51 protein-coding genes (1 of these 51 running past the window's edge) are annotated in these 57,671 nt (G+C 73.8%); 15 read left to right on the top strand and 36 right to left on the bottom strand.

Going from position 1 to position 57,671, the window contains the following annotated elements; translation table 11 throughout:
- Positions 1–2 precede the first annotated feature (2 nt).
- A complete protein-coding gene (locus tag HJG43_07615; GenBank protein ID UER55811.1) occupies positions 3–947 on the bottom strand; it encodes an aldo/keto reductase in 945 nt (314 codons plus the stop codon).
- 229 nt (positions 948–1,176) lie between these two features.
- On the opposite strand from HJG43_07615, the gene HJG43_07610 reads away from it, so the two are divergent.
- From HJG43_07610 to HJG43_07600, 3 genes are all read left to right on the top strand, one after another.
- Positions 1,177–2,553 (top strand): hypothetical protein, encoded by a 1,377-nt coding sequence (locus tag HJG43_07610; protein ID UER54424.1) that lies wholly within the window; start codon positions 1,177–1,179, stop codon positions 2,551–2,553.
- Between the two features lie 114 nt (positions 2,554–2,667).
- Positions 2,668–4,038: an MFS transporter gene (locus tag HJG43_07605; protein ID UER55810.1), complete on the top strand. Its 1,371-nt coding sequence runs from the start codon at positions 2,668–2,670 to the stop codon at positions 4,036–4,038.
- A gap of 171 nt (positions 4,039–4,209) precedes the next feature.
- Entirely contained in the window at positions 4,210–4,563 is a 354-nt protein-coding gene (locus HJG43_07600; protein ID UER54423.1) for an RNA polymerase-binding protein RbpA, read from the top strand.
- Positions 4,564–4,638: 75 nt separating this feature from the next.
- Here the strand turns inward: HJG43_07600 and HJG43_07595 are convergent, their stop codons facing one another.
- The 8 genes from HJG43_07595 to HJG43_07560 form a co-directional block, all read right to left on the bottom strand.
- The gene (locus tag HJG43_07595) at positions 4,639–5,091 is read right to left on the bottom strand and encodes an FxsA family protein (protein UER55809.1); all 453 of its coding nucleotides are present in this window, start codon (positions 5,089–5,091) and stop codon (positions 4,639–4,641) included.
- A 17-nt stretch (positions 5,092–5,108) separates the two neighbouring features.
- Positions 5,109–5,879: a polyprenol monophosphomannose synthase gene (locus HJG43_07590; protein UER54422.1), complete on the bottom strand. Its 771-nt coding sequence runs from the start codon at positions 5,877–5,879 to the stop codon at positions 5,109–5,111.
- Complete coding sequence (gene lnt / locus HJG43_07585) at positions 5,876–7,552, bottom strand: apolipoprotein N-acyltransferase (protein UER55808.1); 1,677 nt, start codon at positions 7,550–7,552, stop codon at positions 5,876–5,878. The genes HJG43_07590 and lnt overlap by 4 nt, the downstream gene beginning before the upstream one ends.
- A 482-nt stretch (positions 7,553–8,034) precedes the next feature.
- Positions 8,035–8,442, bottom strand: coding sequence for a 3-aminobutyryl-CoA ammonia-lyase (locus HJG43_07580; GenBank protein ID UER54421.1), 408 nt, complete (start codon positions 8,440–8,442; stop codon positions 8,035–8,037).
- Positions 8,439–9,257: a lysine 2,3-aminomutase gene (locus HJG43_07575; protein UER54420.1), complete on the bottom strand. Its 819-nt coding sequence runs from the start codon at positions 9,255–9,257 to the stop codon at positions 8,439–8,441. Before HJG43_07575 ends, HJG43_07580 begins: the two co-directional genes overlap by 4 nt.
- Positions 9,254–10,861: a lysine 2,3-aminomutase gene (locus HJG43_07570; protein UER54419.1), complete on the bottom strand. Its 1,608-nt coding sequence runs from the start codon at positions 10,859–10,861 to the stop codon at positions 9,254–9,256. The genes HJG43_07575 and HJG43_07570 overlap by 4 nt, the downstream gene beginning before the upstream one ends.
- A 459-nt stretch (positions 10,862–11,320) precedes the next feature.
- Complete coding sequence (locus HJG43_07565) at positions 11,321–12,955, bottom strand: amidohydrolase family protein (protein ID UER54418.1); 1,635 nt, start codon at positions 12,953–12,955, stop codon at positions 11,321–11,323.
- Between the two features lie 58 nt (positions 12,956–13,013).
- Positions 13,014–14,099 (bottom strand): L-erythro-3,5-diaminohexanoate dehydrogenase, encoded by a 1,086-nt coding sequence (locus tag HJG43_07560; protein ID UER54417.1) that lies wholly within the window; start codon positions 14,097–14,099, stop codon positions 13,014–13,016.
- A gap of 109 nt (positions 14,100–14,208) precedes the next feature.
- Between HJG43_07560 and HJG43_07555 the strand changes: the two genes are divergently transcribed.
- Positions 14,209–15,702: a lysine 2,3-aminomutase gene (locus tag HJG43_07555; GenBank protein UER54416.1), complete on the top strand. Its 1,494-nt coding sequence runs from the start codon at positions 14,209–14,211 to the stop codon at positions 15,700–15,702.
- Positions 15,703–15,726: 24 nt separating this feature from the next.
- Here the strand turns inward: HJG43_07555 and HJG43_07550 are convergent, their stop codons facing one another.
- Positions 15,727–16,167: an Lrp/AsnC family transcriptional regulator gene (locus HJG43_07550; protein ID UER54415.1), complete on the bottom strand. Its 441-nt coding sequence runs from the start codon at positions 16,165–16,167 to the stop codon at positions 15,727–15,729.
- A 68-nt stretch (positions 16,168–16,235) separates the two neighbouring features.
- Positions 16,236–16,460 (bottom strand): hypothetical protein, encoded by a 225-nt coding sequence (locus HJG43_07545; protein ID UER54414.1) that lies wholly within the window; start codon positions 16,458–16,460, stop codon positions 16,236–16,238.
- A gap of 252 nt (positions 16,461–16,712) precedes the next feature.
- Here HJG43_07545 and HJG43_07540 point away from each other — a divergent pair, with 252 nt between their 5' ends.
- A complete protein-coding gene (locus HJG43_07540) occupies positions 16,713–17,621 on the top strand; it encodes a 5'-3' exonuclease (protein ID UER55807.1) in 909 nt (302 codons plus the stop codon).
- A 4-nt stretch (positions 17,622–17,625) separates the two neighbouring features.
- Here HJG43_07540 and HJG43_07535 read toward each other — a convergent pair whose 3' ends face one another.
- A complete protein-coding gene (locus HJG43_07535; GenBank protein ID UER54413.1) occupies positions 17,626–18,594 on the bottom strand; it encodes a quinone oxidoreductase in 969 nt (322 codons plus the stop codon).
- Positions 18,591–21,521: a DEAD/DEAH box helicase gene (locus tag HJG43_07530; GenBank protein UER54412.1), complete on the bottom strand. Its 2,931-nt coding sequence runs from the start codon at positions 21,519–21,521 to the stop codon at positions 18,591–18,593. Before HJG43_07530 ends, HJG43_07535 begins: the two co-directional genes overlap by 4 nt.
- 726 nt (positions 21,522–22,247) lie before the next feature.
- Between HJG43_07530 and HJG43_07525 the strand changes: the two genes are divergently transcribed.
- The 4 genes from HJG43_07525 (at position 22,248) to HJG43_07510 (ending at position 25,843) form a co-directional block, all read left to right on the top strand.
- Entirely contained in the window at positions 22,248–22,925 is a 678-nt protein-coding gene (locus HJG43_07525; protein UER54411.1) for a hypothetical protein, read from the top strand.
- 140 nt (positions 22,926–23,065) lie between these two features.
- Complete coding sequence (locus HJG43_07520) at positions 23,066–24,085, top strand: peptidoglycan-binding protein (protein UER54410.1); 1,020 nt, start codon at positions 23,066–23,068, stop codon at positions 24,083–24,085.
- Positions 24,082–24,717 (top strand): ABC transporter ATP-binding protein, encoded by a 636-nt coding sequence (locus tag HJG43_07515; GenBank protein ID UER54409.1) that lies wholly within the window; start codon positions 24,082–24,084, stop codon positions 24,715–24,717. The genes HJG43_07520 and HJG43_07515 overlap by 4 nt, the downstream gene beginning before the upstream one ends.
- Positions 24,695–25,843: a hypothetical protein gene (locus HJG43_07510; protein ID UER54408.1), complete on the top strand. Its 1,149-nt coding sequence runs from the start codon at positions 24,695–24,697 to the stop codon at positions 25,841–25,843. The genes HJG43_07515 and HJG43_07510 overlap by 23 nt, the downstream gene beginning before the upstream one ends.
- A 21-nt stretch (positions 25,844–25,864) precedes the next feature.
- Here the strand turns inward: HJG43_07510 and tatC are convergent, their stop codons facing one another.
- From tatC to HJG43_07480, 6 genes are all read right to left on the bottom strand, one after another.
- Positions 25,865–26,632, bottom strand: coding sequence for a twin-arginine translocase subunit TatC (tatC, locus tag HJG43_07505; GenBank protein UER55806.1), 768 nt, complete (start codon positions 26,630–26,632; stop codon positions 25,865–25,867).
- 76 nt (positions 26,633–26,708) lie between these two features.
- Entirely contained in the window at positions 26,709–27,011 is a 303-nt protein-coding gene (gene tatA / locus HJG43_07500; protein ID UER54407.1) for a Sec-independent protein translocase subunit TatA, read from the bottom strand.
- A gap of 63 nt (positions 27,012–27,074) precedes the next feature.
- Entirely contained in the window at positions 27,075–27,371 is a 297-nt protein-coding gene (locus HJG43_07495) for a hypothetical protein (protein UER54406.1), read from the bottom strand.
- Positions 27,372–27,406: 35 nt separating this feature from the next.
- Entirely contained in the window at positions 27,407–27,766 is a 360-nt protein-coding gene (locus tag HJG43_07490; GenBank protein ID UER54405.1) for a hypothetical protein, read from the bottom strand.
- Between the two features lie 105 nt (positions 27,767–27,871).
- On the bottom strand, positions 27,872–28,786 hold the full coding sequence (locus HJG43_07485) for a WYL domain-containing protein (GenBank protein ID UER55805.1): 915 nt from the start codon (positions 28,784–28,786) through the stop codon (positions 27,872–27,874).
- A 44-nt stretch (positions 28,787–28,830) separates the two neighbouring features.
- Positions 28,831–29,835, bottom strand: coding sequence for a WYL domain-containing protein (locus HJG43_07480; GenBank protein ID UER54404.1), 1,005 nt, complete (start codon positions 29,833–29,835; stop codon positions 28,831–28,833).
- A gap of 143 nt (positions 29,836–29,978) precedes the next feature.
- Between HJG43_07480 and HJG43_07475 the strand changes: the two genes are divergently transcribed.
- Positions 29,979–31,067 (top strand): DUF3866 family protein, encoded by a 1,089-nt coding sequence (locus HJG43_07475; protein UER55804.1) that lies wholly within the window; start codon positions 29,979–29,981, stop codon positions 31,065–31,067.
- 224 nt (positions 31,068–31,291) lie between these two features.
- On the opposite strand, the gene HJG43_07470 is transcribed toward HJG43_07475, so the two are convergent.
- The 6 genes from HJG43_07470 to HJG43_07445 form a co-directional block, all read right to left on the bottom strand.
- Positions 31,292–32,200, bottom strand: coding sequence for an FKBP-type peptidyl-prolyl cis-trans isomerase (locus HJG43_07470; GenBank protein UER54403.1), 909 nt, complete (start codon positions 32,198–32,200; stop codon positions 31,292–31,294).
- A 92-nt stretch (positions 32,201–32,292) separates the two neighbouring features.
- Positions 32,293–33,654, bottom strand: a complete 1,362-nt coding sequence (gene pafA / locus HJG43_07465) for a Pup--protein ligase (GenBank protein UER54402.1) — start codon at positions 33,652–33,654, stop codon at positions 32,293–32,295.
- 53 nt (positions 33,655–33,707) lie between these two features.
- Positions 33,708–34,538 (bottom strand): proteasome subunit alpha, encoded by an 831-nt coding sequence (prcA, locus tag HJG43_07460; protein ID UER54401.1) that lies wholly within the window; start codon positions 34,536–34,538, stop codon positions 33,708–33,710.
- The gene (prcB, locus tag HJG43_07455) at positions 34,535–35,392 is read right to left on the bottom strand and encodes a proteasome subunit beta (GenBank protein UER54400.1); all 858 of its coding nucleotides are present in this window, start codon (positions 35,390–35,392) and stop codon (positions 34,535–34,537) included. Before prcB ends, prcA begins: the two co-directional genes overlap by 4 nt.
- A 43-nt stretch (positions 35,393–35,435) precedes the next feature.
- Complete coding sequence (locus HJG43_07450) at positions 35,436–35,627, bottom strand: ubiquitin-like protein Pup (GenBank protein ID UER54399.1); 192 nt, start codon at positions 35,625–35,627, stop codon at positions 35,436–35,438.
- Positions 35,628–35,677: 50 nt separating this feature from the next.
- Entirely contained in the window at positions 35,678–37,279 is a 1,602-nt protein-coding gene (locus HJG43_07445; GenBank protein UER54398.1) for a proteasome accessory factor PafA2, read from the bottom strand.
- On the opposite strand from HJG43_07445, the gene HJG43_07440 reads away from it, so the two are divergent.
- Positions 37,278–37,694 (top strand): DUF3054 domain-containing protein, encoded by a 417-nt coding sequence (locus tag HJG43_07440; GenBank protein ID UER54397.1) that lies wholly within the window; start codon positions 37,278–37,280, stop codon positions 37,692–37,694. The genes HJG43_07445 and HJG43_07440 overlap by 2 nt on opposite strands.
- 30 nt (positions 37,695–37,724) lie before the next feature.
- Here the strand turns inward: HJG43_07440 and arc are convergent, their stop codons facing one another.
- The 3 genes from arc to HJG43_07425 form a co-directional block, all read right to left on the bottom strand.
- Positions 37,725–39,473 carry a proteasome ATPase gene (arc, locus tag HJG43_07435; GenBank protein UER54396.1) on the bottom strand — a complete coding sequence of 583 codons (1,749 nt, stop codon included), beginning with the start codon at positions 39,471–39,473 and terminating at the stop codon, positions 37,725–37,727.
- Positions 39,474–39,481: 8 nt separating this feature from the next.
- Positions 39,482–40,495: a tRNA (adenine-N1)-methyltransferase gene (locus HJG43_07430; protein ID UER54395.1), complete on the bottom strand. Its 1,014-nt coding sequence runs from the start codon at positions 40,493–40,495 to the stop codon at positions 39,482–39,484.
- 69 nt (positions 40,496–40,564) lie between these two features.
- A complete protein-coding gene (locus tag HJG43_07425; GenBank protein UER53200.1) occupies positions 40,565–41,719 on the bottom strand; it encodes a site-2 protease family protein in 1,155 nt (384 codons plus the stop codon).
- On the opposite strand from HJG43_07425, the gene HJG43_07420 reads away from it, so the two are divergent.
- The 3 genes from HJG43_07420 to HJG43_07410 are packed head-to-tail and all read left to right on the top strand — an operon-like array spanning position 41,628 to position 45,971.
- Positions 41,628–42,674, top strand: coding sequence for a PD-(D/E)XK nuclease family protein (locus HJG43_07420; GenBank protein UER54394.1), 1,047 nt, complete (start codon positions 41,628–41,630; stop codon positions 42,672–42,674). The two genes, HJG43_07425 and HJG43_07420, sit on opposite strands and share 92 nt — an antisense overlap.
- Positions 42,649–43,458, top strand: coding sequence for an ABC transporter ATP-binding protein (locus tag HJG43_07415; GenBank protein ID UER55803.1), 810 nt, complete (start codon positions 42,649–42,651; stop codon positions 43,456–43,458). The genes HJG43_07420 and HJG43_07415 overlap by 26 nt, the downstream gene beginning before the upstream one ends.
- Complete coding sequence (locus tag HJG43_07410) at positions 43,455–45,971, top strand: ABC transporter permease (protein ID UER54393.1); 2,517 nt, start codon at positions 43,455–43,457, stop codon at positions 45,969–45,971. The genes HJG43_07415 and HJG43_07410 overlap by 4 nt, the downstream gene beginning before the upstream one ends.
- Before the next feature lie 8 nt (positions 45,972–45,979).
- Here HJG43_07410 and HJG43_07405 read toward each other — a convergent pair whose 3' ends face one another.
- From HJG43_07405 to metH, 7 genes are all read right to left on the bottom strand, one after another.
- Positions 45,980–47,113, bottom strand: coding sequence for an ABC transporter ATP-binding protein (locus tag HJG43_07405; GenBank protein ID UER54392.1), 1,134 nt, complete (start codon positions 47,111–47,113; stop codon positions 45,980–45,982).
- Entirely contained in the window at positions 47,110–48,174 is a 1,065-nt protein-coding gene (locus tag HJG43_07400) for an ABC transporter ATP-binding protein (protein UER54391.1), read from the bottom strand. The genes HJG43_07405 and HJG43_07400 overlap by 4 nt, the downstream gene beginning before the upstream one ends.
- Before the next feature lie 4 nt (positions 48,175–48,178).
- Complete coding sequence (locus HJG43_07395) at positions 48,179–49,138, bottom strand: ABC transporter permease (protein ID UER54390.1); 960 nt, start codon at positions 49,136–49,138, stop codon at positions 48,179–48,181.
- Positions 49,135–50,157 carry an ABC transporter permease gene (locus tag HJG43_07390; GenBank protein ID UER54389.1) on the bottom strand — a complete coding sequence of 341 codons (1,023 nt, stop codon included), beginning with the start codon at positions 50,155–50,157 and terminating at the stop codon, positions 49,135–49,137. The genes HJG43_07395 and HJG43_07390 overlap by 4 nt, the downstream gene beginning before the upstream one ends.
- A 90-nt stretch (positions 50,158–50,247) precedes the next feature.
- A complete protein-coding gene (locus HJG43_07385) occupies positions 50,248–51,936 on the bottom strand; it encodes an ABC transporter substrate-binding protein (GenBank protein ID UER54388.1) in 1,689 nt (562 codons plus the stop codon).
- A 130-nt stretch (positions 51,937–52,066) separates the two neighbouring features.
- Positions 52,067–52,762 carry an HAD family phosphatase gene (locus HJG43_07380; GenBank protein ID UER54387.1) on the bottom strand — a complete coding sequence of 232 codons (696 nt, stop codon included), beginning with the start codon at positions 52,760–52,762 and terminating at the stop codon, positions 52,067–52,069.
- The gene (gene metH, locus HJG43_07375; GenBank protein UER54386.1) at positions 52,759–56,313 is read right to left on the bottom strand and encodes a methionine synthase; all 3,555 of its coding nucleotides are present in this window, start codon (positions 56,311–56,313) and stop codon (positions 52,759–52,761) included. The genes HJG43_07380 and metH overlap by 4 nt, the downstream gene beginning before the upstream one ends.
- A gap of 230 nt (positions 56,314–56,543) precedes the next feature.
- Here metH and HJG43_07370 point away from each other — a divergent pair, with 230 nt between their 5' ends.
- Positions 56,544–57,359: a PAC2 family protein gene (locus HJG43_07370; protein UER55802.1), complete on the top strand. Its 816-nt coding sequence runs from the start codon at positions 56,544–56,546 to the stop codon at positions 57,357–57,359.
- A 55-nt stretch (positions 57,360–57,414) separates the two neighbouring features.
- Here HJG43_07370 and HJG43_07365 read toward each other — a convergent pair whose 3' ends face one another.
- Positions 57,415–57,671, bottom strand: partial view of a cysteine--1-D-myo-inosityl 2-amino-2-deoxy-alpha-D-glucopyranoside ligase gene (locus HJG43_07365; protein UER54385.1) — the end only. The gene runs 1,012 nt beyond the window's last position; only the last 257 of its 1,269 coding nucleotides appear in the window; the start codon falls outside the window, past its right edge; the stop codon is at positions 57,415–57,417.

The following is a 57,671-nucleotide window of genomic DNA, read 5'->3' as shown; positions in this document are numbered from 1 at the left end:
GATCACGGGTGGGGGGCGACCTCGTCGAGGGCGGCGAGGTCCTCGGCGGTCGGCTGCCAGGAGCCGGCCCGCACGTTGGCGCGGACCTGCTCCGCCGACGTCGCCCCGGCGATCACGGACGCGACCGTGGGCTGGGCGGCCAGCCCACCGATCGCGACGTCGAGCATCGTGAGCCCGCGCTCCTGGGCGTACCGGTCGATCGCCTCGATCCGGTCGAAGTCTGCGGCCGCCAGGCGCTCGGGGCGGCTGACCAGCCGGGTGCCCGCAGGGGCGCCCTGTCCGCGCCGGTACTTGCCGGTGAGCAGCCCGGACGCCAGCGGGTAGAACGGCAGCAGCCCGCCCCCGGTGCGCTCCAGCGCCGGGACGAGCTCCCGCTCGGCGTCCCGCTTGAGCAGCGAGTACTCGTTCTGCGCCGAGACGAACCGGGTGAGGCCGGCGGTGCGGGCGGTCCAGTCGGCGTCGACGACCTGCCAGCCCGCGAAGTTCGACGACCCGATGTACCGCACCTTGCCCTCCAGGACGAGCTCGTGCAGCGCCGCCAGCGTCTCCTCCACCGGCGTCAGCGGGTCCGGGCGGTGCAGCTGGTAGAGGTCGATCCAGTCCGTGCCGAGCCGTCGCAGACTGGCCTCGACCGCCCGGCGCACGTACCGGCGCGAGCCCCGGGCCTGCGGGGCGGCACCGTAGGTGTCCCCCATGTCCATCCCGAACTTCGTCGCCACGACGACGTCGGCCCGCCGCCGGCCCAGCGCCCGGCCGAGCAGCTCCTCGCTGGCTCCCGGGGTGCCACCGTAGGTGTCGGCGGTGTCGAACAGCGTGATGCCGGCGTCGAGGGCCGCGTCGACGACCTCCTGGGTCCGCTCAGCGTCGATGCGGCCCCCGAAGTTGTTGCACCCCAGGCCGACCGTGGAGACGGTGAGGCCGGAGTCGCCGAGCTGTCGGTACGTCATCGGAGGAGTCATCGGTGTGTCGGTCACGGCCGCCACGCTAGGGCCGTCCGGCGGGCTCACACGCCCCGGGGTCGTCCACAGCCGGACGAGCGCGCCGGCGGCGGCTCGGGTTATGGTCGCCCCGTCCTCAACGGCCGGTCTGGTCTCAGCTGACTGGTGGACATGGCTGACTGGTGGACATGGCTGACTGGTGGACATGGCGCAAACGACCTACGGGGAGGACACATCGGTGATGTCATCGAGGGCGCACGACGTCCAGGTGCGTGCCACGACGACGATCACGGACGGTGTCATGGCCGAGCGGAGCAGACCGGGCCGGCGCCTCGTCGCGACCGTGGCGGCCGCCGTCTCGCTGGCTCTCCTGCTCCCTGCCCCCGCAGGCGCGGACGACGGAGGCTCGCCGGCCGAGGCCGCCACCGTGGCCGTGGACCCGCCCGGGAGCCTGTCCCCCGGTGACCTGCCCGTCGACGGTGAGGGTCCCAGTGCCGAGGACCTGGCGGCCGAGCGGGAGCACGCCGAGCTGCTGGAGGCCGAACGGGCCGCGCAGGAGCAGGCCCTGCAGGACGCCCGGGACCGCCTCGCCGAGCTCGCGGCCCAGGCCGGTGAGGCGATGGAGCGCTACCAGCGCGCCCTGGCCGACCAGGACGCCGCCAAGGCCGAGCAGCAGGTCCAGGAGCGTCGTCTCGCCGCTGCCCGTGAGGTGCTCGCCGGCAACCGCGACGATCTCGGCCGCTGGGCCTCCAAAGCGTACCGGGACGGCGGGGCGATGGCCGACTACGAGGGCCTGATGACCGTCTTCGGCGCCCGGACCACCGATGAGCTCGGCCAACGACTGTCGATGCTCCGTGTCGTCGGGCGCGTCCAGGGCACCGCCGTCGACACTGCCGAGCAGGCCGCGGCCGTCCAGCGGGACGCCGCCCGTCGCGCCGCCGCCGCGACCCTCGAGGCCGAGGAGGCCGCTGCCCGCGCGGCCGAGGCCAAGGAGGAGGCCGACGCCCTGCTCGCCGAGCAGCAGGAGCAGCTCGTCGTCCTCGACGAGATGCTCGCCGTCCTGGAGCAGGACGTCGAGTCCGCCCAGGAGCGGGCCGAGCAGCTGGCCCTCGTGCGGGCCGCCGCCGAGCAGCGCCGGCTCGCGGCCGATGCGGCGACCGGCCGCAAGGGTCCGAACGCAGTGACCGGTCCGGTGGGTGACTGCGAGGGGGGACCGACCCACCTGTACCCCAACGGGGCCGTGCCCCTCGACGCGCTGTGCCCGCTCCCGCAGGACGGCCACCGGCTGCGCGCTGACGCGGCGTACGCGTTCATCCAGCTCGACGAGGCCTACCGGGCGCGGTTCGGTGAACCGATCTGCGTCACCGACTCCTACCGTCCGCTCGACGCGCAGGTGGCCGTGTTCGGTACCAAACCCGACCTGGCCGCGGCGCCGGGCACGAGCAACCACGGGTGGGGCACGGCCGTGGACCTGTGCGGGGGGATCGAGGAGTTCGGCACCGAGCAGCACATCTGGATGCAGTGGAACGCGCCCCTGTTCGGCTGGTTCCACCCCGGGTGGGCCCAGCAGGACGGCAGCAGGCCCGAGCCCTGGCACTGGGAGTACGGCGGCTGACCGCCACCGGCACTGGCAGCACCGGCGGCACCGGCGGCACCGCCGACACGCTGCCCGAGGTGCTCCCACGAGGACGCCCTCGGGCAGGATGATGCCGCCGTGTCCACACCCGCCGTGAGCCCCGTCGCCGCGACCGAGCAGGAGCGCAGGCGCGAGCAGCGTGCCTGGTACTTCTACGACTGGGCCAACTCCGCCTACGTCACCACCACGGCCACCGTGCTGTTCGTGCCGTACCTGTCGTCGGTGGCCCGGGCGGCAGCCTGCCCGGACGTGCCCGCCGACGAGGTCTGCACGACGGACCTGTCGGTCCTCGGTCTGCCGGTGGCCGCCGGCTCGCTCGCCCTGTACGTCGTCACCGCCTCGACCCTGCTGTCGGCGCTGCTGCTGCCCGTGGTCGGGGCGATCGCCGACCGCTCACCGCGTCCCAAGCACCTGCTCGCCGGGTTCGCGTGGGTCGGGTCCCTGGCCGCGGCGTCCATGTTCCTCGTCACCGGCACGAACTGGCAGCTGGGGGCCGCCCTGCAGTTCGTCGCCAACATCTGCCTGGGCGCCTCACTGGTCGTCTACGACGCGATCCTGGTCCAGATCGCCACCCCCGACGAGCGGGACCGGGTGTCCTCGCGCGGCTGGGCGCTCGGCTACCTGGGGGGGGGCCTGCTGCTGGCGGTCAACCTGGCGCTGGTGACGATGGGCGGCTCCCTCGGTCTGGACGCCGGCCAGACGGTCCGGATCTCCCTGCTGAGTGCGGGGATCTGGTGGGGGGTGTTCACCCTCATCCCGTTCCTCGGGCTGCGCAACCGGCCTCCCGTGCGGCTCGCGCCGGTCGAGCGCGGCAACCTGGTGACCGAGTCGTTCGGGCAGCTCTGGCAGACCCTCAAGCACCTGCGCGGCTACCCGCAGACACTGCTGTTCCTCGTGGCGTACCTGTTCTTCAACGACGGCATCCAGACCGTCATCGGCTCCTCGAGCCTCTACGGCCAGGCCGAGCTCGGGTTCAACGAGTCACAGCTGATCATCACGATCCTGCTCGTCCAGTTCGTCGCCTTCGGTGGCGCGCTGGTGTTCGGGCGGATGGCCGCCAGGATCGGCGCCAAGCGGTCGGTGCTCTACGGGATCGTCATGTGGACCGGTGTGGTGGCCGTCGGCTTCGTCCTGCCCGAGGGCCAGTTCGCCCTCTTCCTCGCGTTGGCCGTCGGCATCGGCCTCGTGCTCGGCGGCACCCAGGCGCTGTCCCGCTCGCTGTACAGCCAGCTCGTGCCCCTCGGTCGCCAGGCCGAGTACTTCAGCCTGTACCAGGCCGCCGAGCGCGGCACCAGCTGGTTCGGCACCTTCCTGTTCGGGCTGATGTTCCAGCTCACCGACTCCTACCGCCCCGCGATCCTGTCGCTCCTCGTCTTCTTCGTCGTCGGTGGGCTCCTGCTGGTCAAGGTCGACGTCCGCAAGGGCATCGCCGACGCCGGCAACGTCCAGCCACGCAAGGTGTGAGCAGCGAGGTCCGCGGCCCAGGGGACGCCGGTGCAGCCCCGGCAACGCACGGACGTGCGCCCTCCCACACGCCCGCCCGGAACACCGCTCGCCGGACCCGCGTTGGACCCGGTGAGCGGCACGCCGAACGCCTCGACCCGGGGCGTCGCCCGAGGAGCTGAGGGGGACCACATGAGCGACCGCAGCCTGCGAGGCACCCGACTGGGTGCCCAGAGCATGGAGAACGACGAGGGCGTCGAGCCGGCCCCGCGCACCATCGCCGTCTACGACTGCCCCAACGGGCACACGATCACCATCCCGTTCTCGGTGGAGGCCGACGTGCCCCCGCTGTGGGAGTGCCGCTGCGGCGCTGAGGCGCTGCTGCGGGACGGCGAGCGTCCCGAGGCCAAGCCCACCCGGCCGCAGCGCACCCACTGGGACATGCTGCTGGAGCGGCGCACGATCGCCGAGCTCGAGGTCCTGCTCGACGAGCGCCTGGAGCTGCTGCGCAGCGGTCGACTGCACAGCGGACGACGCAGCGCCTGACCCGTGCCGGCCGTGTGCCGGCTCCTGAACCGAGGCCGGTCGCGTCCCCTCCCCCCAGGGACGCGGCCGGCCTCGTCACTCCTCGACGATCTCGCCCTCGATCACGTCGTCCGGACCGGGCCCCCGCTGCGGCCCCCTGGCCGGACCGGACCCGGGCACGACCCGCACCGTGACCCGGCGGCGGAAGGCCGCGAGCACCCACCGGCGGGCCAGCGGCCGCGTCGGCGGCAGGATGCAGAAGAACCCGACGGCATCGGTGATGAACCCGGGAGTGAGCAGCAGGGTCCCCCCGACGAGCACCAGCGCGGCGTCGGTCAGCTCCGCCGAGGGCATCCGGCCCGCGCCCAGAGCCGCCTGGAGCCGTCGCCACGTCGCCGGGCCCTCACGGCCCAGCAGGTAGGCGCCCAGAGCCGACTCGGCGACCAGGAGCAGCACCGTCGGCCACCCGCCGATCAGGTCCCCGACCTGCAGGATCACGAGCAGCTCGGCGAGCGGGACGACGAGCAGAGCCACGACGACCCAGCGCACCCAGCCCCCGCGCCGGCTCACGCCCGCCACGCCGCCTCCTCACGCCGGCTTCGCCTGCGACGCAGGGCCCCGGTGACCTGTGACACCCGGTGGGTCACCCCCCAGAGCGTCACCCGCCACAGCGCCTCCAGGACGATGTCACGGCTCATCTTGCTCGTGCCCACGGCGCGCTCGACGAAGTCGATCGGCACCTCGCGGACGTCGTACCCGGCCCGCACGGCGCGCCACGCCAGGTCCACCTGGAAGCAGTAGCCCTGGGAGGCGACGTCCGCCAGGTCCAGGCCCTCGAGCACCTCGCGCCGGAACACCCGGAACCCGCCGGTGGCGTCCTGCAGCCCGATCCCGGTGACCACCCGGGTGTAGACGTTGCCCCCCCGGCTCAGCAGCAGCCGGTGGCGGGGCCAGTTGTGCACCGCGCCCCCCGGCACCCACCGGGACCCCAGGACGAGGTCGGCGCCGTCGGCGAGCGCGGCGAGCATCCGGGGCAGCTGCTCGGGCTGGTGGGAGCCGTCGGCGTCCATCTCGACCAGGACGTCGTACCCGCGGCCCAGGCCCCAGCCGAACCCGGCGACGTACGCGGCCCCGAGCCCCTCCTTGGCCGCCCGGTGCAGGACGTGGACCTGCTCGTCGTCCGCGGCGAGCGCGTCGGCGAGGTCGCCGGTGCCGTCCGGGCTGGCGTCGTCGACGACGAGCGCGTCAGCCTCGGGCACGGCGGTGCGCAGCCGGCGAATCGTCCCCGGCAGGCTCTCCCGCTCGTTGTAGGTGGGGACGACGACGAGCACCCTCACGACGCGCCCACCTCCTCGGTGACTGCTCGACGGCGGCCGGCCGGGCCGACGGGGTCCGGGTCGCCGTCCGGGCCGGGCCGCCGGGCACCTGCACGGCCGGCGGGGCGGGCCGGGCCACGGCGACGTCCCCGAGCGGCGCCGACCAGGACGGCCAGGACGCCGAGCGCCGTCAGCGCCAGCTCGGGTGCCTCCCCCAGCCGGGTGGCAGGGGTCGTCGCGGTCCGTAGCGGCAGGTCGCCCTCCAGCACCGCGGTGGTGAACAGACCGGTGTCGGCGAGCACCGCGCCGTCCGGGGCGATGAGCGCGCTGACACCCACGGTGGACACGTGCGCGACCGCTCGGCCGTGCTCGACGGCGCGCAGGCGGCTCATCGCCAGCTGCTGGACGCTCTCGTCGGTGTACCCGAAGGTGGCGTTGTTGGTCGGGACGACGAGCAGCTCCCCGCCGGCGCGCACGGCGTCGCGGACCAGGTCGTCCTCGACGACCTCGAAGCAGATCAGGTTGCCCAGCGGCGTCCCGGCCGCCTCCAGGAGGCCGACCTCGTCGCCGGCGACGAAGTCCTTGGCGACCAGGTCGACCGCGCTGGTCAGGCGCCGGAACACCTCCCGGTACGGCACGTACTCGGCGAACGGCACCGGACGCTGCTTGACGTACTCGTCGACGGGGCCGGTCCCCGGCTCCCAGACCAGGGTGGTGTTGGCGAGGTTCTCCTCCCCCACGCGCAGGACGGCGCCGACGAGGACCGGCGCGCCCACCGCCTGCGCCGCGGCGTCGATCACGGCCGCGGCGTCGGCGTTGAGCAGCGGGTCGATGTCGCTGGAGTTCTCCGGCCACAGCACGACGTCGGGACGCTCGGTGGCGCCGGCGTCCACCCGCTCGGCCAGCTCGGTGGTGGCCCGGGCGTGGTTGTCCAGGACGGCGCGGCGCTCGGCGTTGAAGTCCAGGCCGGCCCGCGGCACGTTGCCCTGGACCGCGGCGACCCGCAGCTCGCCCGCCTGTGCGGCCGTGGGCCGCGGGACGAGCGCACCCGCCGCCAGGACGACGGTCGCGGCGGTTGCGAGGACGACGGCCAGGGCGGCGGCCCGGGATCGCGGCCGTGCCGCACCGGTGCGCGGAGAGTCGCGGCGGCGGCGCAGCGCCGCGGCGGCTCCGGCGGCGAGCAGCCCACCGGCCAGGGCGACGGCGAACGACACGAGCGGCGCACCTCCCAGGGCTGCCAGCCCGAGGGTGGGGGCGTCGGCCTGGGAGAAGGCGAGCCGGCCCCAGCCGAACCCGCCGAACGGCGTCCGGGCCCGCAGTGCCTCCACCGCGACCCACCACGCGGCCACCGCCACCGCGCGCACGAACGGACCGCCGGGCGACCGGAGGGCCCAGGTCGCCCCTGCGGCGAACAACGCCACGTACAGGGCCTGCAGGACGGCGAGCGGCACCCACGCGATCCAGCCGACGTAGATGCCGGCCCAGTGCAGCAGCGGGCCGAAGAAGGCCAACCCGGCGAGCAGTCCGAGCCCGGCTGCGGGCAGGGTGCGGCGTCCGGCAACCGAGAGCACGAGCAGCGCGACACCGACCGGCGCCAGTGGCCAGACGCCCGGGTCGGGGAACGACAGGTCCAGGGCGAGCCCGGCAGCCACGGCGCCGACCACCGCTGCCGTGGTCGGCAGCACGGGGACCACGGGGGTGGGTGCGCGCACCACGTCACGATAGTCGCCGTGGGACCAGCACCTGGAGACGCGGTCGGCCCGCGTGCCCTTCGGACCGGGCCGGACCGGGACTGGCTGCCCGGGACGGTCCGTTGTCTACTGAGCACGCGGGCCTGACCGTGGGCCCACCGCCAGGTGGCAGGACGTCGGTGCCCCGGAGGGGCTGCGTGCGCCTCGGGTCTGGCTCGACGAGCAGGTCCGCCTGCCGTGCTGGCCCGTGCCCCGCAGCTCCCCGGGAACGTCCTGTGGCCCCCGCCGTACAGCGACGACCGCAGGGGCGAAGGTACTCCGCCGCCCCGACCTGTCAACTGCCGCCTGACCTGCGGTTTTGTGCGTTCGCGCAGGTCAGCGGCCCCGGCTTCTTGACGAAGACGTGACCAAGGTCCTGCGTGTCGGAGCCTTCGTCGGCGTGTCCGTCGTGCTTGCCCGTTGACCGCCCCGCTGTGGGACTGGCCTCAGGCCGGGCCCGGGACGACGACGGTTCCGCGGGCGGTGGTGACCACCAGCGGGTCGGGGAGCACCTCGGCGGCCGACTCCCGCACGTCCGGACGTCCCCGGCAGACCACCCGGACGGCGAAGTCGATCTCCCGGCTGCGCCGTCCCACCCGGACCACGGTCCCGGTGACCTCCAGGACGTCGCCGGCGCGCACCGGCCCGAGGAACTGCACGTCGGAGTACGAGGCGAACAGGCCCTCGTCGCCGTCCGTGCGGATGCAGATCTCCGTCGCCACGTCCCCGAACAGGCCCAGGCAGTACGCCCCGTCGACGAGGTCACCGGCGTAGTGGGCGTGGGCGTACGGGACGTACCGGCGGTGCACGACGGTCAGCCCGGTCCGGGGGTCCTGCTCCTGCTCCTGGCTCATCCGTGATCCTCCTGTCGCTCGCTGCGTGCGCCGCCTGGGACCAGGGCGTGCACGAGGTACGACGCCACCTCCCCGGGGGTCGTGCCCCTGCCGAACACCCGGTCGACGCCGAGCGCTGCCGCAGCGGTCTCGTCGAACCGCGGACCGCCGACGACGAGCAGCGGACGACGGTCCGCCGGGTACGCCTCGCGGAACGCCGCGGCCATCTCCCGGGTGTTGTGCAGGTGGGCGTCGCGCTGGGTGACGACCTGGGAGACGAGTACGGCGTCCGCACCGGCCTGCTGGGCCCGCTCGACGAGGTCCGGGACGAGCACCTGGGCGCCGAGGTTGACCACCTCGATCTGGCCGTAGTACTCCAGCCCCTTCTCGCCGGCGAAGCCCTTGATGTTGAGGATCGCGTCGATGCCGACCGTGTGCGCGTCGGTGCCGATGCACGCCCCGACGACGACGAGCGGGCGACCCAGGCCCGCCTTGATCGCGGCGTCCACCTCCTTGGCGGACAGCAACGGGTACTCCCGCTCGACCACCTGCACCTGGGCGAGGTCGACGAGGTGGTGCACCGAGCCGTAGACGATGAAGAACGTGAAGTGCGGTCCCATGGCCTTGGCGTGCACGACCATCGCCGGCTCGACGCCCATCTTCGCCGCCAGCTGCAGGGCCGCGCCCTCGGCCCGCTTGTCGTGGGCCACGGGGAGGGTGAAGGACAGCTGCACCATCCCGTCGCCGGTGGTGTCGCCGTAGGGCCGGACCACCCGCGTCTCCCCCGGGTCCTCGGCGTGCCCCCGGACGGCGCTGCGCTCCTCGGTGCTCGTCATCGGGTGGCGCCCTCCTCCAGCAGGTCGACGGCCGGGTTGACGTAGCCGTCCGCGCGCCGGGCGACGCCGTCCAGGCCCTTGCCGCCGTCGGCGGGCCGGCGCATCAGCCCGAACGTGCCCTCGGCGATGGCGTCGAGCATGCCCTGGTCGACGATCCGCTCCAGCAGGTCCACCGACTCGGCGAGGACCTGCCGGGCCCGGGTGGCGATGAAGCCGTCGCTGGGTGGGGCGAAGTCCTCGGTCAGCCCGCCGGCCGCGTTGAGCACGTAACGGACGTTCTGCAGCGCCAGGTCCCGGTCGCTGAGCCACGGTGTGACGACCGCCTCGGTCATCATCCCGACGAGCAGGATCCCCTGCCCCGTCATCGCCCCGGCGAGGTTGAAGAAGCCGTCGAGCAGGTAGCCGCGGAACACGTCGCCGGTCATGTGCTTCGTCGGCGGCATCCACTTCAGCGGGGCGTGGGGGAACAGCTGGCGCGCCAGCAGCGCGTGGGCCAGCTCCAGCCGGAAGGAGTCCGGCAGGTCAGGGTTGATCTCGAAGGCGTGACCGAGGCCGAGCTGCCAGTCCGCCAGCCCCGCCTCCTTGGCCAGGGCCTCGTTGACGAGCTGGCTGACGGTGACCGTGTGCGCGGCCTCGACGGCGTCGGCGGTGGTGAGGTAGTTGTCCTCACCGGTGTTGATGATGATGCCGGCGCGGGCGTGCACCTGCCGGCTGAAGCGCTGGTCGACGAAGGTGCGGACCGGGTTGATGTCGCGGAAGAGGATCCCGTACATCGAGTCGTTGAGCATCATGTCGAGCCGCTCGAGCCCGGCCAGCGTCGCGATCTCGGGCATGCACAGCCCCGAGGCGTAGTTCGTCAGGCGGACGTAGCGGCCCAGCTCGGCACTGACCTCGTCGAGCGCGACCCGCATGAGCCGGAAGTTCTCCTGGGTGGCGTAGGTGCCGGCGTACCCCTCCCGGGTGGCACCCTCGGGGACGTAGTCGAGCAGGGACTGGCCGGTCGAGCGGATCACGGCGATGACGTCGGCGCCCTCCCGGGCGGCCGCCTGGGCCTGGGGGATGTCCTCGTAGATGTCCCCGGTCGCGACGATGAGGTAGATCCAGGGACGCTGCGGGGGGTCGCCGAGGCGGCGGACCAGGCGCTCCCGGTCCGTGCGGGCCCGGTCGATCCGCCGGACCCCGGCGGCGACGTCCCGGCGGGCGGCGCGCGCGACCCGGTCGGCGTCCCGGCCCTGCGGCAGCCGGAACGACACCGCGCCCGAGCTCGCCTTCTGCGCCAGCGTCAGCAGGTCAGGCGCCTGCCCGCGGGCGAGGGCGTCCCAGACCGGGAGCGCGACGCCGTGCTCGATCCCCACCTGCTCGCGGACGGCGTCCACGAGGTGGTTCACCCAGGGCACCCGCTCGGCGTCCGCACCGGCCAGGCCGGCCATCCGCAGCGTCGCGCGCTCGACCGAGACGGTCGTGTGCGTCCGGGCCAGACGGACGACCGGTCGGGTGGCGCGCCGGGCCAGCGACCGGGCCTTGCGGACGGTGACGGGGTCCAGGTCCAGCAGCTGTCGTGGCCGGGCGGCACGCGTCCGTGCAGTCAGAGGACGGGACGACATGTTCGGAGCCTACGCCATACCTGGCGGCGAACTTCCCGCGATGAGCCTCTCCCGCCGCAAATCTTCCCCCACCTCCCCCACCCCTCGGTGATCATGCAATCCCGCCACCCTCGTGACGGCCCAACACCCCGTTCGTGATCATGCAATCCCGCCACCCCCGTGGCGGCCCCAACCCCTTGGTGATCATGCAGTCCCGCCACCCCCGTGGGGCCCAACACCCCGTTCGTGATCATGCAATCCCGCCACCCGGGAACGGGGTCTGCTGGCTTCGGAGCGCCAGGCGTCCGTCCACAGAATGCTGGACTCGCCACTGGTCTCGCGGCGTGTCGCGCCGACAACCCAGCATTCTGCGCAGCAGAAGGGAGGCCCCTGGGGTGGCGGGATTGCATGATCACGAAAGAGGGAGGGAGGGTGGCGGGATTGCATGATCACGGGAGGGTGGGGGGTTGGAGGGGGGCGTCAGAGGGCGTCGTGGACGACGGCACCGGCCACGACGGTCCGCCGGCACCGGGGCAGGGTGACGCCGGGGGTGAGGTCGGGCAGCCCCTGCGTCCCCGAGCGCGGGTCGGTGCTCCAGGCCTGGACCCGTTCGTCCGGTGCCTGGACGACGAGCTCCGCCGGCTCCCAGACCGCGAGGGTCGCCGGGCCGCCGGGCACGAGCACCCCCTCGCCGTCACGCCGGGCGGCCCGCCACCCGCCGCGCGTCGCGGCGAGGAAGGCGGCCCGCGCGGAGATCCGCTCCTCGGGGTCGGAGTGGAAGGCGCAGGCACGGATCGACGACCACGGGTCGAACGGGGTGACCGGTGAGTCGGAGCCCAGGGCCAGCGGGACGCCGGCCGCGGCCAGTGAGCCGAACCGGTTGAGCCGGGTGCCGCGCTCGGCGCCGAGCCGCTCGGCGTACATCCCGTGCGGGCCGCCCCAGAACGCCTCGAACGCCGGCTGCACGCTGGCGGTCAGGCCGAGCCGGGCGAGCGCCGCGACGGCCGCGTCGTCGACCGCCTCGATGTGCTCGAGGCGGTGTCGGGCGCCCCGCAGCGCCTCGAGACCGACCTGCTCGGCCGCTCGAGCGGCCCCCTCCAGAACGGCGTCGACGGCGGCGTCGCCGATGACGTGGAAGCCGCCCTGCAGCCCGGCGCGGGTCGTGGCGACGAGGTGCGCCGCCACCTCCTCGGCGGTGAGGTACAGGTGGCCCCGGTGGTCCGCCGGCAGGCCGGCGGCGACGGCGTCGGCGTAGGGCTCCCGGAACGCCGAGGTGCGCGACCCGACGGACCCGTCCACGCACAGGTCCCCGGCCAGCCCGGCGACCCGCGGGCCGACCTCGGCGCCCAGGGCGTCGAGCACCGCGCGCAGGCTCTCGTCGTCGGCGACCGCCTGCCCCCAGTAGGGGACGACGACCGGGTACCCGCCGCCGTCGGTGAGCGCCAGGAGGACCTGCAGGTCCTCGGGCGAGCCGATGTGCGGGGCGGCGCACTCGTGCACGGCGCCCACCCCCGCGGCCGCGGCGGCGCGCAGCGCCCGCTCCTGAGCAGCACGCCGCTCGGCGGCGGACAGGTCCCGGGTGAGGTCCCGGGCGCGGTGGTGGGCGTCCCGCTCCACCCGCCCGTCGTCCCAGCCGGGCAGGTCCGCGAGCCCCCCGCGCTGCGCCAGCGCCGAGGAGACCACCGCGGAGTGGACGTCGACGCGGGACAGGTAGACCTCGGCCCCGGACGCCGCCCGGTCGAGCTCGGCGCGCGACGGCGGCCGCTGCTCGGGCCACAGCCGCTCGTCCCAGCCGTGGCCGAGGACCCGCTCTCCCGGGGCGCGGCGCGCCGCGGCCGCCACGAGGTCGAGCGCCTCGGTCAGGGTGCGGGTCGCCGACAGGTCGACGCCGCCGAGGGCCAGGCCGGTCTCGGTGACGTGTACGTGGGCGTCGACGAAGGCGGGCGCGACCAGGCCGCCCTGCAGGTCCACGACCTCGTCCACGCCGTCGGAGAAGGTCCCTGCGGTGTCGTCCGAGCCGACCCAGGCGACGGTCTCGCCGTCGACGACGAGGGCGGTGGCGAACGGGTCGGCCGGGGTGTACACCGCGCCGTTGCGGTAGAGGGTGACGGGCACGCCGTCAGTGTGCCGGGCCCCCGCCCGGCCGCGACGCACGGGCACGCCCGGCGGGTTCTCAGTCGCGGGCGCCGTCGGCCAGCCGGGCGGTGAACAGCCCCCGGACGCCGGCGTCCCGGCGGACGAGGTCGAGGGCGTAGTCGGCGTGCCCGGGCACGTAGCCGTTGCCGACGAGCATCGTGACGTCGGCGGCCAGCCCCTCGGCGCCCAGGGCCGCGGCGCTGAACGACGTCGCCATGGAGAAGAAGACCACCGTCCCGCCGTCCGCCGTCGACAGCACCGCGCCGTGCTCGCAGCCCGGGACGTCGACGCAGACCACGGTGACGTCCGCCGGGCCGCCGAGGGCGCCGGTGACGGCACCGGCCAGGGCGAGGGGCTCCCGGGCGTCGGCGCGGACGACGGACCCGGCGATCCCGGCCGCGCGCAGCGCCTCGGCCTCACGCTCGACCGGGACGACGCCCACGGTGGCGGCCGCGCCGGCGTCACGGGCCGCCGCCAGGGACAGCGACCCGGACTTGCCCGCCCCGCCCACCACCGCGACGGTGGGGTCGGCGCCGCGCAAGGTGCGGTGCTGCTGCACGACCCGCCGCACGAGGGCCGGCGCCCCGCACACGTCCAGCACCATGAGCGCGAGCGCCGGGTCGAGGTCGTCGGGCAGGACGGCGGCGATGGAGCGGCCGAACAGGACGGCGTGGCCGGCCGCGGGCACCTGCTCGGTCCGCCCGTCCCACCGGGCCAGCCCGTCGGTGATCCGCAGCGGCGTCAGCGACAGGGAGACCAGGGTGGCCACCCGGTCCCCGACGTGCAGGCCGAGCGGTGAGCGCGGCCCCACCTCTGCGACCGTGCCGATGAGCATGCCGCCGGAGCCGGTGACCGGGTTCTGCATCTTGCCGCGCGCGGCGACGATGTCGAGGACGGCGCGGCGGACGGCGTCCCCGTCGCCCCCGGCCGCCGTGGACAGCTGGCGGAAGCTGGCGGCGTCCAGGTTCAGCGTCTCGACGTCGATCCGCACCTCGTCGGGCCACAGCTCGGGCCGGTCGTCGAGGCGGGTCGCCGCCTGCGGCAGGACGCCGGCCGGCTCGAGCACCCGGTGCAGGCCGACCGGGGACCCCGGGCGCCCTGCCGGGCTGGACGTCTCGGGCACGGTGCCTCCTCCTGGTCCGCCGCATGTTGTTCGCCCAGACGACGACATGCGGGAAGATTTACGGCACGGCTCTCGTACCGCAGTACTTCTTGCGGCTATCCTGCCAGGTGTGAGCGCTTTCCCGGGCACGACACCGCCGCAGCCGTACGTCTACCGTCGTCGTGAGCTCGTCGAGCCGGACTGGACCCGGCTGCCGGGCTGGCGCGACGTCACCGCCGAGCAGTGGGCCAGTGTGCAGTGGCAGCGGGCCAACTGCGTGAAGAACGTCAAGCAGCTCCGGGCCCTCATGGGCGACCTGCTCGAGGACCGCTTCTACGCCGACCTGGAGCGCGACCAGGCCGAGCGGGCGACGATGTCGATGCTCGTCACCCCGCAGATGATGAACACCATGGTCCCGGCGACCGGGGTCTTCGACGACGGGGTGATGCCGGCGGCGGGGGCCGCGTTCACCGAGGCCTTCTACGCGGACCCGGTGCGCCGGTACATGCTCCCGGTGTTCTCCGACCGTCGCACCGACTGGCCGAGCCACCCCTTCGCCACCCGGGACTCCCTGCACGAGCAGGACATGTGGGTCGCCGAGGGGCTCACCCACCGCTACCCGACGAAGGTGCTCGCCGAGCTCCTGCCGACCTGCCCGCAGTACTGCGGGCACTGCACCCGGATGGACCTGGTCGGCAACTCCACCCCCCAGGTGCCCAAGCTGAAGTTCGGTCTCAAACCGGTCGACCGGTACGAGGCGATGCTGGAGTACCTGCGCGGCCACCCGGAGGTGCGCGACGTCGTGGTGTCCGGCGGGGACGTCGCGAACCTCCCGTGGAAGAACCTCGAGTCGTTCCTGCTGCGCCTGCTCGAGGTGGACAACGTCCGGGACATCCGGCTCGCGACGAAGGCGCTGATGGGCCTGCCGCAGCACTGGCTCGCCGGCGACGTCGTCGAGGGCGTCGCCCGGGTGGCCCAGGTCGCCCGGGCCCGCGGGGTCAACCTGGCCGTGCACACCCACGTCAACACGGCCCGTTCCCTGACCCCAGCCGTGGCCGCCGCGGCCCGGGCGATGCTGGACGCCGGCGTCCGCGACGTCCGCAACCAGGGGGTGCTGCTGCGGGGCGTCAACGACAGCACCGAGGCGCTACTCGACCTCGCGTTCGCCCTCCAGGACGAGGCGTCGATCACCCCGTACTACTTCTACATGTGCGACATGATCCCGTTCAGCGAGCACTGGCGGGTCTCGCTGGCCCGGGCCCAGCAGCTGCAGCACTCGATCATGGGCTACCTGCCCGGGTTCGCGACGCCGCGCATCGTGTGCGACGTGCCGTTCGTCGGCAAGCGGTGGGTGCACCAGGTCGACACCTACGACACCGAGCGGGGCATCTCGTACTGGACGAAGAACTACCGGACGTCGATCGAGTCGGCGGACGACGAGGCGCTGTCGCGCGAGTACGTCTACTACGACCCCATCGACACGCTGCCGCAGGCCGGCCAGGACTGGTGGCGCCGGCACGGCGCCACCGACGCCGCGCACGCGGCGGCCTACGCCCAGGCCGCGGCGTCCCGGACGGCGGCGGCCGCCCAGCACGAGGAGCACGTCGCCGCCGAGCAGGCCTGAGGCCGACCAGGCCTGAGCCTGAGGTCAGACGGCCGGGGGCCGCGCCTCGTACGGGGTGGACAGCACGACGGTCGTGCGGGTCGACACGTTCGCGGCCGCCCGGATCCGGGCGAGCAGGTCCTCCAGGTCGCGCGGCGCCGCCACCCGCACCTTGAGGATGTAGGACTCCTCCCCCGCCACCGAGTGGCAGGCCTCGATCTCGGCCAGGTGCGCCAACCGGTCCGGGACGTCGTCCGGGGCGGACGGGTCGAACGGCGCCACCGAGATGAAGGCGGTGATCGGCAGGCCCACGGCCTCGGCGTCGACGACGGCCGCGTACCCGGTGATGACACCGCGTTCCTCCAGCCGGCGGACCCGCTGGTGCACCGCGGACGTCGACAGGCCGGTGGCCCGGGCCAGGTCGGTGTAGCTCATCCGGCCGTCACGGACGAGCAGCCGGACGATCGCCCGGTCGGTGTCCTCCACGACGGTCAGGCTAACGCTGCGGGCGGATCCGGGCCCGGACGGCGCACCGCCCGGGCCCGGGCCCGCGGTCACCGGATCCGACGGACCTCGCCGTCGTCTCCCCGGACGTACTTCGTGGCCGGCCCGAGCCGCACCCCGCCGTCGTCCGTGACCGCCACGGGCACGGTGCCCGGCTCCACGGGCGGTACCGCCCGCGGGCCGAGCGCCAGGCCCGTCACGCCGGCGGCCACCAGGGCCGCCGTCAGTACCGGGGCCGCCGCGCGGCGTGCCCCGGCCCTCAGGAACTGGTGCATCAGAGTGCTCCCGCCCGTCGACTGACGGCCGGGCCGGTCTCGCCACTCACTCCCCCAGCGGTCTGGGCGACCGTTCGTCTCCGTGCCCGCCGGCCGGCGGGTCGGTGAGGACCGTTGGGATCACCGTGTCCCGTACCCACGGGGCCCACCGGGAGCCCCGCAGCACCGGCATCGGCAGGTCCGCGGTCCACCTTGAGCCCGCCGCGGTGACAGGATGCGCGCGTGTCGACCCCCGATCGGCCCGGCCGGCTGCTGCTGCTCGACTCCGCGTCGCTGTACTTCCGCGCGTTCTTCGGCGTCCCACAGTCGCTGACCGCGCCGGACGGGACGCCGGTGAACGCCGTCCGCGGCTTCCTCGACATGGTGGCGACGCTGCTCCAGCGGGGCCGGCCCGCGGGCGTCGTCGCCTGCTGGGACGACGACTGGCGGCCGCAGTGGCGGGTCGACGCGCTCCCCTCGTACAAGGCCCACCGGGTGGCCGGCGACGGGGCCGCCGGCGCCGAGGAGGTCCCGCCCGCGCTGGCCGCTCAGGTGCCGGTCATCGCCGAGGCGCTGGCCGCGCTGGGCATCGCCCGGGTCGGGGCGCCGGGCTGCGAGGCGGACGACGTCATCGGCACGCTCGTCACCCGGGCGGTGGCCGCCGGCCGCCGGGTCGACGTCGTCACCGGCGACCGGGACCTGTTCCAGCTCGTCGACGACGCAGCCGGGGTGCGGGTCCTCTACACCGGCCGCGGGGTGCGCAACCTCGAGGTGGTCGACCAGGCTCGGCTGCGCGAGCGGTACGGCGTGCCGGACGGCGACCGCTACGCCGACCTCGCGGTGCTGCGCGGCGACCCCAGCGACGGGCTGCCGGGCGTCGCGGGTATCGGCGAGAAGACCGCTGCGGCGCTGCTCAACCGGTTCGGCGACCTCGCCGGCGTCCTGCGGGCGGTCGAGACGGGCGACCCGGCGCTCACCCGGGCCCAGCGCACCCGCCTGGCCGCGGCCCGGGACTACCTGGCGGCGGCTCCGGCCGTCGTCCGGGTGCTCCGCGACGCCGACCTGCCCGACCACGACGACCGGCTGCCGCAGCGTCCGGCGGACCCCGACGCCCTCGTCCGGCTCGCCCAGCGGTGGGGTGTCGGCTCCAGCCTGGCCCGGGTCGTCGACGCGCTCGGCTGACCGGTCAGGGCAGGACGAGCAGCTTGCCGGTCGTGCGGCGTCCCTCGAGGTCCTCGTGCGCCCGGCGCGCCTCCGTCAGCCGGTAGCGGCCACCGATCCGGACGGCGAGCCGCCCCGTCCGCACGAGCTCCAGCACGTCCCCGGCCCGCTCGAGCAGCTCGGCCCGCTCGGCGGTGTAGTGGACCAGCGACGGCCGGGTGAGGAACAGGGAGCCCTTCGCGTTGAGGACCTGCGGGTCCAGCGGCGGCACCGGCCCGCTGGCCGCGCCGAACAGCACCATCATCCCGCGGGGGCGCAGGCAGTCCAGGCCGGCGTCGAAGGTGGCCCGGCCGACGCCGTCGTAGACGACGTCGACCCCGCGGCCGCCGGTGATCCGCCGCACCTCGGCGGCGAGGTCGGCGTCCGCGGGCACGATCTCCGCCGCGCCCGCCTCCCGGGCCAGGGCCGCCTTGTCCTGGGTGGACGTCGTCCCGATCACCCGGGCCCCGGCGGCGCTGGCCATCTGGGTCAGCAGCAGCCCCACCCCGCCGGCGGCGGCGTGCACGAGCACGTCGTCCCCGGCCGACACCGGGAACGTGGACCGGGTGAGGAACTGCGCGGTCATCCCCTGGAGCAGGACGGCGGCCGCGGTCTCGTCGTCGACGTCGTCCGGCACCGGCACCAGCCGGTCGGCGGGCACGACCGCCTGCTCGGCGTACCCGGTGCCGGGCACCATCGCCCAGGCCACCCGGTCGCCGACCCGGACGTCGCGGACGCCGGTACCGGTGGCCACCACCCGGCCCGCGCCCTCCGAGCCGACCACGAACGGGGCGGGCAGCGGGTAGGCGCCGGAGCGGTGGTAGGTGTCGATGAAGTTGACGCCCCCGGCGGCGACGTCGACGAGCACCTCGCCCGGGCCCGGCTCGGGGGTGGGCCGGTCGACGACCTCCATCACGTCGGGGCCGCCGGGGGTGGTGACGACGACGGCTCTCATCGGTCCTCCTCGGGGTCGTGGGGTTCCGGTCGGCTGCTGGTGGGGCCGGGGACCGCGGACAGCGACCCGGCCGCGTAGGCGACCACTCCGCGGTCGACGGCGGCGGCCGCCTGGCGGGCGGTGCGCCGCAGCCGGGTGTCGCCGAGGGCGTCGGCCACCTTGGCCACCTGGTCGAGCAGGTCCAGCACCTGCCGGGTCCAGCGGACGAAGTCGCCGGCGGCGACGTCGGCCTCGGTCAGCACGTCGTCGAGGCGGGCGCCGCGGGCCCACCGGTGCACGGCGAGAGCGAGGGCCGCGTCGGGCTCGCCGGTGGGCTGCAGGCCGCGGCGCTCCTCGCGGTCGGTGAGGTCGGACCAGATCCGGACGGTCTCGGTCAGCGCGGCCCGCACCGCCCCGCCCGGCACGGGTGGGGACATGCCCTCGGTCTCCCGGCGGGACTCGTAGACGACCGCGGACACGACGGCGGCCAGACCGGCCGGGTCCAGGTCGTCCCAGGCCCCGTGGCGCAGGCACTCGGCGACGAGCAGGTCCTTCTCCGAGTACACCCGGCGCAGCCGCTCCCCCGCCTCGGTGACGACGAGGTCGTCGTCCGCCGAGGCCCGGCCGCTGCCGGCCGGGGAGGTGGCGGGGGCGAGGTAGCCGAGCTCGACGAGCAGGTCGCAGACCCGGTCGAAGACCCGCGCGATCGTGTTCGTCCGGTTGTCGATGCGGCGCAGCAGGTCAGCGGTCTCCCGCTCCAGGCGGTGGTGGCGCTCGGCCCACCGGGCGTGGTCCTCGCGCTCGGCGCAACCGTGGCAGGGGTGGCGGCGCAGCTGCCGGCGCAGGTCGTCGATCTCGTCCCGGACCCCGTCCCGGACGCCGCCCCGGACGCCGTCGCGGGGGCGGGCGGCCGGGCCGCCCGCCGGCTCGTCGTCCCGGCGGCCCTCGGCGAGGGCGTTGCGCAGCGAGGAGGCCAGGTCCCGGCGCGCTGCGGCGTCCCGCGGGTTGAACCCGCGCGGCACCCGGACGCGGGCGATCTTCTGCACCGGGGCCTGGACGTCGCCCGCTGACAGCCGGCGCACCTGCCGCTCGGCGGTCAGCACCGTCGGCCGCGGCCCGTCCAGGTCCCCGTCGGTGCCGGGGTCCAGGACGACGGCGAACCCGGCGCGTCGACCGGCCGGCACCCGGATGACGTCCCCGGCGCTGAGCGCGGTCAGCGAGGCGAGCGCGTCCGAGCGCTGCCGGCGGGACGCCTCCCGGGACTCCCGCTTCTCCAGCTCGGCGAGCCGCCGCCGCAGCCCGGCGTACTCGCGAAAGTCCCCCAGGTGGCACGTCATCGCCTCGGCGTAGCCGGCCAGGGCCTCCTCCTGGCGCCGCGCCTGACGGGCCAGGCCCACGACGGCCCGGTCGGCCTGGAACTGCGCGAAGGAGGTCTCGAGGATCTCCCGGGCCCGCTGCCGGCCGACCTGGGCGACCAGGTTGACGGCCATGTTGTACGTGGGCCGAAAGCTCGAGCGCAGCGGGTAGGTGCGGGTCGACGCCAGCCCGGCGACGGCCTCCGGGTCCAGGCCCGGCTGCCACAGGACGACCGCGTGCCCCTCGACGTCGATGCCCCGGCGGCCGGCGCGGCCGGTGAGCTGGGTGTACTCCCCCGGGGTGATGTCGACGACCTGCTCCCCGTTGAACTTCACCAGCTTCTCCAGCACCACGGAGCGGGCCGGCATGTTGATGCCCAGGGCGAGGGTCTCGGTGGCGAACACGGCCTTGACCAGGCCGCGGGAGAACAGCTCCTCGACGATCTCCTTGAAGGCCGGCAGCATCCCGGCGTGGTGGGCGGCCAGTCCCCGTTGCAGGCCGTCCAGCCAGTCCCAGTAGCCGAGCACGGCGAGGTCGCTGTCCGGCAGCTCGGCGGTGCGCTGCTCGACGGTGCGGCGGATCTCCTCGCGCTCGGCGGGACTCGTGAGCCGCACCCTCCAGGCCAGGCACTGGCGGACGGCGGCGTCGCAGCCGGCGCGGCTGAAGATGAAGGTGATCGCCGGCAGCAGGCCCGCGGCGTCGAGCTGCTCGACGACCTGGGCCCGGGACGGGGTGCCCGGGCGGCCGGCTCGGGGGTGGGGCCGGTAGCCGCGCCCCCGGCGTCCGCCGCGGGCCGGGCCCCGCTCGCGGCGGGACTCCTCGCGGGCCAGCCGGACCAGCTCGGGGTTGACCGTGAGCCCGGAGGTGCGGGCGGGCTCGGAGCCCACGGTGCCCTCGACCGCCGAGCCGGTGGCGTCGACGAACAGGTCGAGCAGCCGGGTGCCGACCATGACGTGCTGCCACAGCGGCACCGGCCGGTGCTCGGTGACGACCACCCGGGTGTCCCCGCGGACGGTGTCCAGCCAGTCGCCGAGCTCCTCGGCGTTGCTCACGGTCGCCGACAGCGAGACCAGCAGGACGTCGTCCGGCAGGTGCAGGATGACCTCCTCCCACACCGGTCCGCGGAACCGGTCGGCCAGGTAGTGCACCTCGTCCATGACGACGTAGCCGAGCCCGGCCAGGGTCGGTGAGCCGGAGTACAGCATGTTGCGCAGCACCTCGGTCGTCATGACGACGACTGGCGCCTCCCCGTTGACGGTGGTGTCGCCGGTGAGCAGCCCGACCCGGTCGGCGCCGTACCGGGCCACCAGGTCGTGGTACTTCTGGTTGCTCAGCGCCTTGATCGGCGTGGTGTAGAAGGCCTTGCGGCCGCCGGTCAGCGCGAGGTGGACGGCGAACTCCCCGACGACGGTCTTGCCGGCGCCGGTCGGTGCGGCGACGAGGACGCCGTGACCGGCCTCGAGCGCCTCGCAGGCCTCGACCTGGAAGTCGTCGAGCTCGAAGCCCAGACTGCGACGGAAGGCGGCCAGCTCGGTGCGCTGCTGCGCCTGCCGCCGCCGGGCCGCTGCGTAGCGCTCAGCGGGTGAGGCCATGCCCGCCAGGCTAAGGCACCGCCGCGGGGGCCAGCACCCGGCGCCGCGCCTACGGTTTCCACTCTGTACGCGCGGCCCTCGTCTGGTCATGCTCTCCTGCGGTCCCATCGACCTCCAACTGCCCAGAGCGGTGAGCCCCATGGACCCATGTTCACACCAGGGGAAACGGCGTGTGTGAGGCGTGCGCGGCACTACTGTTGTTCGCCGCCCGCGATCTAGGACGCAACGTTGGACGCACTGCGATGTCACATGTGACGAGGACGTCTCCGCCTCCCGGCGCGACCGACCGTCAATGCGCTACACGTTGCCACCTGAGCCGGCACGAGCCTAGGCTTCTTGAGACGTGGGGCGTCACTGGGATGCACCTGCATTCAGTGTGGAGGGGTGGGCCGGATGAAGAGTCGACTCGTACGAGCGATTGGGGCTGTGGTACTTGCCGGTGGTTTCGTTGCTTCTGCCGCACTACCCGCGGCGGCATGGGAGACCGGTGGCACGCGTTACTGCTCGATTAGCCAAACCCCGTGGGCCAGCGGGACCGGGACGCAGTACGTGACGACGTTCGGGCCCGGCAAGGCGACGGGTCGTACGGTCTACAGCAGCGCGTCCCACACCGTGACTGAGAAGGGCGTCAGTGGAGGGGGTGCTTGGCGCGTCATCATCACAGGTGTGGCCTACTCAGCAACGTCCTACTGCACCAGCGGCAGCTGAGGCAGGTACTGTTCCTCGATGTTCGCGATGAAACGCAGCGGGAGCAGGCGCAATGTCATGGCGCGCACTCTCGCGCTCTCCCTGTCGGTGACGCTGCTGGTGACCGGATGCACGGCGGATGATGGCGCCACCGGCTCGGGTCGCGGCCCCTCGCCAAGCGTCTCGGGAGCCCCTGGAGACCCCGGCTCGGCCACATCAACGCAGGAGAGCACGTCCGCAGCGGCGCAGGGTGAGTCGAGCCGGGCACAGGAGTTACAGGGAATCACCGCCTACTTCGCCAACATGGTGGACTGCCTGAACGAAGCCGGGTACCGGATGCGACTGACCCCGGGGCAGCTCGGCTACGAGGCAGATCCGGCTGCGCCGAGCTCCGGCAGCCAGGAGGCCTTCATCGCTGCGCAGGCCGCCTGCGACAAGACGTACGGGCCGCCACCGGCTCCCGCCCCCTTCACGGCACAGGAGTGGGCCGCGGCGTATCCGGCGCAGGTAGCTGTTGTGGACTGCCTGAAGCAGAACGGCTACCCGGTCCCTGAGGTACCGACGTCCGACGCGTGGGTCCAGCAGCAGGTGGCACCTCCGGCAGGAGTTCGACCATGGACTCCGTACGACAAGGTGTCCGGGCCCGAGCTGACCGAGGCGCAGCAGCAGTGTCCGGCCAAGGACGTCCTCGAGGTCCTCGCCGAGTCGGGCAGCTGATGACGCTGGACGCCCGAGCAGACGTCGGCGCAGAGGCGGCTGAGCAGTCAAGGCCGCCGACGGCTACGTCCGCACCAGACGCTCGACGCCGGCGGCCAGGATGGGGACCGGCCGTTCGTACAGCGGCACGGACGCTCCTGGTGCTCGTCGTGGCGACAACGGTGTTTGCCGCGGGGTGGTGGTCCGCGCGGACCGCGCTCGACCCTCCCCGGGACCCTCTTCGTCCCCCGGCCGCCTTGGAGTACACGGTCGCGACCGGAGCCGTTGAGGAGTCCTTCCCGGTCACCGCGGTCGCGTCGTGGCCGACGAGGTTCTCGGTGACGTCACCGGCAGGTGGGGTCGTCACCACCGTGAGCGCTGGCGCCGGCGACAGCGTAGGCGAAGGTGAAGCACCCTTGACTGTCGACCTCGCGGCTGTTCGGCTTGCTCAAGGCGAGGTCCCGATGTTCCGGGACCTCGTTCCTGGAACGCGCGGACCGGACGTCGAACAGCTCCAGCTGTTTCTCAAGCGGCAAGGGCACTTCCCCGACGAAGCGACAGGGACCTTTGGCGCTACCACCCAGTCGGCAGTCCAAGCCTGGCAGCGCGACAACGGCAACCCACGGCCGAGCGGTAGCGTCCTGGCGACAGAGCTCGTGTTTGTCCCTGAGCTTCCGGTAAGGGTCCGCCCCACAGTCGACGTAGGCGATCGGGTTGCGCCCGGTGACCCGCTGTACGAGGTGCTGGCGGCGGCCCCGGTCTTCCGGGCCGAGGTCACCGAGGATCAGCTGCTGACGCTGACTCCCTCCGTGACCATCGCCGTCGATGGGCCAGGACAGAGGTGGACCGCAACCGCTGGAGCGACCGATGACAGCGACCCCAACATTCGCGCCGTTGAGCTGGCGGGCTCGGACGGCGGCCCGGTCTGCGCCCAGACGTGCTCGTTGGTGCCCGTAGCGGGAGAGAGCCGGTGGCCGGCCGAGGCGATCACCGTGCCTCGGGTGGAAGGGCCGCAGGTGCCGGTCGGCGCGATCAGGACCCGAGCCGATGGGACGACATATGTGATCATGTCTGACGGCGTCGAGAGGGATGTGACCGTACGAGCGGCTGCGCAGGGGTTGGCGGTGGTGAGCGGCATCGACGCCGGCGACCGGATCCAGGTTCCTCAGGCTCAGTCGTGATCGAGGTTCGGTCCTGCACATTCGCCTATGCGAGCAGTCCATCAGTGTTCGAAGACCTGGATTTCACGGCACCGGCTGGTGCGATCACCGCGGTGACAGGTCCTTCGGGCCGCGGAAAGTCCACCCTCCTCTACGTGATCGGTCTGATGCTGAGACCTCAGCGAGGCCAGATCCTGCTGGGCGGCCGTCGAATCGACGAGCTCAGCGACACGGCCCGCTCCCGGCTGCGCGGCCGGAAGTTCGGCTTCGTCTTCCAGGATGCAGCCCTGGACAGCACCCGCTCAGTCCAGGACAACGTCGTGGAGTCCACCGTCTACAACGGTCTGTCTCGCAAGCCCTCACTGGTGCGAGCCCGGCAGATGCTCATCGACCTGGGCGTCGACGTCGACCCCAGTCGGCGACCGGGACAGCTCAGCGGTGGGCAGGCCCAACGCGTCGCCCTGTGCCGGGCCCTCATCCACGAGCCGCGCGTCGTTCTGGCCGATGAACCCACCGGCAACCTTGACGAGACATCTAGCAACGCGGTGCTGGGCAGCCTGCGACATGCGGCTGACCGAGGTGCCGCAGTGGTGATCGCAACCCACGACCCACGAGTGCTCGACCGCAGCGATGGCCGCCTCCACCTCGGTTAGCCGGGCCACCGACGAGGAGCTCGCAGGCGCCTCGTCCCTGCGGCATCGGGCCGCGGTGCTGATCGAGGGCGTCCGGGTTGCCCGCAGTCAACCTGGTCTCAGCGTGTTGCTAGCGGTGATCTCCCTAGCGGTGTGTCTGCTGACCCTCGGGACCACAGGTCAGTCGATCAGTGCCGAGCGGGCGGTGCTGGCTCGGATCGATGAAGGCGGGACCCGGACCATCACGGTCGTCGACCGCACGGGATCGGCGAACATCTCCACGGCAGCGGTCGACCGCATCGCTGCGCTGAGTGGCGTGCGCTGGGCGCTCGGAATCGGGCGCACCATCGATGCGCACACCGTTACCGTCCCGAACGGTCCACCGGTGCCTGCCCGTCCCGTGTACGGGTCCTCGCCGGCGCTACGGTCACCCCAGGACGCTCAACCCCGGGGGGCCCTTGTCAGTCCTGTCAGCCAGCAGTCGCTAGGTCTCGACGCGGCGACCGGAGCGCTGCGAACGTCCGACGGTCAGACCTACCCTGTGGTCGGCATCTTTGAGGCCTCCGGCGTCGTCGGTGACCTCGGGGACGGGGTTGTGCTCGTTGACCCCGACTACGTGGGGCCGCTGTCCAGCATCGTGATCGAAGCTGGGGACCCGGCGGACGTGAGCAACGTCGCCGATGCCGCCAGGTCGTTGACCGCACCAGACGACGCCTCCGCGATCGCCGTAGAGGTCTCGGAGCACCTCGCTCGTGCGCGTGCGGCGGTACAAGGAGAAGTGGGATCGTTCGGTCGCGTCGTGGTTGTCCAAGCGCTCGCCGTAGGGCTGCTCCTCAGTTCCGCCACCGTCTACGCCGGCGTCACGGCCCGACGACGTGACTTCGGCCGGCGTCGTGCGCTCGGTGCCACCAGGCCGCAGCTCGTCGCCCTCGTCCTAGTCCAGATCACCATTCCAGCCGCGATCGGCGCCTCGCTCGGCTCTCTGGCCGGGGCTGCCGTTGTCAGGTGGCAGACCGGCGGCTGGCCAGGCTGGCAGTTTCCTCTCGCCATCGCGGTACTGACGGTCGGTGCGGCTGTCCTGGCTGCGATCGTCCCGGCATGCGTGGCCGCGTTCCGGGACCCCGTGGCCGTGCTGCGTGTGCCGTGAGTCGGGCTTCGCTCGCCCGGCTCACGGCGGGCTCGGGACGTCGTCCGGCAGGTCGCCGTCGCCACCTGCACGGCGGTCCCGGCGGCGGTCGTTGACCATGGCGATGCCGATGGCCACGGCGAACAGCAGGAGCATCGGCAGCGCCAGCATGAACATCGTCGTCACTTCGGGGGTGGGGGTCGCCATCGCGGCGAACGTCATCGCGACGACGACGACCCACCGCCACGCCCGCAGGATGCTCCGGCCGCGCAGCAGCCCGGCGAAGTTCAGGCCGACGAGCACCACCGGCAGCAGAAAGGCGATCCCGAACGCCAGCAGGAGCCGCATGACGAACCCCAGGTAGTACTGGGCGTCCACGATGTTCGACCCGCCCTCGGGGGTGAAGCTGGTGAGGAAGCGCACCGCGTTCGGCACGAACTGCCAGGCCAGCCAGATCCCGGTGAGGAACAGCGGGACCGCGGCGGCGATGAACCCGAGGGCGTAGCGGCGTTCCGAACGGGTCAGCGCCGGGGTGATGAACGCCCACAGCTGGTAGATCCACACCGGGCTGGCGATGATCACGGCGAGCCAGATCGACACCTTGACCTTGAGGTCGAAGGACGACGCGACCTGGGAGAAGTTGATCTGTGCGAGCCGGCCCTCGGCGGCGGAGATCCGCTGGATCGGCTCGGTGAGCTCGCTGACGAGCGGGTCGTAGAGGAACCATCCCACCGCCGTGGCGAGGACGACCGCGATCCCGGCACGGACGACGCGCTGGCGCAGCTCGACGAGGTGGTCCCGCAGCGGCATGCGCCCCTCGGGGTTGCGGCGGCGGGAGGCGGTGACGGCCACGGTGCGGACAGAGTGCGGGGGCGCCGGCGCTGCGTCAGCCGCGGTGCGGCTCGTCCGGGCCGGCTCCTGGGCGGTGCACGCTGCCGGTCCGCTCACCGGTCGGGTCGACGGTGGAGCGCCGTGCGGGGTCGTCGACGACACGGCCCTCGAGCGGTGCCCGACGTCTGGTGTCGTCGTCGTCGTCCTCGCGCATCTCCTTGACCTCGCTCTTGAAGATGCGCATCGAGCGGCCGAGGCTGCGGGCGGCGTCCGGCAGCCGCTTCGCCCCGAACACCAGGATGATGATCAGGATGAGGACGAGCAGCAGCAGGGGGTTGTCAGCAAAGTTTCGCAACATGATGGGCGACCCTCCAGGCGCGGTTGCGGCCAGTGTAGGCCCGAGGCGCCGGGGGGCGGCCGGTCAGCCCGACAGGGCGCGCCGGCGGGCGGCGCGGGCCCGGGCCCGGCGACGCTCCCGGTCGCGCCTGTCCCGTTCGCGGCGCAGGCGGGCGGGGTCGTCGAAGACCGCGAGCTCAGGCTCCCGCCGGGTGGCCTCCTGGAGCCGCTCGACCTGAGCGGACAGCGCGGCGACCCGCTCGGAGGCCTCCGCGAGCTCGCGCGCCAGCGCGACCCCGGAGCGCACGACTCGCCAGACGAGCCAGCCGATCAGCGCCAGGCCGGCGACGACGAGGAGCGTCCACAGGAGGAACCACGGCACGGCCACGACCCTACCGGGCGGCGCTCGGCGGCGCCTCAGCGCTGCCGGTCGGTGGGCCGCGAGGCGGGCCGGGAGGCGAACTGGGCGGCGGCGGCAGGCAGGTCCGCGCGCTCCAGCCACAGCACGAAGTCGAGCAGGTCGTCGTAGCCCAGGGCCGGGCCGGTGCGCTCCTCCAGCGCCTCTGCGGGGATGTCCCAGCGCTCGGCGACGACCCCGCTGGCGCGCAGCAGCCGCACGACCTCGCCGTCCGCCGGACGCCGGACCTCGGCCGAGCACCGGGGGCAGGAGAACGCGTAGCTGGACCGCTCCGGCACGCTGCACACCACGAGCCGCACCTGCCGGGGGCGCAGGTCGACGTCACCGCAGGTCGGGCACGACGCCTTGATCGTCGTCACGGGGCACCTCCCGGTCCGGGACCGCCGCAGCGACGGTCACCGTCCTGCATCGGCATCCCGCGCTGCCGCTTGAGCCACCGGGCCCGCGTCACCCGGTGAGGCGGTTCACCCGTAGGCGGCCAGCGCCCGCTCGGCCGCCTGCCGGACGGCGTCCACCAGCTCCGGGGGCGACACCACCCGGGCGTTGCCACCGAGCCGCAGGACGAGCCGGCGCAGCCAGGCCGGGTCCGCGGTGCGCAGCCGGACCCGAAGCCGCCCCCCGGCGAGCTCCTCGACGTCCTCGACCGGGTGCTGGTCGGCGACCCAGCGCGCCGCGGGCTCCAGCTCCACGGTGACGAGCAGGTCGTCCGGTGCGGGGACGAAGATCGCCTCGGACAGGTCGCGGGCCCGGGCCTGCGGTGGCGGGGTCCCGTCGGCGTCGAGGAGCCGGGCCTGCTGGACCCGGTCGAGCCGGAACAGCCGGACGCCCTCGGCGCGGTGGCACCAGCCCTCCAGGTACCAGTGCCCGTCCAGGGAGACCACGCGCATCGGGTCGACGTCCCGTTCGGTGGCCTCGTCGCGAGCCGGCACGAGGTACCGCAGGTGCAGCCGGCGCCGCTCGCGCACGGCGGCGCGCACCGTCGCCAGGACCTCCTCGGCCGCCCCGGCGTCCAGGCGTACCCGCACCGCCCCGGCCACCGGGACCACCTCGCCGGCGGCGGCCGACAGCTTGGCCAGAGCCCCCTCGAGCGCCTCCCGGTCACCGGCCCCCGGGACGTCCGCCAGCGTGCGCAGTCCGACGAGGAGGGCGACGGCCTCGTCGATCCCGAGACGCAGCGGCCGGCTGATCGCGTCGGCGTTGCCGAGGTAGACCCGCCCGGAGTCCCACTCGGCCTCGATGAGGTCGTCGGGCAGGTGCCCCGGGGTCCCGCAGACGAACAGCAGCTCGAGGTCCTCGACGAGATCATCCTCGCTGATGCCGAAGTGCCGGGCGGCGTCCGCCAACGGCACCCCCTGACGCTGCAGCAGGTAGGGCACCATCGCCAGCAGCCGGGACAGCCGATCGGTCGCGCCGCTCGAGCCGGTCACCGGGACCCACCCGGCAGGTCGCCGCCGTGGGCGGCCGGCTGCGTGCTGCCGTGCGCGGCGGCGGCGCCCCGCAGCCGGGAGACCACCGCCTCGCGGACGTCGTCCGGGGCGAGCACGACCGCCCCGGCGCCGGCCCACAGCACCTCCTCGACGAGCTCGTCGGCGTCGGTGAACTCCACCTCGATCTGGGCGGCGTCGTCGTCGCGCCGGCCGGCCCGCAGCCGCAGCGACTGCCCGGCGCCGGCGGCGAGGGCGATCCGCGCCGTGCGGACGGGCTGCTCGGCCACGGCACCGGACACCAGGGCCCGGGTGTCGACGTCCTCGGGAACCTGGACGCTGCCCGGCGTCCCGACCCGGGCGACCGGTCCCTCGACCCGGGACAGCCGGAACACCCGGACGTCGTCCCGGTCCCGGTCGTGACCGACGAGGTACCAGTGCCCCTGCCAGGAGGTGATCTGCCACGGCTCGACGGTCCGGGTGGCGACCTCTCCGGTCCGGCCGGTGCGGTAGGTGAACCGGACCGGCACCCGGTCGCGGGTGGCGGCGTACAACGGGGCGAACGCGGGCTCGTTGGTGCGCACCCGCGGTTCCAGCCCGACGATGGAGGACTCGTCCGCCTCGACGCCCAGCGCGCGCAGCTTCGTCAGCGCGCGGGCCGCGGGCCCCGCCAGACTGGCCTGCTGCCACACCCGTGAGGCCAGGCCGAGCACGGCCAGCTCCTGCGGGGTCACCCGGATCTCCGGCAGTGCGTACGCCTCCCGGTCGATCCGGTACCCCTGCTCGTCGTCGAACCAGGCGTCGTCCGAGCCGGTGACGAGCGGGACGCCGAGCTCGCGCAGGTCCTCCTTGTCGCGCTCGAACATCCGCTCGAACGCCTCGTCACTCGCGCAGTCGGCGTACTGCGGGACGGCGGCCCGGATCTGGTCCTTGGTCAGCCAGCGTCGCGTCGCCAGCAGGGCGATCACCAGGTTGAGCAGGCGCTCGGTGCGCTGTGCGGTCATCGTGGGGCACGGTACCGGAGGTAGCGTGCCCGGCCGTGGACAGTGCACCGGGCTCCGAGTCCGACTCTCACGCGGGCACGGCCGCTGGCGCCGGCGACGGCTCCGGCGCCGGCTCCGGCGAACCGGCTGCCCCGGTGGGTGCGGTGCGCTGGCGGGACGGCCGCGTCGTCGGTGTGGTGCGCCGGTGGCACGGAGCCGTCGAGCTCGACGTCCTCGTCGAGGCCGCTGTCACCCGGGCGCTCGCCTACCCCGCGCTGGTGGGCACGCCGCAGCCCGGGGACCGGGTGCTGCTCAACACCTCCGCCCAGGCCCGAGGACTGGGCACCGGCGGGTTCGCGCTCGTCGTCGCGGTGCCCGACCGGCTGCCCGCCGACCCGCCGGACGGGCCGGGGCACCTCGTCAAGGCGCGCTACACCCCGTTGCAGGCGATGGTGCTCGGCGTCGACGAGCAGGAGTCGGAGCACCACGCGCTGATGGCGGCGGCGGACGACCTGGCCGGCGCCCCGGTCGTCGTCGCCGACCTGCACTCGGCGCTGCCAGCGGTGCTGGCCGGCGTCCGGGACGTCGACCCGGGGCTGCGGGTGGCCTACGTCATGACGGACGGCGCAGCGCTGCCGGCGTGGTTCTCCCGCACCGTGGCGGGGCTGCGGGACGCCGGCTGGCTGAGCGGCTGCGTGACCGTCGGCCAGGCGTTCGGCGGGGACCTCGAGGCGGTCACCGTGCACACCGGTCTGCTGGCCGCCCGGCACGTGCTCGGCGCCGACGTGGTCGTCGTGGCTCAGGGCCCCGGCAACCTCGGCAGCGGCACCCGGTGGGGCTTCTCCGGGGTCGCCGCCGGGGAGGCGGTCAACGCCGCCGCCGTGCTCGGTGGCCGCCCGGTGGCGTCCCTGCGGGTCTCCGGGGCCGACCCGCGGGGGCGGCACCACGGGGTGTCCCACCACTCGCTGACCGCCTACGGCAGGGTCGCCCTCGCCCCGGCGGACGTCGTCGTCCCGGCGCTGGACGGACCCCTTGGTGCCACGGTCCGGGAGCAGGCCGCCGCGCTCGGCGTGCCGCGCGGTCGACACCGACTGGTCGAGGTCGGCACCGAAGGGCTGCGCGCGGCGCTGGACGCCGTCCGGCCGGCGACCGGGGTGAGCCTGTCGACGATGGGCCGCGGGCTGGACGAGGACGAGCCGGCCTTCCTCAGCGCCGCAGCCGCCGGCCGCCACGCCGCCCACCTCACTCGGTGATCATGCAATCCCGCCACCCCCGCACCCTCCCCGTGATCATGCAATCCCGCCACCCCCGCGCCCTCCCCGTGATCATGCAATCCCGCCACCCCGAACCCACAGAATGCTGCCCCTGGCACGGGTTTGTCGGCGTGTCGTGCCGCCAACCCAGCATTCTGCGAGTGGGGGTGGGTGAGGGCAGGGTGGCGGGATTGCATGATCACGAACAGCGGTTCGCTTGAGGGTCAGTACGCGTCGAGGATGTCGACGACGAAGACGAGCGTGTCGGTGCCCTCGATGCCCGCGTCGGGCTGGCCCTCCGGGCCGTAGCCCTGATCCGGCGGGATGACGAGCAGGACCTGGCTGCCGACCGGCTGACCCACCAGCCCGGTGTCCCAGCCGGGGATGACCTGGCCGACCCCGATGGCGAACTGGGCGGTCCGGCCGTTCTCCCAGGTGGAGTCGAACACCTCGCCGCCGGGCCACGTCACACCCGTGTACTGCACGGTGATGCGCTGACCCTGCTCGACGAGCGGCCCCTCCCCGGTGATCAGCTGCTGGATGACGAGGTCCGTCGGCGGCTCGGCGTCCGGGATGGTGATCGTCGGCGCCCCGTCGTCGGCCAGGGTCACCGTCGGCAGGCCCTCGGGCGGGGTGACCGGCTCCCCCTGGGCGCGGGTCGGGACGACGCGAGCGTCGAGGACGTCGAGGACGACGAGGGCGGTGCTGGTGCCCTCGGCCTGCGGCGGAACACCGATGAGCAGCCGGCTGCCGACGGCCGCGCCGAGGATGCCCTCGTACAGCGCCGGGTTGATCTGGGTGCTGTCCATCGGGAAGCCGACCGGGGACTCCTGCTCCCAGCTGCTCTCGAGCTCCTGCCCGGTGGCCCCGTCGTAGGTGACGAGGTGCGCGCGGACCTGCTGGCCCTCCTCCACGGCGGCGCCGTCCCCCTCGGTCACCACGGTCGCCGCGGCGTCCTCCAGGGTCAGCGGCGCCTCGAACTCCACCGACGGCTTCTCGCCCTCCTCCCCCGTCACGGTGACGTCCGCGAGGGCGGCGGCGCCCGTCCCGTCCGGGGTGGCGGAGTCGTCACCGCCGGCGCAGCCGGCCAGCAGCAGCACGGGCAGCAGGAGCAGAACCAGGAGTCGACGCACGAGGAGCCTTCGGGATCGGGGTCTGCCGGCAGCGAGAGCACCGGTCCGGACACGGCACCCTAACTCGGGCCCTGGGCCTGCCGGCGCAGGGGTCACATCCCGGCGATCAGCCGGTCCACGCGCTCGTCCACCGAACGGAACGGGTCCTTGCACAGCACGGTCCGCTGCGCCTGGTCGTTGAGCTTGAGGTGTACCCAGTCGACGGTGAAGTCGCGCCGCCGCTCCTGGGCGTGCCGGACGAAGTCACCGCGTAGCCGGGCCCGGGTGGTCTGCGGCGGCACGGCGGTGGCCTCGAAGACCTCGATGTCGCTGGTCACCCGCTCGACCATGCCCTTGGCGGCCAGCAGGTTGTACAGGCCGCGCCGGCGGGAGATGTCGTGGTAGGCCAGGTCCAGCCGGGCGATCCGGGGACTCGACAGCGGCAGGTTGTGGCGGCCCATGTACCGCTCGAGCAGCCGGCGCTTGATGACCCAGTCGAGCTCCCGCTCGACCAGGGACAGGTCGCCCTCGCGAACCGCCCGCAGACCCCGCTCCCACAGGTCGAGCACCCGCTTGGTCGTCTCGGACGGCGCCCCGGTGGAGTCGACGAACGCCTTGGCCCGCTCGAGGTACTCCTCCTGGATCTCCAGCGCGGAGGCCTCCCGGCCGTTGGCCAGCCGCAGCGGACGACGCCCGGTGGGGTCGTAGCTGATCTCCCGGATGGCGCGGATCGGGTTCTCCAGCGACAGGTCCCGGATGCCGACGCCCGCCTCGACCATCTGCAGCACGAGGTGGGCCGCGCCGACCTTGAGCAGCGTCGTCGTCTCGGACATGTTGGAGTCCCCGACGATGACGTGCAGGCGGCGGTACCGCTCGGCGTCGGCGTGCGGCTCGTCCCGGGTGTTGATGATCGGTCGCGACCTCGTGGTGGCGCTGGAGACGCCCTCCCAGATGTGGTCGGCCCGCTGGGACAGCGTGTACACGGCTCCGCGCGGGGTCTGCAGCACCTTGCCGGCGCCGACGAGGAGCTGGCGGGTGACCAGGAACGGGATGAGGACGTCGGACAGCCGGCTGAACTCCCCGTGCCGGGCGATCAGGTAGTTCTCGTGGCAGCCGTAGGAGTTGCCGGCGCTGTCAGTGTTGTTCTTGAAGAGGAAGACCTCCCCGTCGATCCCCTCGTCGGACAGTCGCCGTTCGGCGTCGACCATGAGGCCCTCGAGGATGCGCTCTCCGGCCCGGTCGTGGACGACGAGCTGGCGGACGTCGTCGCACTCGGGGGTGGCGTACTCCGGGTGCGAGCCGACGTCGAGGTAGAGGCGGGCCCCGTTGCGCAGGAACACGTTGCTGGACCGGCCCCAGGACACGACCTTGCGGAAGAGGTACCGGGCCACCTCGTCGGCGGACAGCCGCCGCTGCCCGTTGGCGGCACAGGTGACCCCGAACTCCGTCTCCAGGCCGAAGATCCGCCGCTCCATGACCTCACACTACGTCGCCCCGGCGCCGGCGGAGGCCCGGTGCCCCGGTGCGTCTAGCGGGGTTCGTCGTCGGGTAGTCCCGGGTGCCCGCCGTCCGGGGTGCCGGACCCGCCGCCGGGGTCGCCAGTCAGCGTGTCGTGCAGCCCTGGCCTGACGGGATCGGTGACCGGGACGTCGGTCGTGCTCGTGTCGGGTGAGAGCAGCTCGGTGAGCAGCCGGCCGGAGATCCGCCGGAAGGCGCGGCGCGGGCGGCGCCGGTCCAGGACGGCGACCTCCAGCTGGGACTCCGGGAGCTCCCGGGGCGCGCCGCCGCCGGGGTCGGCGGCGAGAGCCGCGACGGCGGTCTGCAGCGCGTCGGCGAGCGTCATGCCCGGGCGCCACCGCTCCCGGGCGGCGGGTGCGACCTGCTCGGCCTGGCCGCCCATGACGACGACCCCCCGCTCGTCGGCGACCGACCCGTCGTAGGTGAGCCGGTAGATCTGGTCGGTGTCGCTCGAGTCGCCGACCTCAGCGACGACGATCTCCACCTCCAGCGGCTTGGACTCGGTGGTGAACACCGTGCCGAGGGTCTGGGCGTAGGCGTTGGCCAGGCCCCGGGCGGTGACGTCGATGCGGTCGTAGGAGTAGCCGCGCAGGTCGGCGTAGCGGACGCCGGCGACCCGCAGGTTCTCGAACTCGTTGTACTTGCCGACGGCGGCGAAGGCGATCCGGTCGTAGATCTCGCTGATCTTGTGCAGCGCCCGGGAGGGGTTCTCGGCGACGAAGGCGATGCCGCCGTCGTACTGGACGACGACGACGGACCGGCCGCGGGCGATGCCCTTGCGGGCGTAGTCCGCCCGGTCCTTCATGAGCTGCTCGGGCGAGACGTAGAACGGCATGCTCATCGGTCGGCACCCCCGGCCCCGGCGCTCGGCTCCCCACCGGAGCGTCCGTCCCGGCGCTCGGCGATCACCTGGCGGACCACCCCGGCGAGCCGGTCGTCGTCCAGGCGCTGGTAGCCCTCCGCGGTGACCGTGGCGACGACGGGCCAGATCCGGCGCTCGAGGTCAGGGCCACCGGTCGCCGAGTCGTCGTCCGCGGCGTCGTAGAGGGCGCCGACGGCGACCCGGACGGCGTCGGCGGCGTCCAGCCCGGGCCGCCACAGCTTCTTCAGCGCGCCCCGGGCGAACACCGAGCCGGAGCCGACGCTGTGGTGGTCGCGCTCCTCGTAGCGCCCGCCGGTGACGTCGTAGCTGAAGATCCGGCCGACCTGGCGGTCCAGGTCGTAGCCGGCGAACAACGGGACGACGGCCATCCCCTGCATGGCCAGCCCGAGGTTGCCGCGGATCATCGCCGCCAGCCGGTTCGCCTTGCCGTCGAGGCTGAGCAGGGCCCCCTCGATCTTCTCGTAGTGCTCGAGCTCGACCTGGAACAGCCGGACCATCTCCACCGCGATCCCGGCGGTCCCCGCGATCCCGACGCACGAGTACGTGTCCGCGGGGAACACCTTCTCGATCTCCCGGTTCGCGATGTAGTTGCCCATCGTCGCCCGCCGGTCGCCGGCCATGACGACCCCGCCCGGGAACGTCAGCGCGACGATCGTCGTGCCGTGAGGGCTGTCCGGTGCGGCGCCGGGCGGCAGGCTGCGCCGGCCCGGCAGCAGGTCCGGGGCGTGCGTCGAGAGGAACTCCGAGAACGACGACGAGCCGGGCGTGGTGAACGCGGACGGCAGTCGTCCGGTGTGCGCGTCGGTGGTCACGCCGTGACCCTAGCGACGGGCACCGACGACGCCGCGGCCCGGCTCACTGCCCGCCCTTCTGCACGAACGTGCGGACGAACTCCTCGGAGTTGGTCTCCAGGGTGTCGTCGATCTCGTCGAGCAGCGCGTCGATGTCGTCGTCCCGGGTCTGGGCCGCGGGAGCGGCCGGGCCGGGGGCGTCGTCGGGCTCGCTGTCGTCTCGCCGTGTCGGTCGCTTGTGCTCCTGACCCGCCATCGCCAGCCTCCTCCGTCGCCGGGGGTCGGATCCCCCGCCCGGCTCCGATCCTAGGCATCTTCCGGTGAGGACGACGGCCCACCCGCCGGTGCACCGCGCAGCGCCTCGACGAGCTCGCTCGCCGAGCCGACGCGCTCGAACAGCGCGCCGACGTGCTCCCGGGTGCCGCGGGTCGGCTCGAGCATCGGGACCCGCTGCAGGGGACCGCGGCCGGGCAGGTCGAAGATGACCGAGTCCCAGCTCGCCGCCGCGACGTCCGCCCCGAACCGGGCCAGGCACTGTCCGCGGAACCAGGCGCGGGTGTCCTCCGGCGGCTCGCTGACGGCGGCGTCCACCTCCTCGTCCGTGAGCAGCCGCTGCATCGCGCCCCGGGCGACCAGCCGGTGGTACAGCCCCTTCTCCGGCCGGACGTCGGTGTACTGCAGGTCGATGAGCTGCAGCCGGGAGGAGCCCCAGTCCAGCCCCTCCCGGTCCCGGAAGCCCTGCAGCAGCCGGAGCTTGGCCACCCAGTCCAGCTCACCGGCGAGGTCCATCGGGTCCCGCTCCAGCCGGGTCAGCACGCTCTCCCAGCGCTCGAGGACGTCGACCGTCTCCGGGTCGGTCCCCCCCTGGCGGTCGACCCAGGCGCGCGCCGCCTCCAGGTACCGCCACTGCAGCTGGACGGCGGTCAGCCGGGTGCCGTCGTGCAGGGTCACCAGCTCGCGCAGGGTCGGGTCGTGACTCACCGCGTGCAGCGCGGCGACCGGCGTCTCGACGGTGAGGTCGGGCAGCGCCCGGGCCTCGATGAGGTCGAGGACGAGCGCCGTCGTCCCGACCTTGAGGTAGGTGGAGATCTCGCTGAGGTTGGCGTCCCCGATGATCACGTGCAGCCGGCGGTACCGGTCGGCGTGGGCGTGCGGCTCGTCCCGGGTGTTGACCAGGGGGCGTTTCAGCGTCGTCTCCAGGCCCACCTCGACCTCGAAGAAGTCGGCCCGCTGGCTGATCTGGAACCCCTCGCGCGCGCCGTCCTGACCGATCCCGACCCGGCCGGCGCCGGTGACGACCTGACGGCTGACGAAGAACGGGATCAGGCCGCGGACGATGTCGGGGAACGGTGTCGCCCGGTTCATGAGGTAGTTCTCGTGGGTGCCGTAGGAGGCGCCCTTGTTGTCGGTGTTGTTCTTGTAGAGGTTGACCGGCCCGAGCCCCGGTGTCGCGGCGATCCGGCGGACCGCCGCCAGCATCACCCGTTCCCCCGCCTTGTCCCAGCGGACGGCGTCCCGGGGGCCGACGACCTCCGGGCTGGAGTACTCGGGGTGGGCGTGGTCGACGTAGAGCCGGGCGCCGTTCGTCAGGACGACGTTGGCCAGCGCCGGGTCCTCGACCTCGTCGACCAGCTCGCCGAGGCCGGCGCGGCGGGCCTGGTCGGCGAACCGGGGGGCGTCGGTGAGCTGGGTGGGGTCGGCCTGGCCGCGGGTCAGCTCCCAGCCGCGAGCGTCCCGCAGCGGGGCCTCGTCCTCGTAGTCCCACCGGGCCCGGCCGGCCCGGACGCCGAGCGGCTCGGCGTAGGCGTGGACGACCTGGCTGGACAGGACCATCGGGTTGGCCTCGGGCCGGCCCGGGCTGGACACGCCGTACTCGGTCTCGATACCCATCACCCGTCGCACGGTCATGCGGCGACCCTACGGGTGCCGCCCTATGGTGGCTCGGGTGCGTCCCCGTCCCGCCGCCGCTCTCGACGTCCTCGCGGTGGTCGGTTTCGTCGTCGCCGGACGCCGCACCCACGCCGAAGGCCTGGACCTCGCCGGGACGGCGCAGGTCGCCTGGCCGTTCCTGGTGGCGGCCGCCCTGGGCTGGCTCGTGGCGCGGGCGTGGCGGGCGCCGGACGCCGTGCTGCGGACCGGCGTCCCCGTCTGGCTGGTCACCGTGGGCGCCGGCCTGCTGCTGCGGCGCGCGGGCGGCGACGGCACGGCAGCGCCCTTCGTCGTCGTGGCGGTCGTCACGCTCGGGGTGCTGATGCTGGGCTGGCGGGCGCTCGCTCAGACCATGAGGTCGCGAGCCAGCCGCTCGCCCGGCGTGAGGCCGTAGGCGTCGGCGAACAGGCCTCGGTGCCGGCGGCTAGAGGTACTGGCCGGTGCCGTTGACCGACTCGATGGACCGCCCGGGGCCCTTCGTGCCGTCCTTGCCCTGGATGATCGTGCGGATGTAGACGATCCGCTCGCCCTTCTTGCCGGAGATCCGGGCCCAGTCGTCGGGGTTGGTGGTGTTCGGCAGGTCCTCGTTCTCCTTGAACTCCTCGACGCACGCGGTCAGCAGGTGGTCCACCGACAGGCCCTTCTGCCCGGTGGCGAGGAACTGCTTGATCGCCTGCTTCTTCGCCCGGTCGACGATGTTCTGGATCATCGCCCCGGAGTTGAAGTCCTTGAAGAACAGGATCTCCTTGTCGCCGTTGGCATAGGTGACCTCGAGGAACTGGTTCTCCTCGCTCTCGGCGTACATCCGCTCCACGGTGGCCTGGATCATGGCGTCAACGGTGGCCTGCACCGAGCCGCCGTGCTCGGCGAGGTCGTCGGGGTGCAAGGGCAGCTCGGGGGTCAGGTACTTGCTGAAGATCTCACGGGCGCTCTCGGCGTCCGGCCGCTGGATCTTGATCTTCACGTCGAGCCGGCCGGGACGCAGGATCGCCGGGTCGATCATGTCCTCCCGGTTGGAGGCGCCGATGACGATGACGTTCTCCAGCCGCTCCACGCCGTCGATCTCGGCGAGCAGCTGCGGGACGATCGTCGTCTCGACGTCGGAGGACACCCCGGACCCGCGGGTGCGGAACAGCGACTCCATCTCGTCGAAGAACACGACGACCGGGGTGCCCTCGGAGGCCTTCTCCCGGGCCCGGGCGAAGATCAGCCGGATGTGCCGCTCGGTCTCCCCGACGTACTTGTTGAGCAGCTCGGGACCCTTGATGTTGAGGAAGTAGCTCTTCGCCTCCTTCAGCCCCAGCCGGTCGGCGGCCTGCTTGGCCAGCGAGTGCGCGACGGCCTTGGCGATGAGCGTCTTGCCGCAGCCGGGCGGGCCGTACAGCAGCACGCCCTTGGGTGCCTTGAGGCCGTGCTCGCGGTACAGCTCCGGGTGGGCGAACGGCAGCTCGACGGCGTCCCGGATCTGCTCGATCTGGCTGCCCAGACCGCCGATGTCGGTGTACTCGATGTCGGGGACCTCCTCGAGCACGAGCTCCTCGACCTCGGCCTTGGGCACCTTCTCGTAGGCGTACCCGGCGCGGGCGTCCACTGTGAGCGCGTCACCGACCCGCAACCGCTGCTCGAGCAGCGGCGCGGCCAGCCGCACGACCCGCTCCTCGTCGGCGTGGGCGACGACGAGGGCCCGGCCGTCGTCGAGCACCTCCTTGAGGGTGACGATCTCGCCGGTGCGCTCGAAGGCGGCCGCCCGGACGACGTTGAGCGCCTCGTTGAGCATCACCTCCTGGCCGGTGCCGAGCGACTCGACGTCGACGGCCGGGCTCACCGCGACCCGCATCTTGCGGCCGGACTGCACGACGTCGACGGTGCCGTCGTCGTGCGCCGCGAGGAAGGTGGCGTAGCCGCTCGGGGGCTGGGCGAGCCGGTCGACCTCCTCCTTGAGGGTGACGATCTGGTCGCGGGCCTCGGTCAGCGTCCGGCTGAGCCGCTCGTTGCGGACGGCGAGCTGCTGGGCCTCCGCCTGGACGGCGCGCAGCCGGTCCTCGAGCTCGCGCACCCGCGCCGGGCTCTCGGCGAGACGGCGACGCAGGGCGTCGACCTCGTCCTGGAGCGCCTCGACCCGGCGGCCGAGCACCGAGCTGTTCTCCCTGGGGACGTCGTGCTCTCGAGCCATGCTCGAGCCTAACTCTCCGGCTCCTGCCGTGGGGCGCTGGACTCGCCGGGCGGCGTCGGGGTGACCGCCCGCCGCACCCGGCGGAGCTTCTTGTCGCTGACCGGCCGCTCCCCGACGTCCTCGGGGGTCCACTGCCCGGCGAGCAGCCCGCCGTCCGTCCCGACCGCGGCCTTGGCGGGGCGCCGCCGCCGCTGCGGGGGCCGCACCCCCTCGGCGAGCCGCCGGGTGGTGAGCAGGAACCCGGTGTGCCCGACCATCCGGTGGTCGGGCCGTACGGCCAGCCCCTCCAGGTGCCAGCCGCGGACCATCGACTCCCACGCGGCCGGCTCGGTGTACCGACCGTCGGCGCGGACGTCCTCGGCCAGCCGGGACAGCTGGGTCACGGTGGCGACGTAGGTGATGAGGACGCCGCCGGGGGCCAGCGCGCCGGCCGCGGCGTCCAGGCAGTCCCAGGGGGCGAGCATGTCCAGGACGACCCGGTCGACGCTGCCGGGCTCCTCGGCGGCCGGCAGCTCCTCGGCGAGGTCCCCGACCGTGACCTGCCAGGCCGGGTGCGGTCCCCCGAAGAACGCCTCGACGTTGCCGCGGGCGATGTCGGCGAAGTCGGCGCGCCGCTCGAAGGAGTGCAGGTGCCCCTCGTCCCCGACGGCACGCAGCAGCGACATCGACAGCGCACCGGACCCGACGCCGGCCTCGACCACCCGGGCGCCGGGGAACACGTCGCCCATCTGCACGACCTGGCCGGCGTCCTTAGGGTAGACCACGGCGGCGCCGCGGGGCATCGACAGCACGTAGTCCGACAGCAGCGGACGCAGCACGAGGTACTCGGTGCCGTTCGTGGCGGTGACCACCCAGCCCTCGGGCCGTCCGATGAGGTCGTCGTGGGCGAACGACCCGCGGTGGGTGTGGAAGTCCCTGCCGGGGGTCAGGGTGATGGTGTGCAGACGTCCCTTGGGGTCGGTGAGCTGGACCCGCTCCCCCGCGCGCAGCGGGCCGCGGCGGACGTCGGCTCCGGTCGGCATGGAGGCCGAGTCTAGGCGGCACCGGGGCCGTGGCCGCCGACGCCAGAAGGTGCCTGCGGCAAACCAGGATCAGCGCCGGCGGCGTGCCGGGCGGGTGCCGACGAGGGCGGCGACGACGTCCCCGCCGCGCAGCACGCCGACCCAGTGGCCCTCCTCGTCGCGGACCGGCCACTCCTCACCGCGCAGGGTACCCAGCAGCCGCAGCAGCTCCTCCCCGCCGAGCCGGACGTCGAGCACGACGTCGTCGGCGAAGGCGCGGGCGGCCGCGGACGCCGGCGCGGCGCCGCGGCGCTCGGCCGGGACCTGGGAGGCGGCGCCCGGGTCCAGGACACCGACCGGCTTACCGGTCTCGTCGAGCAGGAGGACGGTGGTGCGCCCCAGGTCGGCGGGGTGGGAGACCCCCGCCGCGGTGAGCGCCTCGGCCACGCTCACGGACGCGGGCAGCGGCACCGCCGGGCGCGCGAGCCGGTGGACGGTGGCCTCGGGGGCACGCCGGCGGATGCTCGCGCCGCGCAGCACGTGCCCGGCCCCGGACCACAGCAGCCCGCCGATGAGCACCGCCCAGACCACTCGGACGAGGTCGATCCGTCCGCTGAGCAGCGGCAGCAGCCCCCACCCGATGACGGCCGCGGCGACCAGTCGGCCGCCCCAGGCGGCGACGACCGTCCCGGTGGTGCGGTCCGAGGTGAGCTTCCAGACCAGGGCCTCGAGCAGCCGGCCGCCGTCGAGCGGAAGCCCCGGCACGAGGTTGAAGACGGCGACGACGCCGTTGGTGAGGACGAACGCCCACACCAGCAGGCGGGCGACGTCGGGCAGGTCGGCGAGCAGCAGCGGCGCGGCGAGCAGGGCGAGGACGGCGTTCGCCAGGGGCCCGACGACGGCGATGACGAACGAGCGGCCCGGCCGGACGGCGTCCGTCTCGAACTGCGTGTGACCGCCCCACAGGTTGATCACGATGTGGGTGGCGGGCATCCCGAAGGACCGGGCCGCGACCGCGTGGGCGAGCTCGTGCAGGAGGACCGACAGCAGCAGGAGGACGGCGTAGCCGAAGGCGACGAGGTAGGACCACGCCCCCAGCCCCGGTGCGCTGGCGGCGACGGTCGGGGCGAACAGGTAGGTGACGACGGCGGCGATGACCAGCCAGGACCGGGCGACGAGCACCGGCACCCCGGCCAGGGTGCCGATCCGCAGACCCTCCGGCGTCAACCGCCCTGCCGCGCTCACCGCTCAACCCTACGGGCGCCTGCCCCCCGGTGCGTCTCGTGACCGCATGTCGGCGGCGCGACCTAGCCTGTCGTCCATGCCAGTCACCTCCCCCACCGCCGGCGAGGCGCCGACCTCGCTGTCGCCGTCCCGGGCGGCGGACTTCATGCAGTGCCCGTTGCTCTACCGGTTCCGGGTGGTGGACCGGCTGCCCGAGCCACCCAGTCCGGCGGCCGTCCGCGGCACCGTCGTGCACTCGGTGCTCGAGCGGCTGTTCGACCTGCCCGCTGCCGAACGGACCGTGGGCGCCGCGCGGGCGCTCGTGGAGCCGCAGTGGCAGCAGCTGCGGGCCGGCGACCCCGAGCTGGAGGCCATGTTCACCGGCGGCGAGGAGCTCGCCACCTGGCTCGCCGAGGCCGGTGAGCTCGTCGAACGGTACTTCGCCCTGGAGGACCCGACGAGGCTCGAGCCGGCCGAGCGGGAGCTGTACGTGAGCACCGAGCTGGAGGGCGGCCTCGTCCTGCGCGGCTACGTGGACCGGGTCGACGTCGCCCCCACCGGGGAGGTCCGGGTGGTGGACTACAAGACCGGGCGGGCCCCCTCGGAGCTGTTCGTCGCCAAGGCGCTGTTCCAGATGAAGTTCTACGCCCTCGTGCTGTGGCGGACCCGGGGCGTCGTCCCGCAGGTGCTCCAGCTCGTGTACCTGGGCAGCGGGGAGGTCGTCCGGTACTCCCCGCAGGAGCACGAGCTGCGCGCCACCGAGCGCAAGGTCCGTGCCCTGTGGGAGGCGATCCGCACCGCCGCGGGGACCGGGGACTGGCGGGCGTCCCCGAGCCGGCTGTGCGACTGGTGCCACCACCAGGCCCTGTGCCCGGCGTTCGGCGGGACCCCGCCCTTGCCGCCGGCGGACGCCGTGGCCCGGGCCGGCGGGGCCGAGGCGGGCAGGGTGCCTGCCCCCGGCCGGGACGAGACCTGACGTGGGCCGGCACGCCGCCACGGCCGACCGGCCGGGGACGACGGTGGTCGCCGCCACCCGCGACCTCGTCAAGGTGTACGGGGAGGGTCCGGCGCAGGTCCGCGCCCTGGACGGGGTCAGCCTGGACCTCCATCGCGGTGAGCTGACCGCGGTCATGGGCCCGTCCGGCTCGGGCAAGTCGACGTTGATGCACTGCCTGGCAGCCCTCGACCGTCCGACCTCCGGCAGCGTGGTCGTCGACGGGGTCGAGGTGGCCCGGCTGCGGGACGCTGCGCTGACCCGGCTGCGGCGCGACCGGATCGGCTTCGTCTTCCAGTCCTACAACCTCGTGCCGACCCTGACCGCCGCGGAGAACATCACGCTGCCGCTCGACATCGCCGGGCGCACCGTGGACCGCGCGTGGTTCGACACGGTCGTCGACACCATCGGTCTGCGGGACCGGCTCACCCACCGGCCGACGGAGCTGTCCGGCGGCCAGCAGCAGCGGGTTGCCTGCGCGCGGGCCCTGGTGAGCCGGCCGGCGATCGTGTTCGCCGACGAGCCGACCGGCAACCTCGACTCACGCGCCAGCGCGGACGTGCTCGGTTTCCTGCGCCGGTCCGTCGACGACTTCGGGCAGACCGTCGTCATGGTCACCCACGAGCCGACCGCGGCCGCCTACGCCGACCGGGTCGTGTTCCTCGCCGACGGCCGGGTCGTCGGCGAGCTGCGCCGGCCCACCGCCGAGGCCGTCCTCGAGCGGCTCCTCGGCCTCACCGAGCCGGACGCCGGCGGGGACGGATGATCCGGGTCGCGGTCCGCTCGGTCCGCGGCCACCTCGTCCGCTTCCTGCTGACCGCGTTGGCGGTGCTGCTGGGCGTGGCGTTCGTCGCCGGCACGTTCGTGCTGACCGACACGATGGACCGGACCTTCACCGGCCTCCTCGACCAGTCCTCGCAGGGCACCGACGTCGTGGTCCGAGCCGAGCAGCCCGCGGACGCGTCCGGCGGCGGCCAGGTCACCGGCCGGCTGCCGCTGGACCTCGCCTCCGACATCGAGGAGGTCGACGGCGTCCGGCAGGCCGAGCCGGACCTGGCCGGGGCGGCCGTCCTCGTGGGCGCGGACGGCACCGCCGTCCGCCTCGGCGGTGCCCCGACCCTCGGCCTCGCCTGGAACGACGGCATCCCGGCGCTGGAGCTGGTGTCCGGCTCAGCGCCGGACGTCCCCGGCGAGATCGCCGTCGAGGAGGAGACCCTGGGCGCCTCCGGGCTGCGGCTCGGCGACAGCAGCACCCTCGTCGTGGGCGGCCAGGTGCGGCCGGTCACCGTGGTCGCCGAGGTGCGGTTCAGCGCCGTGCCCGGGAGCACGCTGGTGTTCCTGGAACCGGGCAGCGCACGGGACCTGCTCGCCCCCGACGGCGTCGTCGCGTCGTTCTCGGTACGGGCCGAGCCGGGTACCGACGCCGTCGCCCTGCGGGACCGGGTGGCCGCCGTGCTGCCCCCCGGCACGGAGGCGGTGACGGGGGCCCAGCAGCGTGAGGAGGACACCGAGTCGGTCCGCGAGGCGCTCGGGTTCATCACGACGTTCCTGCTCGTGTTCGCCGGGATCAGCCTCGTCGTCGGGGCGTTCCTCATCGCCAACACGTTCTCGATGCTCGTCGCCCAGCGGACCCGTGAGCTGGCCCTGCTGCGCGCCGTGGGGGCCGGGGCCCGGCAGGTCGTGACGATGGTGGCCGTCGAGGCCCTCGTCGTCGGCGCGGTCGGCGGTGTGCTGGGTCTCGGCGCCGGGATCGGACTGGCCGCCGGTCTCCAGGCGGTGCTGGGCCGGTTCGGGCTGTCCCTGGCCGGCGGGCTCGTCGTCGCGCCCCGCACGGTGGTGGCTGCTGTCGGGGTCGGCACGGTGGTGACCGTGCTCGCCGCGTTGCCGCCCGCCGTCCGAGCGTCCCGGATCCCACCCGTGGCGGCGATGCGGGACGACGTCGCCCTGCCCGAGCGGAGCCTGCGCCTCCGGGGCCTGGCGGGGGCGGCGCTCCTGGTGGCCGGCGGGGGGCTGCTGTGGCGCTCCCTCGCCGGGTCCGGCGACGGCGTCACGGTCGCGGTCGCCTCGCTGCTGCTGTTCCTCGGTACCGCGACAGCGGCGCCCCTCGTCGCGCGGCCGGTGCTGCGGGTCCTCGCGGTGCCGTTCACGGTCACCGGCGGCCCCGTCGGCCGGCTGGCCCGCGGGAACGCCCTGCGAAACCCGCGGCGCACCGCCACCACCGCCAGTGCCCTCATGGTCGGGATCACCCTCGTCACCGGGATCACCGTGCTGTCGGCGTCGGCGACCGCCTCGACCCGGGCGATCGTCGAGGAGGCGGTCGCCGCCGACCTCGTCCTCAACAGCGGGTTCACCGGCTTCCCGCCGGCGCTGACCGAGGCGGTCGCTGCCGTCGACGGCGTCGAGTCGGTCGCCGTGCTGTCCGCCGTCCCGCTGACGGTCGACGGAGAGCGCACCCTGGCCGCCGGCACCGACCCCGGTCCCCTCGCCGACAGCGTGCGCGTGCGGCCCGTGGCCGGGACGCTGTCCGCCCTGCAGGAAGGTCGGGTCGTGGTGTCCGCGTCCTTCGCCGAGGACCGCGACGTCGGCGTCGGGGACACCCTCACGGCGCAGGTCGGGACGCTCGGGGAGCAGCCGCTGACCGTCGGCGCCGTGATCGAGGACAACCAGGCCGTGGGGGTCCCGGTGCTGCTGCCTCGGGACCTGGCCGACCGGGCCGTCCCGCCCGCAGACCGCTCGGAGCTGTTCGGCTACGTCAACACCGAGCCGGGCCGCGACGTCGCCGAGGTCGCCGCCGCCGTCACCGACGTGGTCGCCCCGTACGTCGTGGTGTCCGTCCAGAACCGCGAGGAGTTCGTCTCCGCGCAGGCCGAGGCCACCGAGCAGCTGCTCCTGCTCATCTACGTGCTGCTCGCGCTGTCGGTGGTGATCGCCGTGCTGGGGATCGTCAACACCCTCGCGCTGTCCGTGATCGAGCGCACCCGCGAGATCGGGTTGCTCCGGGCCGTCGGCATGCAGCGGCGGCAGCTGGCCGGGATGGTCACCGTCGAGTCGGTGCTCACCGCCCTGCTCGGTGCCGTCCTGGGCGCCGTCCTCGGTCTCGTCCTCGGGGTGTCCCTGCAGCGTTCACTGGCCGACGAGGGCCTGGAGGTGCTCGCGGTGCCCTGGCCCACGATCGGCGGGGTGCTCGTCCTGGGTGGGGCGATCGGCGTCCTCGCGGCCGTGCTGCCCGCGGTGCGCGCCGTCCGGCTCGACGTGCTGCGGGCGATCGCCACCGAGTAGCCGCAGGGTCAGGGGTGGTCGACGGCGCCCGGCGCCCGCTGGTCCACGACGTCACCCGGGGCGGTCGGGTCGTGCGACGACTCGGCCGCCCGGATGCGCCCGGCCCGGATGTCCTCGGCCCAGTGGCAGGCGACCGCGTGCCCGGGCCGGACCTCCCGCAGCGCGGGCACCTCGTCGTGGCAGCGGGTCGGCTGGCGGAACGGGCACCGGGTGTGGAACCGGCAGCCGGACGGCGGGTTCGCCGGACTCGGCAGGTCACCGGTGAGCAGGATCCGCTCGCGCCGGTCCTCGACCTCGGGGTCGGGCACCGGGATCGCCGACATCAGCGACAGCGTGTACGGGTGCAGGGGCTCGGTGTACAGGTCGTCGCTGGAGGCCTGCTCGACGAGCACCCCGAGGTACATCACCCCGATCCGGTCCGAGATGTGCCGGACCACGGCCAGGTCGTGGGCGATGACGACGTAGGTCAGGCCGAGCCGGTCCTGCAGCTCCTCCAGCAGGTTGATGACCTGCGCCTGCACGGAGACGTCCAGGGCGCTGACCGGCTCGTCCGCGACGACGAGCTCCGGGTTGAGCACGATCGCCCGGGCGATGCCGATGCGCTGGCGCTGGCCGCCGGAGAACTCGTGCGGGAACTTCGCGCCCGCGTTGCGGGAGAGCCCGACGAGCTCGAGCAGCTCGCGTACCCGCGCCTCGTGGTCACGCCGACTGCCCTCACCGTGCAGGCGCATCGGCTCGGTGAGGATGCTCTGCACGCTCTGCCGCGGGTCCAGGCTGGCCATCGGGTCCTGGAACACCATCTGCATCCGGCGCCGCATCCGCCGCATCTGCTCGGGCTTGAGGTCCCGAAGCTCGACGCCGTCGAACGTCACCGAGCCGGCGGTGGGCTCCTCGAGCCGGAGCACGGCCCGGCCGAGGGTGGACTTCCCGCAGCCGGACTCGCCGACGAGCCCGAACGTCTCACCGCGGCGGACGTCGAGGCTGACGCCGTCCACGGCCCGCACCGCCCCGACGGTCCGCTCGAGCACGACGCCCTTGCGGATCGGGAAGTGCACCTCGAGGTCCCGCACCCGCAGCAGGACGTCGTCCGAGCCGGCGCCCGTCCCGGTCGCGGCCGGCTGCGCGCCGGTGGTCGTGCTCATGGGTGCTCCTGGGGGCTCGGCACGGTGGGCTCGGTACCGTCGACCGGGACCGGGTGCACGCACCGGGCCACGTGCCCCGGGTGGACCTCGTCGGTGTCGAGCGGCAGGTCGGGGCGCACGCAGTCGTCGTCCGCGGCCTCGCAGCGCGGTGCGAACGCGCACGCCTGGGACCACGGCACGGTGTCGTTGGGTGATCCCGGGATCGGCCGCAGCGGCTCGCCCCGGGCGCCGTCCATGCGCGGGATCGAGGCCAGCAGACCCGCGGTGTACCGGTGCCGCGGCGAGGCGAACAGCTCGCGGCGCTCGGCGGACTCCACGATGCGCCCCGCGTACATGACGTTGATCTGGTCGCACAGCCCGGCGACCACCCCGAGATCGTGGGTGATCATGATCATGGCGGTGCCGGTCTCCGTCACGAGCTGGCGCAGCAGCTCGAGCACCTGCGCCTGGATCGTGACGTCCAGCGCCGTCGTCGGCTCGTCGGCGATGAGCAGCTTGGGCTTGCAGGCGAGCGCGATCGCGATGAGCGCGCGCTGGCGCATCCCCCCGGAGAGCTGGTGCGGGTACTCCCCCAGCCGGCGGACGGGGTCGGGGATGCCGACCCGGCGCAGCAGCTGCTCGGCCTCCTCCCGGGCGCCGGAGCGGTCGAGGTCGGTGTGCCGCAGGAGGACCTCGGTGACCTGCGTCCCGATCGGCACGACCGGGTTGAGCGAGGTCATCGGGTCCTGGAACACCATCGCCATGTCCCGGCCGCGCAGGTCGGCGAGCTCTCTCGGCGAGGCCCGCAGCACGTCGCGGCCCTCGAAGAGGACCTGGCCGCCGACGTCGACGCCGCGCCGTGGCAGCAGGCCCATGACCGCCAGCGAGGTCACCGACTTGCCGCTGCCGGACTCGCCGACGAGACCGACGACCTCGCCGGGGCGGACCGAGAACGAGACACCGTCGACGGCCCGGAACGTCGAGCGGCCCCTGCCGCCGAAGGTGACGGTGAGGTCCTCGATCTCCAGCAGCGCGTCGCTGCCGCGCAGGCCGGGTCGGGTCTGGGTGGTCTGGGTGGACATCAGGTCACCGCCGGAACTTCGGGTCGAGGGCCTCACGCAGCGCCTCGCCGAACAGCGTGAAGCCGAAGGCGGTGACGGCGATCGCGATACCGGGCAGCAGGGCGAGGTGCGGGTCGGACTCCAGCCGGGGCTGGGCCTTGACGAGCATCCGGCCCCACTCGGCCACGCTCGGGTTCGGGTCGCCGAGTCCGAGGTAGGACAGCGCGGCGACCTCGATGATGGCGGTCGCCAGCATGAGGGTCGCCTGCACGATCACGGGGCCGAGGGAGTTCGGCAGCATGTGGCTCATCACCACGCTGCGCCGGCGCAGCCCCACGGAGAACGCCGCGAGCACGTAGTCGGCCGAGCGCTGCTGGAGCAGCGACCCCCGCAGCAGCCGGGCGAAGATCGGGACCTGGGCCACCCCGATGGCGATCATCACCGACGTCCGGCTCTGGCCGAGCACGGCGGCGATGCTCACCGCGAGAAGCAGGCTGGGGATCGACAGCATGATGTCGACGACCCGCATGACGACCAGGTCGACCGCTCCACCGACGCCTCCGGCCAGGATGCCCAGGACCGCGCCGACGGTGAGGCCGATGGAGGTGGAGACCACCCCGATGATGAGCGACTGGCGGGCGCCGTACACCATCTGGGTCAGCAGGTCGGCGCCGGTGGAGTCGAGGCCCAGGGGGTGCTCCGGCGACGGACCGGGAACCGAGGACGGGGTGATCCCGCTGTTCGGCAGCGGCCGTCCGGGCTCGTACCCGGCGATGAGCGGGGCCGCCAGCGCGATGACGACGAACCCGAGCATGATCGACGCGCCGATGATGGCCGACGGGTTGCGCCGCAGCCGCCGGAAGGCGCCCCGCCACAGGCTGACCCCGCGCTCGTCGTCGTGCTTGACCGCTCCGAGCACCTCGCCGAGGGCACCGCCACGCCCGAGCTCGGACGGACCGGTCTGGGCCGGGGGGATCGACGTCATGACACACGCACCCGGGGGTCGATGAGGCCGTAGCTGAGGTCGACGAGCAGGTTGATGAGGGCGTACCCGACGGCGATGAACAGGATGTACCCCTGCAGCACCGCGTAGTCGAGCTGGCCGATCGCCAGGAAGAGGTACGACCCGATCCCGTTGATGGCGAACACGGACTCGGTGAGCACGGCTCCGGAGAACAGCAGACCGGCCTGCAGGCCGATGGTGGTGACGACCGGCAGCAGGGCGTTGCGCAGCACGTGCCGGCGCCGGATGAGCGAGCGGGTCAGGCCCTTCGCCTCCGCGGTCCGCACGTAGTCCTCGTGGAGCACCTCGAGCACCGAGGCGCGGGTGATCCGGACGATGATCGCCAGCGGGATGGTGCCGAGTGCGATCCCGGGCAGGACGAGGTGGACGAGCGCGTCGAGCGCCGCGTCCCACTCTCTGGTCAGCAACCCGTCGAGGACGTAGAAGTTCGTGATGTGGGTGGCGTCGATCCGGACGTCCTGGCGGCCGCTGGTGGGCAGCACGCCGAGGAACTCGACCGGCGGCACGCCGACGGCGAACACCAGCTTGAGCAGGTAGGCGAGGAAGAACACCGGGATGGACACGCCGAGCAGCGATCCGGAGACGGCCAAGGTGTCGATGAGACCGCCGGCGTGGCGGGCGGCGTAGTAGCCGAGCGGGATGCCGAGCAGCACGGCGAAGATCAGGGCGGCGACGGCGAGCTCGACCGTCGCCGGGAAGCGCAGCAGGAAGCTCTCCAGCACCGGCTCGCCGGTCCGGGTGGAGGAGCCGAAGTTGCCCTGGAGGAGCTGCCCGGTGTAGCGGACGAACTGCTCGAGCAGCGGACGGTCGAAGCCGTACTGGGCGTTCACCTGGGCGATGCTCTCCGGCGTCGCCCGCTGGCCGAGCATTGCCCGGGCAGGGTCGCCGGGCAGGGCCCGCAGCCAGAGGAACAGCAGGACGACGAGGCCGAGCAGCACCGGCACGAGCAGCAGCAGCCGGCGCAGGACGAATCTCAGCAACGGGGCCTCACCTGAGGACGGACGAGCAGGACCGGGGACTGCGGTGGCCCGGCGGCAGAACCACCCGCCGGGCCACCGTCGTCGGCTCCGCTACTCGTTGATCGTGATGAGGTTCCAGACCTCGTCGTTGACGGGGCTGGGCTGGTAGCCCTCGACCTCCGGCGCGAACGCCAGGGACGGCGCCGGGTGCGCAATCGGCACACCAGGGAGGAACTCCATCACCTGAGCGTTGATCTCCTCGTACAGCGGGGTCTGCTCGTCGCGGCTGGCGACCCCACGGGCCTCGGTCAGCGCGGCGAACAGCTCGGGGTTGTCGAAGCCCCACTCGTTGCTCGGCTGGCCGAAGAACACGCCGAGGAAGTTGTCGGTGTCGTTGTAGTCACCGGTCCAGCCGAGCAGGTGGATGCCGTGGTCGGCCGAGCCCTGGATCTTGTCGAGGTAGTCCGGGCTCCAGCGGTCGGCGACGGGCTCCACCGTGATACCGGCGGCCTCCAGCTGGGAGGCGATGGCGGTGTACGTGTCCTCCGGCGTCGGCATGTACGGCCGGGAGACGTCGGTCGGGTAGTTGAACTGCAGCGTCAGGTCCTCCACGCCGGCCTCGGCGAGCAGCTCCTGGGCCCGCTCGGGGTCGTACGGGTAGGTCGGGACGTCGGGGTTCCAGCCGTCCACGGTGGGCGGGATGAACTGGGTCGCGATCTCGGTGCCCTCGGGCAGCGACTGGGAGACGACGGCCTCCTTGTCGATGGCGTGGGCGATGGCCTGACGGACGCGGATGTCGGCGAGCTCCGGCACGGCCTGGTTGAAGCCCAGGTACAGGATCGTGAACGGGTCGCGGGACATCACGGTGAACCCGTCGGCCTCCAGGCCCTCGATGTCACCGGGGGCCACGAGGTCGTAGCCGTCGATGTCACCGTTGCGCAGCGCCTGCAGCCGGGCGTTGCCGTCCGGGATGGTGCGGATGATGGCGGTGTCGATCTTCGCCGTCTCGCCCCAGTAGTCGTCGTAGCGGGTCAGCGTGACCTGCTGGCCCCGCTCCCAGCTCTCGAACTGGAACGGGCCGGTGCCGGTCGGGTGCTCGGTCGCGTAGGCGGAGAACCGGGGGTCGTCCTCGGTGCCCGAGACGTTGTCCGCGTCGTACTCCTGCATCGCGGTGGGGCTCTGCATGGAGAACGCCGGCAGCGACAGCGCCGGGATGAAGCCGGCGAACGGCTCGTTGAGGTTGACGGTGACCTCGGTGTCCGAGCCCACCTCGCAGCTCTCGTAGATGCCGCCGACGAGGTCGGGGTTGTCGCTCTCGGCGAAGCCCTTGAACAGCGACTGGTAGTAGTACGACAGGTTCTGGGACTGCAGGATGCCGGTCCAGTTGTGCCAGCGCTCGAAGTTGGCGCAGACGGCCTCGGCGTTGAAGTCGGTGCCGTCGTGGAAGGTGACACCCTCACGCAGCTGGAACGTGGTGCTCAGGCCGTCCTCGCTGGTCTCCCAGCTCTCGGCGAGCAGCGGCGCGGGGTCGGCGGTGCCGGGTTCGGTGCCGACCAGACCCTCGAAGATGTTCCGCGCCACCCGGAACGTCTCGCCGTCGCTGGCGAAGGCCGGGTCCAGCATCACCGGGTCGCTGGACGCCGCGAAGACGAAGGTGCCGCCGCTGGCGGTCTCCTCGCCGGCGGTGCCCCCGTCGCTTCCGGTGTCGTCGCGCTCGCTCTCGGCGCACGCCGCCAGGGACGCGGCCAGGGCGGCCGCACCGATGACGGCGAGCGGCCGTCGCAGGCTGCTCCGTCGCATGTCTCACTCCATCGGGTCCGCGGCGACGACGAGGTCGACGCCGGCAGGTACGTCACCGGTCGTCCGACCGGGCCATTGGACCCTAGACCGGCGAAGGGGGGCGACTGAACACCTTGACCGCCCCGCGAGGTCACGGTTCGGACACACTCCGGTAGCGCCGCGTCGTCCGTGCGGACACCAGGCGACCCAGGTCCGCGGCGGTGACCCCGGCCAGCGAGGACAGCAGGATCCGGCCCGGTCGAGTGGGCAGCGGGACGAGGTGGGGCACGCCGACCGCCACCGCCCCCGCCGCCTCCGCGCTGAGCAGTCCGGTCGGGGAGTCCTCCACGGCGACGCACTCCGCCGGGTCGACGCCGAGCCGGGCCGCGGCGGTGAGGTACGGCTCCGGGTGCGGCTTGCCGTAGGTGACCTCGTCGCCGGTGACGACGGCGGCGAAGGTGCCGGCCGGCAGCGCGGAGACGACAGCCTCGGCGAGCGACGTCCAGGACATGGTGACCAGCGCGCACGGCACCCCGACCCGGCCGAGGTCGGCGAGCAGCTCGAGGGCGCCGGGGCGCCACGGGGGGCGCTCCCCGACCCGGACGACGACGTGCGCCAGCAGCCGCTCGACCACCTCGTCGACCGGCAGGTCGACACCACCGTGCCGGCGGATGTACTCGGCGGACACCCGGAGCGGGTTGCCGACGAGGGCGTGAGCATGGTCGTCGTCCCAGGACCCGCCGTGCTCGGCGACGAGGGCGTACTCGGCCTCCATCCAGTACGGCTCGGTGTCGACCAGGGTGCCGTCCATGTCCCACAGCACGGCCGCCGGGAGCACCGTGCTCACGTCGAGAACCACACGGCCTCCGGGTGGTGCACGACGAGCGCGTCGGTGGACTGCTCGGGGTGCAGCTGCAGCTCCTCGGACAGGACGACGCCGACCCGCTCGGGTCGCAGGAGGTCGACGAGCAGGCGGCGCTGCTCCAGGTCCGGGCAGGCCGGGTACCCGAAGGAGTACCGCGCGCCGCGGTACTCCTGGCGCAGCACGCCGGGCAGGTCCCGGGCGTCCCGTCCGCCGAGCCCCAGCTCGTCGCGGACCCGGGCGTGCCAGTACTCGGCGAGGGCCTCGGTGAGCTGGACGGACAGGCCGTGCAGCTCGAGGTAGTCCCGGTAGGCGTTCCGGGCGAACAGGTCGGCGGTGGCCTCGGCGACCCGGGAGCCGACGGTGACGAGCTGGAGGGCGACGACGTCCGGCTGCCCGGCCCGGTCGACCTCGGCGCGGTCGCGGAAGTAGTCGGCCAGGCACAGTCGGCGGTCCCGGCGCTGCCGAGGGAACGTGAGCCGGGCGCGCTCGGTGCCCGGCTCGCCGTCCGAGCCGTCGTGGTGCGCGATGACGAGATCGTCCCCCTCGGACCAGCACGGGTAGTACCCGTAGACCACGGCCGGCTCCATCAGCCCCTCGGTCTGCACCCGGTCGAGCCAGGCGCGCAGCCGGGGGCGGCCCTCGGTCTCGACGAGCTCCTCGTAGCTGGGCCCCGACCCTCCCCTGCTCCCGCGCAGGCCCCACTGGCCGAGGAAGGTGGCGCGCTCGTCGAGGTAGGCGGCGTAGTCGGCCAGCGGGACCCCCCGCACGACCCTGTCCCCCCAGAACGGCGGACGCGGGACGTCGACGTCCCGGGCGACGTCCGAGCGCCTGCGGCCGGCGCCGTCCGCGCCGTCCGCGCCGTCTACGCCGTCACCGGAGGCCGGCGCCGGGACCGGCCGGACCCGGCGGGCCCGCAGCGGCGGCAGGTGGTCGGACGGCGTGCTGTCCGGGTCCTGCCTGGCCTTGGCGACGGCGTCCATGAGGCGCAGGCCCTCGAACGCGTCGCGGGCGTAGCGCACCTCACCGGGGAAGATCCCGGCGAGGTCGTGCTCGACGTAGGCCCGGGTCAGCGCCGCGCCCCCGAGCAGCACCGGCCACCGGTCGGCCAGGCCCCGGGCGGTGATCTCCTCGAGGTTCTCCCGCATGACCACGGTCGACTTCACCAGCAGCCCGCTCATCCCGATGGCGTCCGCGTCGTGCTCCTGGGCCGCCCGCAGGATCTCGCCGATCGGCTGCTTGATGCCGAGGTTGACGACGTCGTAGCCGTTGTTGGACAGGATGATGTCGACGAGGTTCTTGCCGATGTCGTGGACGTCGCCCTTGACCGTCGCGAGCACGATGGTCCCCTTGCCGCGCCGGGGGCCGCTGCCGGCCAGGTCCGCCTCGATGGCGGGCTCCAGGTGCGCCACGGCGGCCTTCATCACCTCCGCGGACTGCAGCACGAACGGCAGCTGCATCTCCCCACGGCCGAACAGGTCGCCGACCTCACGCATCCCGGCGAGCAGGTAGTCGTTGACGACGTCGAGCGGCCCGGTACCCGCCGCGAGCGCCGCGTCGAGGTCGGCCTCCAGACCGGTCCGCTCCCCGTCGACGATCCGGCGGCGCAGCCGTTCGTCCAGCGGCAGGCCGGCGAGCTCGGCGGCCCGGTCGGCGCGCAGCGTCGCGGCGTCCACACCCTCGAACAGCTCGAGGAACCTGGCCAGCGGGTCGTAGCCCGGCCGGCGACGGTCGTGCACGAGGTCCCCGGCCACGCGGAGCTGCTCCTCCGGGATCCGCGCCACCGGCAGGATGCGGGCGGCGTGCACGATCGCGGCGGACAGCCCGGCCTCCACCGCCTCGTGCAGGAACACCGAGTTCAGCACCTGCCGGGCGGCCGGGTTGAGTCCGAACGAGACGTTGGAGACCCCGAGGACGGTCTGGACGCCGGGGAACCGGCGGGTGACCTCCCGGATCGCCTCGAGGGTCTCGAGCGCGTCGCGGCGGGTCTCCTCCTGGCCGGTCGCGACCGGGAAGGTCAGGCAGTCGACGAAGACGTCCTCCACCCGCATCCCCCACCGCCCGGTGAGCTCCTCGAGCAGCCGGGTGGCCACGGCGACCTTGTGCTCGGCGGTGCGCGCCTGCCCCTGCTCGTCGATGGTCAGGGCGACGACGGCTGCCCCGTGCTCGGCGACGACCGGCATCACCCGGGCGAACCGGCTGCCGGGCCCGTCGCCGTCCTCGTAGTTCACCGAGTTCACCACCGCCCGGCCGCCGAGCAGCTCCAGGCCCGCCTCGACGACGTCCGGCTCGGTGGAGTCGATGACCAGCGGCAGGGTGGAGCCGGTGGCGAGCCGGCCGACGACCTCGCGGACGTCGGCGACGCCGTCCCGGCCGACGTAGTCGACGCACACGTCGAGCAGGTGGGCACCGTCCCGGACCTGCTCGCGGGCGATCTCGACGCACTCGTCCCAGCGCCCGGCGACCATCGCCTCGCGGAAGGCCTTGCTGCCGTTGGCGTTCGTGCGCTCCCCGATCGACAGGTACGACACGTCCTGACGGAACGGGACGTGCTGGTACAGGGAGGAGACCCCGGGCTCCGGGTGCGGCGTCCGGGGGGTCACCGGACGCCCTCCGACCCGTTCGACGACGGCCCGCAGGTGCTCGGGGGTGGTCCCGCAGCAGCCACCGACGAGCTGGAGGCCGAGGTCGGCGGTGAACGCGTCGTGGGCGTCCGCCAGCTGCTCGGGGGTGAGCGGGTACGTCGCGCCGTCGGCGCCCAGCTCGGGCAGGCCGGCGTTCGGCATCGCGGTGACCGGTACCCGGGCGTGCCGGGACAGGTGCCGCAGGTGCTCGCCCATCTCGGCCGGCCCGGTCGCGCAGTTCAGCCCGATCGCGTCCACGCCGAGCGCCTCCAGCGCGGTCAGCGCCGCCGCGGTCTCGGTGCCGAGCAGCATCGTGCCGGTGGTCTCCACCGTCACCTGGACGAAGACCGGCAGCTCCTCCCCCGCCTCGGCGAGGGCCCGGCGAGCACCGAGGACCGCCGCCTTGGCCTGCAGCAGGTCCTGGCAGGTCTCGACCAGCAGCGCGTCGACCCCGCCGGCGACCAGACCGCGGACCTGCTCGGCGTAGGCGTCCCGCAAGGCGCGGTAGGTGACGTGGCCCAGGCTCGGCAGCCGGGTGCCCGGCCCCATCGAGCCGATCACCCACCGTGGCCGATCGGAGGTCGACCAGGCGTCGGCGGCCTGCCGGGCGACGCGGGCGCCGGCCTCGGCGAGCTCGCCGATCCGGTGGGCGATGCCGTACTCGCTGAGGTTGCCGAGGTTGGCCCCGAACGTGTTCGTCTCGATGCAGTCGACCCCGACCTCCAGGTAGGCGTCGTGCACGGCCCGGACCAGGTCCGGGCGGGTGACGTTGAGCACCTCGTTGCAGCCCTCGTGGCCCTCGAAGTCGGCGAGGGTCGGCTCGGCCGCCTGGATCATCGTGCCCATCGCGCCGTCGGCGACGAGGACGCGTTCGGCCATGGCGGAGCGCAGGAGGTCGGAGCGGCTGCTCATCAGGCAGGAAGTGTAGGTGGGGGTCCACCGGTTGTCGGTTCTCGCCCGTAGTCTGGACGCCGGCCCGGGACCGCGGGCGCGTCGAGACCCGGGCGCCGTCCAGACCCCCGGGCGAAGGGAGACTCGTGGTCGAGCAGCACCCCGAGGACGGGCAGCACCCCGAGGACGACCAGCACCCCGGTGCGGACCAGGCCGCCACCGGCGCCGCCGGGCCCAGCGGCACGGCCCCGGTGGTGCTCGCGGCGTTCGAGGGGTGGAACGACGCCGGCGAGGCGGCCAGCTCCGCCCTGGCCCACCTTGCCGAGGTGTGGCAGGCCGAACCGGTGGCCGCGCTCGACCCCGAGCCGTACCACGACTTCCAGGTGAACCGCCCCGTGGTGGCGCTCGGCGACGACGGCCGGCGCCGGATCACGTGGCCCACGACGCGGATCAGCCGGGCCCGGCCCCCCGGTGCGCACCACGACGTCCTGCTCGTCCGTGGACCGGAGCCGTCGATGCGCTGGATGACCTGGACCGACGAGGTGCTCGGCCACCTCCAGCGGGCCGGGGCCGGGATGCTCGTCACCCTCGGCGCGCTGCTGGCGGACGTGCCGCACACCCGGCCGATCCCGGTGACGTCCACGGCGGACGACGAGGAGCTCCTGCACCGGCTCGCGCTCGAGCCGTCCCGGTACGAGGGTCCGACCGGGATCCTCGGCGTGCTCCAGGACGCCGCGGGACGACGGGGGGTGCCGACCCTGTCGCTGTGGGCGGCGGTACCGCACTACGTGGGGCACAGCCCCTCCCCCAAGGCGGTGCTGGCGCTGCTGACCCGGATCGAGGAGCTGCTCGCCGTCCCGGTGCCGCTGGGGGACCTGCCGGAGGAGGCCCGCGCCTGGCAGACGGGGGTGGACGAGCTCGCCGGCGAGGACGCCGAGATCGCCGAGTACGTCCGACAGCTCGAGCAGGCCAAGGACACCGCCGAGCTGCCCGAGGCCACCGGTGAGGCGATCGCGCGCGAGTTCGAGCGCTACCTGCGCCGCCGTGGGGACGGCCCGCGCGGCTGACCGCCACGTCGCCGGGCGGCGCCCGGCCGCCTCCGCGGGGAGCGCGCGCAGTACCTCAGGAAGGACCCCGCAGCCGGACGCCGAGCAGCGCCTGGACGGTGTCGGCGACGAGACCGGGTGCGGCGGGGTCTGTCCCGCTGCCTGCGGCCCCGAGCTGTGCTGCCACCCACTCGTCGACGACCGCGACGGCCCCCGGGGCGTCGAGGTCGTCGGCCAGCCGGTCACGGACCCCGGCGAGCACGGGCCCGGCGTCCGGCCCGGCGGTCTGGGCGACCGCCGCCTGCCAGCGCTCGAGCCGCTCCCGGGCGGCGA

The sequence above is a fragment of the Kineosporiaceae bacterium SCSIO 59966 genome (assembly GCA_020881835.1).
Lineage (GTDB): Bacteria > Actinomycetota > Actinomycetes > Actinomycetales > SCSIO-59966 > SCSIO-59966.
The sequence above is the reverse complement of the archived record's forward strand: the minus strand, read 5'-3'. Positions and strand labels throughout refer to the sequence as shown.

Bases quoted from the DNA above. Each gene is read 5' to 3' on its own strand.
- HJG43_07615 (UER55811.1), bottom strand. From the start codon at position 947: ATGACGTACCGACAGCTCGGCGACTCCGGCCTCACCGTCTCCACGGTC.
- HJG43_07600 (UER54423.1), top strand. From the start codon at position 4,210: ATGAGCGACCGCAGCCTGCGAGGCACCCGACTGGGTGCCCAGAGCATG.
- HJG43_07580 (UER54421.1), bottom strand. From the start codon at position 8,442: ATGAGCCAGGAGCAGGAGCAGGACCCCCGGACCGGGCTGACCGTCGTG.
- HJG43_07575 (UER54420.1), bottom strand. From the start codon at position 9,257: ATGACGAGCACCGAGGAGCGCAGCGCCGTCCGGGGGCACGCCGAGGAC.
- HJG43_07570 (UER54419.1), bottom strand. From the start codon at position 10,861: ATGTCGTCCCGTCCTCTGACTGCACGGACGCGTGCCGCCCGGCCACGA.
- HJG43_07545 (UER54414.1), bottom strand. From the start codon at position 16,460: ATGCACCAGTTCCTGAGGGCCGGGGCACGCCGCGCGGCGGCCCCGGTA.
- HJG43_07535 (UER54413.1), bottom strand. From the start codon at position 18,594: ATGAGAGCCGTCGTCGTCACCACCCCCGGCGGCCCCGACGTGATGGAG.
- HJG43_07530 (UER54412.1), bottom strand. From the start codon at position 21,521: ATGGCCTCACCCGCTGAGCGCTACGCAGCGGCCCGGCGGCGGCAGGCG.
- HJG43_07525 (UER54411.1), top strand. From the start codon at position 22,248: ATGTTCGCGATGAAACGCAGCGGGAGCAGGCGCAATGTCATGGCGCGC.
- HJG43_07510 (UER54408.1), top strand. From the start codon at position 24,695: ATGGCCGCCTCCACCTCGGTTAGCCGGGCCACCGACGAGGAGCTCGCA.
- tatC (UER55806.1), bottom strand. From the start codon at position 26,632: ATGCCGCTGCGGGACCACCTCGTCGAGCTGCGCCAGCGCGTCGTCCGT.
- tatA (UER54407.1), bottom strand. From the start codon at position 27,011: ATGTTGCGAAACTTTGCTGACAACCCCCTGCTGCTGCTCGTCCTCATC.
- HJG43_07485 (UER55805.1), bottom strand. From the start codon at position 28,786: ATGGTGCCCTACCTGCTGCAGCGTCAGGGGGTGCCGTTGGCGGACGCC.
- HJG43_07480 (UER54404.1), bottom strand. From the start codon at position 29,835: ATGACCGCACAGCGCACCGAGCGCCTGCTCAACCTGGTGATCGCCCTG.
- pafA (UER54402.1), bottom strand. From the start codon at position 33,654: ATGGAGCGGCGGATCTTCGGCCTGGAGACGGAGTTCGGGGTCACCTGT.
- prcA (UER54401.1), bottom strand. From the start codon at position 34,538: ATGAGCATGCCGTTCTACGTCTCGCCCGAGCAGCTCATGAAGGACCGG.
- HJG43_07450 (UER54399.1), bottom strand. From the start codon at position 35,627: ATGGCGGGTCAGGAGCACAAGCGACCGACACGGCGAGACGACAGCGAG.
- HJG43_07440 (UER54397.1), top strand. From the start codon at position 37,278: ATGCGGCGACCCTACGGGTGCCGCCCTATGGTGGCTCGGGTGCGTCCC.
- HJG43_07445 (UER54398.1), bottom strand. From the start codon at position 37,279: ATGACCGTGCGACGGGTGATGGGTATCGAGACCGAGTACGGCGTGTCC.
- arc (UER54396.1), bottom strand. From the start codon at position 39,473: ATGGCTCGAGAGCACGACGTCCCCAGGGAGAACAGCTCGGTGCTCGGC.
- HJG43_07430 (UER54395.1), bottom strand. From the start codon at position 40,495: ATGCCGACCGGAGCCGACGTCCGCCGCGGCCCGCTGCGCGCGGGGGAG.
- HJG43_07420 (UER54394.1), top strand. From the start codon at position 41,628: ATGACCAGCCAGGACCGGGCGACGAGCACCGGCACCCCGGCCAGGGTG.
- HJG43_07410 (UER54393.1), top strand. From the start codon at position 43,455: ATGATCCGGGTCGCGGTCCGCTCGGTCCGCGGCCACCTCGTCCGCTTC.
- HJG43_07405 (UER54392.1), bottom strand. From the start codon at position 47,113: ATGAGCACGACCACCGGCGCGCAGCCGGCCGCGACCGGGACGGGCGCC.
- HJG43_07400 (UER54391.1), bottom strand. From the start codon at position 48,174: ATGTCCACCCAGACCACCCAGACCCGACCCGGCCTGCGCGGCAGCGAC.
- HJG43_07395 (UER54390.1), bottom strand. From the start codon at position 49,138: ATGACGTCGATCCCCCCGGCCCAGACCGGTCCGTCCGAGCTCGGGCGT.
- HJG43_07385 (UER54388.1), bottom strand. From the start codon at position 51,936: ATGCGACGGAGCAGCCTGCGACGGCCGCTCGCCGTCATCGGTGCGGCC.
- metH (UER54386.1), bottom strand. From the start codon at position 56,313: ATGAGCAGCCGCTCCGACCTCCTGCGCTCCGCCATGGCCGAACGCGTC.